This window comes from Paenibacillus bovis (genome assembly GCF_001421015.2).
Taxonomy (GTDB): domain Bacteria; phylum Bacillota; class Bacilli; order Paenibacillales; family Paenibacillaceae; genus Saccharibacillus; species Saccharibacillus bovis.
In genome coordinates this window covers 977,672-1,035,342 of sequence record NZ_CP013023.1, presented here as the reverse complement: position 1 = coordinate 1,035,342, position 57,671 = coordinate 977,672, and the positions used below count along the sequence as shown (strand labels likewise).

The window sequence follows — 57,671 nt, the reverse complement described above, 5'->3', positions numbered from 1 at the left end:
AAAGCCTGACTTTTGGCTTCCTGTCCGCTACTGAGAGCGTTGCGAATCGCCCAGATAAAATACTCCACAATTTTGCGTCCGGTATGGTCTGGGTCTATGCCGTAATATTCTGCGAATACCTCGGCAATCGATACCTCGGGAACCAGTCCACTGCGCACCGCATCGAATTCGCGGTCAAATCGGGACAGGAAAAGATCATTCAGACGGATCGCCGATTCCACCCCCCTGCCGGACGCAGATGCTTGAGCAGAGACTGCAGGATCATGCCCTGCTGCTCCCGGTACAGCTGCTCGTCCCCCTGTTCGACCCGGAATAGCAGTGTCCATTCGTCATACTGTCCCGGATCAGGCAGTGATTCACCGGCAGCATCTATACCTGCCTGTCCCTGATCGGCAAATTCCAGCAGCTCACGCAGTCGCTCCGGCTGGTTCAGATGGCGCCATGCCCAATCGATATATATCTGGCCGGACTTGCCCGCCTGGGCAGACTGAATCCGTCCACTGCTCAGATCAAAAATATAATCACGCTCAATATTGCGGTCGCCCGTACGGATCGAGCCGCTTTCTACGAATAGCAGCTGCATACCTTTGCGGCTTTCCGGCTCTTTGGCATAGGTTGTGAATCCCAGCCTGCGGCGGAAAGCGTACGGCAGCGTCTGCATCAATACACCAATCAGTTTTTTTGCCTGTACAGGCAGTTCGATCACCGGTACATTTAGCGAAATATATACTTTGCGATGCTTGTGAATCGCCGACATAATCGCACCCAGCATTTGCCGGAACAGCGATTCATCGATATTCAGCTCACCTAGCACAGTCAATGGATCAGCAGGTACAGCAGGCTCCTGTGGCAGTTCATTCAGCGCGTCCAGTACGGTTCCCTGCTCCGGATCATAGCTGCTGCGGAACGAGGCATTCAGCCACCGCTCATAATGATGCACCCATTCCTCTGCCAGCGTCGCAGCAATAACATAATTATGGGTAAAAAAAGTACTGCGCAGACCCGTAAAGTCCGCCGCGACATACCGGCTGCGGCCGAGTACAACATCCCGGTTATCCAGACGCACCAGTTGCAGCGATTCAGGATAAAGGGATTCTTCTTTTTCCCCTTGCGATACCAGCTCTGCAGGCGCATCGTAGCTGCAGAGCGGATGAAGATACTTTTTGATATATCCGTCATCCAGACCCGGCGACCGGGCAATCGTATCGTAGCCCTCGGTCGTCCGGAATATGCCGCTCTTTTCACGCGTATACAGCTGCTGCTGAATTGGAGTGTTCGACAATGAACTCAAACGTTTCGTCTCCCCTCGATATAATTCAGTTTGTACAGCAGCCAGATAAACGGCTCGTCCACACGGATCGGACTCACAACGCTTTGCAGCTTCTGCTCTACCGGATTACTACCCAGCGCCGATACGGCAAAGTAGGCAGTGTCCTTGAAATATACATCCATCGTTCCTTTGAACGGACGATCTACCCGCTCGATAAAGCGGCGAATCTCCCCATCAATATTCTCGAATTCGTCCAGATCAAAATGATCGCGGTGCACTACATTATGGAAAATATTACTGTTCGACTTGATATATTCTCCATCATCGCCACGCAGCGATTCCAGCATATCACTCTTGGTGAGAACAACCGCTGTCGGAATATTCGTCTTGCTGTCTTCCTGATGCGCGATAAAGTCACTGAACAGCGTCAGTACCACATCACGCGGCTCATCGTAGCGGGACACCCATTCCCCCCGGCTGTCACCGAGCTGGATACGAATCCGATCGCGAATGGAGCGGATTTGCAGCGGATCGACCATAAACAGAATGCCCGATGAGTTTTTGATATGCTGCCCATGCAGTCCCAGATAATCCTGATCGACCATACCTTCACCGGCCACATCAAAAAATACCAGTGTCAGCGGCGGCTTTTCCTCATCTTTGAACACGAACTGGAAAATAAACGGCTCCTGCATCCGTTCCTTTTGGGTAGAAGCCAGCAGATCGCCGCGCTCGAATAGCGGTTCTTCGTAATTCATGCGGAACTTGCGGCTGATTTCTGTCGTCAATGGCATACAGGCAGCTTCGAAATTATCGGCAGTCGAGTTCTGCAGCGTATGGATGAGTGATGTCATATAGACTGATTTGCCGACCTGAGAAGCGCCGACAATCGAGATAATATTGCTTGGTACTTTGCCTGACGTTACAGGCAATTCATTATGGCAGTGCGGACACAGACGGCGCCGGGTGACTTCGCCATAACGGTCATTCAGTCCGACCAGTACATGATCCGAATAAATGCGGTGCTCTTCCGGCACATCTCCCGGCAGCAGCACCGCTTCCATATCACGCACCGTATCCAGCCCAAAGCGCTCCCGGTACCGGTTCAGGCGTGCATCCTCGCGCAGCGCATAATCTTCATCATCCTCACGATGATGACTGGCCCGAAATTCTACATCATCCGGCGAGAATTTGTTAAAACAATACGGGCATACAATATCGTAAAATAATGGTCTGGGTTCGGCATCCGGCTTTTTTTTGAACCAATCAAACATCTTCATCGCACCATCTTCCCCCTATTCCAAAATCAATTCATACATCTGTCCATAGGTACGCCCATCTGTAAAAAAGAGCCGCACATACTCATTCTTGCCCATCTCGATCGCCGGCAGTTCATTGCGCCCGGCCTGAAAAGGCTCAGCGAACGGATAGACAATCCCGTCTTCCCTGTTCGCCGGATAGCTGCCTTCCTTTTTGACATAACAGAGTACATCGCGGGCTACCGGTACTTCGGCATGCACTTCGATGCGTACCGTTTTGCGTTTGCTGAGCCAGCTGCCCTGCTGACGAATCGAATAATGGATTTTTGCCCGGCCGGCGCTGACTTCGATGCGGTTATCTCCCTCCGGCTGTCGCAGCAGTGCCTGTTCCCCATTTTGCTCGATCACCAGATGGATTACATATCCTATTTTGCCAAAGTGGTCGAGGCGGTCCCGGTAACCGTTGGCCGCTTTGTATTCTTCACGTGTGTACAATTTCAGTCCCTCTGCAGAAGGAGGCTGGTCGCCCTGCCATCCTGCAGCCGACGGAACAGCTCTGCCGGGATCTGCTGCATCACTCCCGGATAATTTCTGGATATATACCGCCTGGGCATCCCGCGGCCATAACCACCGCAGGACGCACCAGCCATCCTCTACCTGAGCAGTCAGTCCACGAATACCCTGGTCACTGCCCGGTTCTGCATCAATATAGCGCATTGCACCAACTCCTTCCTGTAGGGAACTCGATACGTTCGTTTATTGTTAGGCTCCGTCAAGGACGCCTTTGTATACAGCATTCCTTTATTCTATTACATGTCATCCAGTATTTCCCGAAGCCAGTCACTCACCGGCCTTGTACAGCTCACATGGCCGGCAAAGCACAGGGTATCGCTGCCTGCTGCCTGACCATCATAATGAAAATCCGGCAGGGCGACCAGACAGCTGATACGGTCAATTCCCCTCTCCGACAGGAGCTTGGCAGCAGGCTGGGTAATAAAATCAAAACCTTCTGCCAACGCCGGATTATTGCTGCGCTGCACATCGCCCAGCTGGCCCTGTTCTTCACCATACCAGAGAATGATCATATGGTCGTAGTCGATCCATCTATCCTGCAGTCGAAAATCACGTTCAAATCGGCAGCCCTGCTCCTCTTCTGCCCAATTGTCCATTATTGCCGTCCGATTCTCCGATGTGGAATACCAGATCGCATATTGCTCCATTTCACTCATTGTTCATACCTCCCGGGTACGCACATAGGATTCGTACCCACTTTATCGCTGGAAGCTGCGGGCGCTCTCTCCGCGTCTACGGCGAGGATTGCCCGAGCTGGTTGGCGGTGGTGGCGGTGTATCATTGCGGCGAATCATCCGCTTATTGTTCTCACCGATCGGAATGACCAGTGTGAACAGCGCGATGATTAATGCCAGAATCATAATCGCGAGGAAACGGATAACTCCATCCGTCCAGTCAGTCTTGCCGATGCCCCACTCCAGCAGCAGACCAGCCAGCAGTCCGCCGACACCGCCGCCAATACCAAAGCTGCGTGCCAGGAAGCGATTATCAAACAGCAAGCCCAGTCCGACTCCGAGCAGTCCGCCCAGAATCATAATAAGCACGACATGCAGAATCTGATAATACAGATTGCTGTTGAACGGTTCACCGCGCTCGGTTACCAGTGTGCGTTTGTCCAGTGTGTCGTAGATCTGCTGGAACGTTTGTGTTAGATTAGTAGCTTGGGCAACATCGTAATAACGACCTCCCGTTTCATTGGCAATATCCGTCAGCAGATTCTGGCCTCCATCTTGAGCAAGACTCAGACCGACGGTATTGATAATAATCCTTTTCTCCTGATAAGGCTGCAAAGCAGCAGGATCCAGCGAACTATAACCATCAGACATCATTATTACTAATGTTCCACGATCATCCTGTCCCTGCTCGGTAATTTGCTGCATGGTAGTACTCAATGCAGCTGTGAATTCTGTTCCACCACTTCGAACAGATAACTGATCTACAACACCATCAATCTGCGGGCGAGTTGTACTGTTTACAGCTGTTAACGGCAACGCAACTTTAGCATCTCCGCTAAATTCAACAATACCTACACGCATATCATCATCCATAGAATTGACCATATTTTTCACGGCTTGATAACGAATATTTTGCGGGTCTGTATCCAGCATGCTGCTTGAATTATCAATAACAACAACAACATCTTTTACAGTCCGGCTCCCATTAAAATCAAGCTGGTACAATGCTTCGGCCGCCAGTCCGCCGATGAACATAACAACCAGCGTAGCAGGAACGAGCAGCTTCCACGACACATCCGTGTACCGCTGTCTCCATGAAGCACCGTTCAATTTGGGTGAAATCATTTCAGCCAGCAGACAGAAAATGCCGATCATCAGACTGATAATGCCGAAATAAATCCCCATCAAAAAAATACGGGGCATCCGGTCAAAATACGAATGCAAAAACCATTCGCTGAGAACAAAACCGATTGCTCCTCCGATCAGACTGAATAAAACCATAAGCCAGTTTACTTTGCGCTGCATTTCTGGCGTCTCCCCTTTTCCATTGTTAAGTATCTGCGAGGTTTTGAGGGATGCTGCGCGTGGGAAGATGGGAAAGTACATCGCTCAGGGGATAGATGATCCAGCCGATCGCTGTTGACCATGGATATCCCGAAAGACTGCCTGTAGCAGTCGATATCCATGGTCAAAGGCGAACGCTTCGCTTCTATTGGATCATTCTTTTCCCTTCGCTCCGTGCTTCCTTCTACTGTGCTGCAGATCTGCCAAAAGCCTCGCATCCGGCGCTGCGCGCCATTTTGCCGTTTGGTAAAAATGGGTTGGTGCGTTGGCATTAAGAATACTTGTGTTAAGAATAGACATATCTAGTAGTGAGTAGTGGTGGTAATGGGTTAGCTTGGTATTGCTTCCTTGCTGTTTGTGTTGGTTTAGTAGCTGCGATAGTGTGGTCCCATTTTATCCAAACGGCTATGCATGATTTATTTTGTTCAGGCCGGATTCTTCGGTATGGAAAGTGTATCCATTCTCGACGTAGGTGTCGTAATACGTCTTGCCGTTGCGGTAGTAGATCAGGTCGGTTATACCGAAACCGCCCATTAGATTGAGCTTTTCGACGCCGCTGGTACGGTCTTCGTGAATAAATCCGGTTTTGTAAATGCGGGTCGTATGATCGACACCTGCGGCATAGCGAACAAATTCGCCGTTGGCATTGCCGAACATGTACTTTTCTTCATACCGGTGCTTATGGGTGTAATCGAGCAGCCGGATATGAATCGTCGCGCGATCTTCGAGTGTACGGTACAGTTCCTTGAACAGGTCCTCCTGCGACAGGGCCTGCTTGTTGGCATAATCGATCGTCACATTGGCTCGCTGTAGCAGCTCTTGTTCAAAGGTCTGGGACAGCGCCTGCGACGGCAGCAGTTCCTGACGGCATACCGTAATCAGACGTTCAATGAGTGCAGCAGAACCCTGCTCCAGCAGACTCGTTATATCGCCCATGCTGCGTTCTTCGAAAAAGGCGTTTTCGCCGCGCTTGTCCTCAATCTCCTGCATCACTTCTGCTGTCATGCGGCTGTAATAATCGGCGATATTCTGTCCAATATAATCATCAGCAATACGGATACTTTCTGTAGCAGCGGTATGCAGATCCTGACCGATCTGATCCATCCGGCGTACCAGTTCCATGCTGCCCCGGTGCAGGGAGGCGAGCTGTTCTTCCCAGCTCCGGTACAGCCTCAGCCTGGTCTGCAGCCGCAAAATATGCAGACGGTGCGGATAGATTGCCTGGATCAGCGCCCTCGTCAGATTGCGCACATTATGCTTGTCCATGAACGGCATCTTTTGAAAAGACAGCTCATCCGCGCGGCTGCTATACCACTGCTCCAGCTCCAGCTGTGCCTGCTCCACTGCAATATTCAGATCACGAATACGGCTGCGCAGTACTTGCCATAGGCTACTATTACCTGCTTCATCACTCCAGGCAGCCAACTGATAAAAATGCACATCCTTATGCTCGCTCATCTGCTCGGCAACGATACGTTTAAATTCCTGTACTGCATCCCACTCTGTCAGCCTGCGCTCGGTTTCCTGCTCATAATTGTCACGGAAGAACATATCGCCTCCCTTTTCAAACAAAGCATATTCCGCTTCGCGCAAACTCATGGATTTGAGTGAGGAGAAGCTGACCGAACGCGTCATCAGACTGTTCATATCCTCCAGCCGCGCTTCATCCGGTATCAGACGCTCCAGACGGCTATCCATGGATAGCTCATCCATTCCCAGCAGCTGTTCCCGTTCATATGCACTCAGCGAAGGTTCATGCTTCATTCGCTGCACAATGCCGAGGAAAAAGTGCTCCAGTACGGTCAGTGCGATGGCCAGATCCGGTCTGCGCACACGGGCGTAGCCGGCAGAGACGAGTCCCTGACTACCATCTGCATTACGAATATTATTTTTAAAAGCCGTATTGTTATAATCCGAGCCGCTAAAAGCTGCATCGCTGCCGTTGTCCGGACGCTGCCGATTTTTCAGCAGACTGATCCGGCAGATCATATCATAATTACTGTTCACCCCACCATTAACTGCGACTCCGCGTTCATTACGGTCTGACAGTATATAGGCCAGTTCAAACAGCGGTGCTGCCATATGATTCACCATAACAGACAGTCCATCCTCGGTACGCTGCAGCGGCGCACTCAAGCTGTAATCTTCCCGCTGCATCTGTTCCAATTCTTGCAAAAAGGCTACTCCGGCAGAATTGGCATAACCAAAATTCTCTTCCTGCTCCCCTTCATGGATCAGCGCATAAAGATCCATCTGCACCGATTTAAAGGATTGCCCCAGAATAGACCGGGCCAGCAGTGCAATCTGCGGCACCAGTATATTCATTGGATCTTCCACACGCGTTACTACCGACAGATGCAGCCGGTCAAAAGAAGAATACATTCTTCCAAAGTCCGCCAGTCTGCGGGCTGCTTGACGAAATGCGCGGTTTAGCTCCAGCAGATGCCTACCGTCCTGACGGAAATGCTCGCTCCAGTCGGGACGCTGCATCTTTTTGCCGGAAGCTACTTCCGGTAGAGAAAGGTATGACAAAATCTGCTGCGGATCATCCGCTTCTGGTGATCGGGAAGAAGAGCCTGCAGCAGATTCCGGTAATACTTCAACATACATGACACCAGCGCCGTTATCCCATTTTTGGGCATTTACGCTTCTGATATGAGCAGCCGCATCGCGGACATGGTCCCCGATAAACAGGAAAACGGCGGGGTAGTGTATACTGCTCCGCCCGTCTCCCTGCCCGGCTGTTTTCTCTTCAGCAGCAGCGTATGCCTCTGCGAATTGTCTCAGCCGAACATCCATATTATCTCAGTTTCCGGCGCAGATCGTTTAATTTGGTCACCATCTGCTTGTAGAACTGATAGGCTTCATCACCATTAACCAGCTCCACACGCTCGTATTCCAGACGATCGCGCGCTTCCAGATAAGTCTCATACAATTCATCCAGCTTGGACAGCAGCGGTGTAATATCCTCGGATGCTGTCAGCTCGTTGTCGCGGCGGTCCGCTTTGCGCATCAGTACCGCACGGTTTTTCTCATCCAGCTTGCGGAAAGCTTCGAATACTTCGAACTCTACCACATTTTTGGTCTTCATTAGATTCGCGAACGGCTCCCATGCTTCTTCTTCCGGATCGCGGTCATACACATACAGTGCGCCTTTTTTGGTGATGGTATCGGTATAGAGTGCCTGTACGAATTGATCGATCAACTTTTCCTCGCCTTCAAAGCGGCCCAGCATACTTTCCAGCTCGGTCACTTTCAGCTGGATAGCATCGTACTTGGCCAGCTCCTCACGTACACGCTCAATCAATTTCGGCGAACGGATCAGGTTCTCGGCAGCCAGTTGTTCGTTATAGCTGTTAAAGATATCTTTGGACGATTCGTTAGGCAATCCTTCGTTCAGCAGACGGCGCAGTTCCGTCAGCGCGCGTTTGATTTCGCCCAGATTCGGACGGGATGCATCCAGACGCAGATCGTATCCGGTTAGTACAGCGTCCAGATCGAACGGCTGACTGAAGTTTATCGCGAACCGGTTGCTTGTATTCTGATCCACATCTTTTTCGGAAATCACTCCGAGTGCACGTGCACGGGCAAAGTCAGCCCGGATACGCGCATTGTATGATTGTACGCGTGGATTGACGTACGTCTCTCCCCATGACTGCTCCGGGATTGGCGACGGCAGATACGTCCAGTTTTCCTTCTCGCTCATTACGAGGTGACGACCTACGCCTTCACGATCCAGGATTGTACGCTCGTAATTCTCCTCGTATACCTTGAGAGGTGTATAGACGAACAGCGGCACACCGTTACGGGTGTTCAGCCAGAAGATCCGGTTTTTCACCTGACTTTCTTTGATCGTGAAATGAGACTTGCCGATCGCATTCGTCTGGTAGTTACGGATACCGCGCAAAATGCTTGGCGCCTGTACCGGCACCGAGACAAAGCCCCATGAAGGGAAGTGCAGATTGCCTGCGCTGTTGCTCAGATGGAATACCGGCACTGCATCATCATCCAGGCGGCTGGCAATCTGACGCTCCACGAATTTCTCGATTGGCTCGTCTTCGCCGTATTTCATTACCAGGAAGTCTTCCATTGAACGAGTGATCAGATCACCGAACTTGTCGCTCAGGAAATCAGAGATGGAGCGTACGATATCGACTTCATTTTCTTTGACCCACTGATCGGAATGATCCAGCAATTGCGTAGAGAAGTCGCGAATCAGATCGTCTCCGTCCTTGCTGTCCATAATATCGCTGACTGCTTTGGAGATATCCGGTACGCTAACCAGATTCCAGTAGTACGTTTTATTTCCACGATGATCAGCCTGCTCGGTACCGCTGGTCAGCAGCTCGCCATTTTTCTCGAAAATAGAGCTCAGTGCATTCAGCACTTCAGTGAATACGCCGTAGATCCGATTATTCTCACGATTCAGCAGCTGATACAGATCTTCATAGAACTCGATCATTTGCTGGGTACGCTCGATATCTGCACGCAGCCAGTACTCATCGATTTTGGCTTCGATATATACATTTTTCTTTTTGTCTTTGGAGACAAAAGCACTCTTCGCATCACCCAGACGATCATTGGCATACTCTGAAGCCGATTCGATATCACGCGGGATGCGTGTCAGACTCTCACGCAGCGTCTCAATATAAGACAGCAGCATTTTGAGCAGAGAGAAGCCGTTTTCTGTATACAGCATACGGGAGACATAGAACGGTCCCTGTTCCGGATGCAGGAACATACGGCGGATCTGATCGGAGAATTGACCGACAATCTCGCCCGGCAGCTGCTGCTTGGCTTTGATATATTCTTCACGGGCACGCACGAGGAACGTCTGCTCCAGCTCCGTATCCATGTTGACTGCCTGCATTTTGACGACATTGTTGTAGCTCAGACGCTCACTGTTCTCAAAGCCCGGCAATGGTTCCGGCACACGGGATTCAAACGTTTTGGTCATCGTATCCAGATCAACACCCAGCTTGCGGGCGAAGTTCTCTACCGCTTCCTGATCCGGTGCCTGGTCGAACATTTTATCCATTTTCTGGAACAGTCGATAGGCCAGATAAGTGGTCATTTCCTCGATCGGCAGTACAGCGGAAGAAGCACCGATAATGTTGTATTCATAGTTTGCCGGATACGCACGGTTCATCTGCGCGATATTGGTCCGGATATTGCTGATATAGTCATGAATCGCGAACTCTTCGCCGGAGGCTTTTTCCTCGCTGGCCATAAAGTTCGTGATATTCTCGGCCGTTACATTCATACAATAGTCGTAGGCATTTTCCAGCAGCTTGCCCTCGGTATTGGTCGCCGAGATCAGATGACACAGGTTAAATGGCGGCAGTGGCGAATTCACATTCAGAATACTGCCGTACTGCTGCTTGAAGCGCTCGCCGCGGCTGTCCACATTCATCCAGTAATCCAGTTCCTTGAGTGCGGCATAGCCGTTTTTGCGAATATATTCGCGGGTGTGCTCGCTCAGGCTCTTATTGGACAGATTGACATCCGGGGTGAACAGATAGCCCAGCATGGTCAGACGATCGATCCCGGCAGAACCGTAATCACGCTCTACAATACCGCGCACGATATAGGAGATATCCAGGAATGAGCCGCTACCTGTACCACCGGACAGACCGGTCAGCAGGAAGACCATCAGCTTTTTGTTGGTGCCGACAGACAGGGTTTTGATTTTCTTGTCGATACTCTGTACAACCTGGTTGATCTTGGTGAACAGCAGCAGACGACCTGCTTGACGAACACCGGCAGCGCCGTTCATTCCATCGGTAATGCTCATCTCCGGAGACAGCCATTCGGTAATATAAGGCTCCAGCAGGCTGCGGTTTTGCAGCAGTCCGCCGATTTCCGGATTGGACAGCAGTACAAACTCGTTATGCGGATCAAGGCCGATGCCTTTGTATTTTTTGTTACGATCCTGTTCGTTGGTCTCAAAAGCCAGGAATTCTACGTTATCCGGTTTTTCCTGCTTTTTCTTGGTTACCGGATCTTCCGGCAGACGGAAGCGGCGGTTGATCTGGTATTTCAGACGCAGCAGGGCATCGATCCCCGTGCCTCCGAGTCCGATAATCAGAATCGGATTGTCGATGGTATCTACTCTTATTTTCTCGCTGACAATACCGCCACCAAGCGATACGTCCAGCTGTTGGATATGTTCTCTAACGATTGGTTTCATGGATGATCCCCCTTGTAACCTTCTATTTTAACGTTCGATTCTAATATGCAATCCAATCTATTGATCTGGATTGTACTATCCTGATAAGACAAGACAACGTTATAATAACGTCCGCTCTTGTTTGTATAGTACGTTTCTATCATGAACTAAATATGTCTGACGCCAGGTCTTTGGCCAAGCAGCGACCAGGTATCTGATAGCTTTTCTAACAACTATTGCCTAAGCAGACGCAGCATCAAGTCAGGTATTCCAGCAAAATGGTCTTGTCCACCTGACGCAGCGCGATCGTCAGACGATCTCCGCTTTTCACTTCATAGCCGCGGGAAGCATCGATTGCACGACCGGATTTCTCGATCGCACTATCTCCGTTGTTACGGATCAGGATACGGTCGTTATTACCCGGCGTAAACGTAATACTTTCGGTCTCTTTGAGTTCCGGTGCCAGCTGCAGCAGCTGATGCAAATTGAACTTGCCGCGGAAGGTAGTCAATTTCTTGTACTGCGGATAAGATTTCTCACCGGTATTCTCGTCGCGGATCTCGATAACCATCTGGCCGACGAATCCACGATTTTTCTGTTTGAGCATACGTAGTAGGAACCATAGTCCTGTCAGTACAAGCAGTACACCGATAGCGATCAGAATCCAGCCCATTGTGCCGAGACCAGCAGCTTCCTGTGTACCTGCATTACCTGTACCGCCACCTGTAGCATCTACAGTAACCGGCGTCGTCTCGCGGTAGAAGCTTTGCTCTTCCGCTCTGACTACAAGCTCGTATTTATGATTATCCGGCACTTCAAAGGTTCCTTTAAATTCTGTTCCGTTCCCGGTCAGCGGTACCTGGCTGGCTGCTCCGGTATCCATATCCTTGACGTTCAGCACGGCTTTGAGGTTACCGACCTGTGAGGCATCAGTCAGCTTTTGCCCGTTGCTGGTCAGGTAGGAGACGATATCGATCTTATCGCCTTTGCTGTAGTTTTGGGCTGGAATCGGGTCCAGCGCCATCTCCAGACTATAGTTGAAGATAAGGTTGATATCGATTTTGTCCTGATCCACACCTTTGACCTGCAATGTCCAATCTCCCTGCTGCGGTTTGAGCAGTTTGACCAGAGAGTAGCTTTTGGAAGTCGAGACACTTACCTGATCCGAAGGAACAGCGACTTCTTTGCCGGATGGGTCTTTCAGCTTCACTTCTACTTTTTGTGCGGACATGATCGAGATATTGGCTTCCTTGACGCTGGCATTCGGGATATTGATCTTCACATCCTGAAATTGTCCGTTACCGGTAATCGAATCGACCGGCACCACGTTTACCTGCTGGTGAGCCGCGAAGATTTCACTCAGGATACCTGGCAGATCGTCCGCCGAGCTGGTTACAAAAGATTTACCACCTGTCTCGGTAGCGATGTTCTTCAGTGCCTGCTGGTTCAGCTTGCCGTCGGCGTTCAGTCCAACGGTGTAGACCGGATAGCCTTTTTGCTTGGCCTGCTGTACCGCCTCACTCAACTGTTGGTCCGCTTCACTGTTGGAACGACCGGAATTGCTGTTCAGCTCGTTATTGCCGTCTGCAAACAGTACAATCATCGGTTCGTTACCCTGCTGTGAACTGTCCTGCAAAATATTAACCGCTTCTTTCATGCCGACCGAGATATCCGTATACGGTCCGCGATTCAGATCATCGATAAAGTTTTTGAGATTGGTTTTGTCATCAGACGAATTCATTCCGGTTAATGCTTTCTCACGTTCAATCTGATCGGTGTAGGCGACTACCCCTACCCGGTCACCCTGGGTGGGCAGCATATCAACGAATAGCTTCATCGCTTCATTCCCCAGCTGCTCGGGATCGCTGGATTTCATGGAGTTACTGACATCCAGCAACAGCACAGCGTCCACCGATGAAGACGGGCTGTTGTTATTGGCTGCGGCCGAGGCGGCGAACAGCGTACCCGGCAGCTGTGTCAGACACAGGATTACTGCCAGGGTTATATACATAAGATTGAGTTTTCTACGGAACATCATTCTACTCCTTCGCTTAAGGTAAAATGTAGGACAAGCATAAGACAGGCGATTCTCTCACATTGTAGCGGATTATAATTAAGAGCCGGTTAAATTCACCTTAACATGCCTTAAAAAACATAAAGTGAAAAATTTGATACCATTTTCACCACAATATCCATAATAATCCATCTGCATCCAAAAAGTCTCGTTTACACTCTGATCATCAAAGGAAGCCGGATATCATTATAACGTATCTGCTTGAATTCTTTCCCCACCCTGAGACGGGGGAGACCACTAGACTACAGGCTAAAAGTTGAATAATCTTCATCGCTCCCTTTATTCTGGAATAGAATTTCGCATAAAATAGAAAATAACCAAACTTCTACTACCTGAACATACAGAAAGGATTATCCTATGGATATACTTGCATACGCATGTGTCGCGATTATGTTTCTTTTTGTCGTGAGCCGCTTGTTAGCTTACGCGTTTCACCGTAAAAAAACGCCTTCTGAAGAGGAACTGGAGAAACAATTGCTGGCCGCCGTTAACAATCGGGAATAACCAAATACGAATTACAGAGAGTGATGGACTACCATGACAACAACCAAAAAAGCAGTTCAGCTGCCTGTATTGGAACGAAGCCGACGCAACTATGACCGGCTGCGGGTCTGCCGCCGATGCGGACAATATACGATCCTGCCTGGTGAAGACTGTCCCAAATGCGGGAAAGCCCGTCTCGTTCCGGTAATGGATCAGGCGCGCTCCAAGGCACGCCGCAAAATGCTGAATGAAATTTTGTTTACCCTGCTGCTTACCATCATAGCGGTTTTACTGGCACAGGATATGACGCAAATCGCTATTGCTGCTGCCAGTGGTCTGGTGCTGATTGCCCTGCTGGTACTGGTTCAGCGCCGGATGATGGGACGAGAAACGCTGCGGCAGCTCAGCCGCCTTTTCCGCTATGATCATGCCACGATCCATGAAGGATTGGTGCAGGATCAATCTACCGGTGTGGAGACCGTCCGCAGCGGAGAAGATGTAAAAGGTTATCATATCCTTCGCCAGACCGCTGTACTGGTTCATAACGACCGGTTGCGGCTCGCGCTGCTCTCCCTGCTGCAGAATTTCCGGTTGCGCAGCGATATGGATCTGGAGCTGGAAACACTGATTACGCGGGATTTCGATCCACTTGTAGCCGATTATATCGGTGAAATCGCCCGGCTCAAACGGGATATGATCAAGGATCGGTCGATCCGCTATATTATTGCCAACGAACCGAAAATTCTGGAAATGGAAAATGGCTGGAATATTCTGATTAGCGTAACATCGGCTGCTGTACGCATGAAGCGTTATGTCACTATGTATCCGGGATTTATTCGCCGGTACGCCCGCTTCCTGCCAAGGGAACGTTTTGTGCGGCTGTATCATGTGGTGCGCAATGACCCGGCTCTGCAGGGCGAAGTGCTCGGTCAGGATATGGAAAATATCCGGGCAGAGCTGTATGCAGACGATCCTGCTTTTGAACACGATACTGCCGGAGTGGAGCGCTCATGAGCATACTCCGGCTATTTTCGCTACGCAATCTGCTGCTGGCCTGCTGTGCCGTCGGTCTGGTGCTGGTGATTATCAAAAGTATCGGCATTTACCATAAAATCAGCTGGGTCAAGCTCGCCGATCAGTATTATGCGCAGCAACAGTGGGTGCCGGCCCAGGAATGGTACAGCCGGGCAAATAACAACCGGTATTTCACCTATCAGGAGCAGCATATTGCCAATCGGCTGAACGAACTGGAGCCGATTACCGCCTGGAAAGACACAGTCTCAGCCAGTGCGAGTGAACTGCAGGCAGCAACAGATACGCAGCAGTTTGATTCCTTTGTCAATGCCTACAAGCGCTGGGCGCAGCATGTAGAACAGCAGCGACAGGCGGATACCCGATTCCAGAAAGAATACAATCAGATCCAGCAGCAATATCAGATGAGACAGCTGATTCAGACCGGGTTCACGAATTTCCGTAACCAATTTGAGACCGGGCTCCAGCAGAATCTGGCGCAGGGCAACTATACGGATGAATCATATAAATGGAATCTGCTGCGTATCCCTACAAATTACTGGGATACCAAGGAGCCCCGGGATACGTATATTCGCAACCTGCTGCAGACCTACGATCAAACCAAGCTGAAGCGGTTGGCTGCGGCAGGTGATTTTGATGCCTTCCTCAATCAGGCTTCTATGACAGTACAGGCGTATCAGCAGCATAGTTATGAGGCACCCTGGGTCACCGCGCTGGCGGAAAACGGAGCCCGCTCCGTGATTGCCAAGGATATTGAAGCGGGACAGAATGATCATTTTATCTCTCATGCCCGCAGCTTTATGGATACTGCCGATCAGATTGGACTACAGTCTTCGTCGGTGCTGACACAGATTAATCGGCAGATCGGGGTGCTGCAGGATCAGGCTTCCGGACTGTCGGCACAGGGACAATTCCAGCAGGCTCTGTCACTGTACGAATCTCTCAGCACGCTCGAAGACATGAGCGAACCGATTGCCCGTACCCAGATCGCCTGGGCAACCGCAGATCCCGCCCATTTGCTGCAGAGCTCCAACGCTTCGGTAGCGTATCAGCATATTACAGGTGGAGTAAACTGGGAAGATGTACCGGTATACAGTCTCGCTACCGATTCGAACAACCGTCTGTTCTTTGGACAGATGACAGCGGATGGAGCCGCCAGTGTATGGTCCGGCGAAATCGGTGAATCGGCTGCCGCGATCCAGGCCCTGTCTTTGGAGACTCGTCTCAGCAGCCGTGAACAACCGGTGGTGCTGGTACAATCGGACTCCGGTACAACAGGATACACGCAGTATTCCCTGTACACCTTTACCGGCAGCGAAGTACGCAAACTGCTCTCTGTGGCAGCTGTCAGCTATGAGGTGGACGCAGATCGCAGCATTATAATTCATCAGCCGCTTGAAGGTGCGCCTGGTCAGACAGATGTGTACACGCCTGCACAGGATGGCAGCTATACACTCAGCGACAGACGTACCGATGACACGAGCTATTTATCGGTATCTGCCGGAGAAGTATCTTCCCATCTGAATGAACCGCTGCAATTCAGCGCAGAGATTGTATCCGTCGATGCAGACGGCGCGCTGGCAAAGCAGGGTGACAGCTATGTACGGCTGACCGGCGATCTGGAATTCACGACAGGCACATTTACCATTTATGGACGTTTTACTGGAAACTTTGTGCAGATGGATTCCAGTTCGGACGAGCGATCCGGCAGTGATACGCCAGAGTCGCCGAACAGCAGTACAGGCACGAATAATACCGACCAAACCGAGACGGACGGTAATTCTGCAGGAATGCCGGACGAGGACTTTGAGCCGGAATACGGACTTGGCGATACGACGCCGGCCGGGCCGATAAACGGAGCGGCGAGCATTCCGGTAGTCGAAGTCGATCGGATACAATAACAACCGCAGCACAGCTAAAAACAATCAGATGTTTATAGACAAAAGACCAGGATAATTCCCTTATTACGGGAAATACCCTGGTCTTTTCGTTGTGCCGTCTTGGTGTTTTGAGTGCGCTATTTGGTTATTTTACAACCCACTTTTTCCTTTTCTTCATTAGACTTTTCTTCATTAGATAGTAGAAAAGGATGTTTATAAAAAGAAAAGTTATGCGCAGGTCAATTGGAAAACGCCGAACCAATCAATCGCTATCCATGTCTGTCTGCGACATGTTCAAAAGTGAAATGGATCAGCTGCCTCCCAATCCTATAAATACCATAATAAATACCAGCTCCAGCATATAGCCGATTACCAGCATCATCGGTATCGTAATAATCAGCAGAATTCGCCGCAGGCCAGGCTCGACGTTGTAGGTGGTCATCCAGCGGCGCAGCCAGAACCATGCCATGACCAGTGCCGGTACAATAATAAGCAGGCCAATCGTCACCACGCCATAATACAGCCACATCGCTGTATCTGTATCTGCGCCTCCTGCAAGCCATCTTTCCTTGCCGGTTACCAGTGCAATCACAGCCACTGCCATAATCAGATAATATATTTTGAGTACAGTACTTTTTGCCAATGAACCCTTGTTCACATATCTCATCCTCTCACTCGTCTGCTCTCTATGTTAACGAACCCGGCGCAGTCGGTAAATTTTGCGCGGTCTGCCGCGTACCGATTGCTGTTCCTCGCCATCAATCTCGGCAAGGCCAACCTGGCACAGGCTGCTCATAATACGCTGCGCATTGCGAATCGTCATCGACAGATGTTGAGCAAGCTGGGAAGTGGTGAAGCCATCCCAGTTCATATGACGGGTCAGTGCTTCGATTTTTTTGTACGATTTCACACTCACATTCACTTCGTTCAACCGGACGAGCAGATCCTGATCGAGCGAACGTGACGCATAGCTCAACGTTTTTTCATCCTTGTCCATTTCGCGGATAGTTCCATTATCCTGCATAATCACCAGCATCAGATCACGCTTGGGACGGGCATGCTGGAGAGCCAGCATCGCATGGTGACCAGCAGCAAATGCAGTATCTCCATAGCCAATACCGACCGATACAGGAATATCCATATCCAGCTCCATCTTCTCCACCGTACGGCGCAGACTCGGCAATTCCCGTTCAATCGCTCCGCGGGTGCTGATCAGCTGATAGCTGCCTGAGCCATGCGGGATCATGATTCCGTCTATCCGTTCGCACAATTCCAGCAGGTGCTGCTGCATTTGCAGTTCGGCATGCTGCACAGCATAACGATCACCAGCAGTTCGGTCACGCAGCAGCATCAGATCACCTTCGATCATCTGCATCCCGATCTGGGTATCCTTAAAATACGAGCTGCGAGCCTGCTGAATGAGCAGTTCGGCAGCCTGCCGGATATCCTGTCGGGTAATCGTCAGCCGATATACCGGCATTCCGTATTTTTGCAGTTCGTTGCAAATGAAGTGCATACAAGTCAGTGCAGCGGCACTCTTGCCGCTTTTCCATAAGTCCAGATGAAAGTCGATAATCTGATATGGATCGGCAGAGCTTTCGAATATATTCAGATACAATTTCTCTACCGGAATACCCAGTTCAGTCAGGGATTCATGCAAATCCAGATCCTCGGACTGCACCATATCGATAGAGTACGGCCGATCCCCGATATGTTGCGATTGCAGCATCTGAACGATGCCTTTGTACAGTCCGGAGCCTGTTGGTTTGCAGTAAACAGCCAATTCGGATTTTCCGAGATAGGGACGAGCGATAGACATAGGAATTGGGCCGGAGAAGAACCATCCTTTGAGCCCGGGACGATGCTGCTCCAGAATGCCAGGAATTTCCTGCGGGTGATTATAGACCAGTGGAATAAATTGTGCATCCTCTATCATGTTCCGGGTAATCTCCAGAATACGATCGACGGAGGGCTGAGGCCCGATTACACCAAGACGATACGTCATAGAATTCTCCTTCACCACGTCACTTGTTATCAATCCAGCTATAATTATTATAGCAAGTATACCAATTTACTTATAGAAAAGAAGCTTGTTCTGACACAATCATCCAGCTATCCGGGAAAATCAGTATGCGCATAGCCCTCCTGTTATCTCCAAATCTTCCTTTACCCGCTCTATACCGGTTGTTGCTGTCGCACGATCTGCATATGATCCAAAAAAAAGCCTGACTTCCCTTCGAAAAAGGAAATCAGGCTCTGAATAGCGGTAGTTTGGGATAGCAGCTATTGGTTCATGCTGCTTGTTTTTGGCTGAATCTATTACTTACTGCGCTTGCGGGCTGCAGTGACCCACGCACCGATAGCGGCGATCAGAGCTACAATCGCTACAACCAGAGTCGCTGTCTGCATGCCAGTGTTGGCCGGAGCCGAAGCTGCTGCAGCAGTCGTCGTTCCTGCTGCCGGTGTATCCGTAGATGCTGCTGCGTTATCAGCAGCAGTCCCTTTATCCGTACCGGTTGTACCAGTGCCTGCTGTACCTGCCGTATCATGTCCATGATCCGTTGTTGCTGCTGCACCATTGGCACCTGCTGCGCTGACCACCGTTATGGAATGAGGCGTATCACTGCCTTCATCTCCGGTCCACTCCACGATGCTGCCGTCACTGTAATATTGGTAGGCATCCCAGTTCAGTTCGCTGTCCTTGGCTGGATTTTCTCCTACAAAGACAAACTGCTGGAATTGCCCAGCTTCTATACCGCCGCTTTCCGCTTCCCACGTAACAGCAGTCACTTCACCGGCATCGTTTTTCTCGGTTGTCGTTTTCCAGCCCGGAACCGGCTGATATTGTTTGAAAGCAAGATTTTCCGGTACTTTCAGGGTTACCTTGGTTGTTGGAATTTCTTTTTCCGAAGGTACCTTGATCGTGTACGTCTCCCACGCACCAGTCATGGATTCAGCGGGTTTGACGGTAACGTGCGCACTGGCTACGCCTGCGAACGTTACGAATCCGGCCAGCACAGCAGCCGAAGTAAGTGTAATCATACGAGTGAATATCGATTTGGATTTCATAAATGAATAAGCCCCTTTGTCTAAGTGATATACATTCTATTGCACAATAGGTTCTGCCGAGCCTTACTATGTCTTAGCCTACTTTGATCGTAAACTGCACATCCATGCTATCCAGTTTTTTGGTCAGAATATGCATATCGATCTGCCAGCGTCCGTTCATGCTGATCATGGATTTCTTCTGATAGACACCATTTTGTTCATCCGCGCTGTTCATTGTGAATTCGGCGGGTGCCATAGCCATATCCATATGCGTCATGGTCACCTCGATTTGTTCTACATCCACCGGTTGTCCTTTGGCATCCTTGACTGTCACGATAAAGTCATTGCTGCCCATCTCCAGCGGCGTTACTTTGAGACTCACATCGTACCCTTCCACCTGCAGGGTCTGAGCGGTAATCTGTTCCGGCTTGACCTTGACCAGCGATCCACCCATAGGTGACAGATGCACCAGAATCGCTGCCAGCACCAGAATAACGAATCCGGTCAATACTTCCCAGATCAGATCCTTGCCCAGCTCCTCTTCCTGCTTGCGGCCTTTGACATAATTCATGCCGGCAAAAGCTGCCATGATCAGGAAAAGGAGAATTTTACCCAGCAGTGTCAATCCATAAGCTGTGGTGAACATTGAATTCAGCTCCGGCAAATAAATCAGGCTGCCATAAATGCCGGTGACCAGCAGCGCAGCGACCGATACGATCGCCCACCAGGAGAATCGGCGCACGATGCTCCAGTATACGCTGCGGCGTTCCTCTCCTTGATACAGTCCTGCAATTTTCGGCAGGAACAAAGCCAGCGCCAGCAGCGCGCCACTCCAGATCAGAGCCGACAGCAGATGGATAAAATCAGCTGCAACTGCGATGCCTGCATAGGGCTCTGCATACGCATGACCATCAAATGCTTTGGCCAGCAATGCTGCGATCAGCAGTACAAATGCTGCCAGACCTGTCACTTTGCGAGCCGATGCGGATAATTTGCGCAGCTGCATGATCAGCAGACCTGCAATTCCGAGCAATGTGAAAATCATCTGCAGCAGCCATACTTTACCGAATACGGTGCCCTGCAGAGTCGTCATCACTTCAGCACCGGTACCAGATAAAGGTATATCCGCATCCCAGGCAATCCGCAGCGGCAGCTGGATCAGCAGCGCCGCCAGAGCAATTACACTGCCTGCGATCACAAACCAGCGATAACGGCCGCTCATCATCCAGCCTGTATTCTCTCCGGTGCGCAGACGCTGCGGCAGCAGGAACAGGGTCAGACAGAGTGCCCCGAGCAGCATCGCCTGTCCGGCATACTGCAGCCAGCGCATCACGACGAGCATTGGATTAACCGGTTTGTCGCTGATACGGATATCCGTATCGTTTACATTTTTGCCGGCACCATCACCGACCTGGAACACGATTCCGCCTTGTACCGGATGTCCGTCACCAGAGACGGCTTTCCAGGAAATATTGTAAATGTCTCCGGCCAGCTTCATCGGTACATTGGCTTTGAGTACGGTGCCGTCCTTTTCGTCAATCTGCGCCTCGATCGGCTGGATAACCTTGCCGGACGAGTCCATCAATTTGATGCTGTAATAAGCGCGCTGAATATCTTCATTAAAACGAATCTTGATCTGCTGTGGTGATTGCTCCAGCACCTCATTTTGTGACGGTGAGGATTCCACAACCGCCGAATGCGCCATACTTTGCTGCGGGAACACTACGCACATCAAGAGTACCAGTAGCGCAAGCAGACTATGCAGCATCGCTTTGCCTTTTTGGCCGGTAGGCTTATTGGATAATGCAGCCTCAGGCCGGGAAACGCTTTCCTTGCAGTGATAATGACCAACAGCCGATGGTACGTGTCCGGCTGACGGCATGTTCTGTAGTTCATTGGATCGTATACTTCTGTTACTCAATCCTTCACCTGCTTTCCGAACGGGCATGGGACCCCAAGTCCATTGCACCTTTCTCATCATAACGGAACATCCTTCGGGGGAAAATGACTACATAGGGCTATATAAACGTTATTCACCGGTTCAAATTTGAATGAATTATGGACGTGGGCGCTGATCCGAAGCCAATCCCTGTTCCAGCGCATACCTGGTCAGCTGCACACGGTTTTCCAATTGCAGTTTTTGCAAAATATTTTTGAGATGGTTTTTGACGGTCTGCTCGGAGATGACCAGCTCGGTCGCAATCTCCCGATTGGTCATGCCGGAAGATACCCACTGCAGAATCTCGCGTTCCCGCCGGGTCAGCGTGTCTGCAGCCGGATCGCTCTGCGCTTTGCCAAAGGGAAACTCCTGCAAAATCCGGTGTGCTATTTCCTGGCTCATGCCTTCCCGGTCGGAAGCCACGCTGCGCAGGTATTCCAGCCAGGTCGAAGGCGGCAGACTTTTGAGCAGATACCCCTGTGCCCCCTGCTTGATCGCTTCGAACAGATGAGCTGCATCATCCGATACAGTCATCATAATAATTTTTACATACGGAAATCTCAGCTTGATCAGCCGCGTTGTCTCCAGTCCATCCATTCCTTTCATGGAAATATCCATCAGAATCAGATCCGGCATCCATTTCTCTGTGAATTCCAGCGCTTCCTGTCCGCTGGCTGCTGTGCCAATCACTTCAAACATCGGCTCTTCCGATAAAATAACACGGGTAGCTTCCCGCGCATGGGCATGATCGTCTACGATCAGTACACGTACTCTATCCATGTCTGCTTCCTCCTGTCAGTATAAACCGGGTCCATCCTTCTTCCCGCCGAAGCGCAAAGGTCCATCCTCTCAGCTCCGCCCGCTCCGCTGTAATGCGCAGTCCGAATGTACCCGGATCGTTCAAAGCACGCTCGTCATAACCTTTCCCATCATCCTGTACAGTCACCTGCCACTCCCCATCCTGCTCGCTGCCGGAAATCGTCACATGCCGCGCGCCGGCATGCTTGTGAATATTCAGCAGTGCTTCGCGAATGCAGGCGAGCAGCTCAGCCTGCTCGTCCGGACGCAGCAGTCCCTCGTCCAACTGCCAATCCAGTTCGGCTTTGACTCCTGCCAGCGGAATCATCTCGCCAATCCGGTATTCCAGCGAAGTCGCACCGATATCTTCCTGACGCGGCGAATATTTGAGATTGGCGATCGATTGCCGTACATCATGATTGGCTTCACTGACCGTACGGCTGATATCGTTCAGCATCTTCTGTACTTCCGGATCATCGAATCGGCGGCGCGCCTGATCCAGCTTGACGCCGAGCAGGAATAATGACTGGGCTACTCCGTCATGCAGCTCTCCAGCCAGCAGCTGTCTTTCCTGCAGCTTGCCTTTGGCCATTCGTTCCTGGTCCAGCGCAGACTGCGTATGCTCCATCATCGTAAACATCCGGCGCAGCAGAGTCACACTGACAATATATACAATGACCGGCGACAGCCAATTGCCTGCTTCCATGGACAGATAAGGCATCAGCAGCTGATGCCTTACATACTCCCATAACCCAATAGTAACAGTCGGTAAAAACAAGATTGTCCACTTCATCCATCGGTAAGACATATCATTCTCCTTTATCCAGCTTCATCATATACATAAATCGACAGGCTGATTTGGTCATTCCAGTATATCCTGCTATATCTACTGTTGTATTATCCCATGACTGAACCGTGTATAACCTGTGAACAGTTGAATATTTTCCAAAAAAATTTAGATAAATGGTTTGCAATTCACCTGTTGAATGCTTACAATGAGATTGTAGATGTGATAATGATTATCATTCCTGATCGGTTGATAATTCACTGATAATTCCTGAATAAGGAAATCTTATTACTGCAATGTACACGACGTGCCTCATTATATAAGCGCTGCTATCCCTGCGGCTTCAAAGGAGACGGAATCTGGATGAACGCAATGACACAAAAAACTTCACTACAAATCGACGATTATCTCGATCTTCTCAATCTGGCTGTTCATGTGGGTGACCACAAATGGCAAAAAGAAATTATCCGCAAGCTGGAATATCTGAAAAAGTGCTCTGTTGCTTCCCGCAGTCGCTAGTGAACTGCTGCCTGCTGTACAGACCTATCCATATATGACAAAACCGACCCGGTAAAAGGAGTCGGTTTTTTTGTATGCTTTGTACCCTGTATATTCACGCTAATCACTGTCTGATCGCTGTTGTATCTCCAGAATACATTCAATATATGTACTACGCTTTATTCACTGGCCGCCTATACACTGCTTCGTATCTTGGGTTCAGCTTTTAGTGCTGCAGTTCTGCTGACAGATGCAGACCCAGTTGATACTGCTTAGGGGTGATGCCGTATTTTTTGCGAAACAATCCGATAAAGTGAGAAATATTATCATACTGCAGGCTCATCGCGACCTCGGTCACCGTATGATGCCGGAGCAACCGGCAGGCTTCTTCCAGCTTGCGGTTGGTAATATATTCTCTGGGTGTCAGTCCGGTCAGTTTTTTGAACCGGCTGGTAAAATTCGTATGCGACATCCGGTAGTGACTCGCCAGATCTCGAATATGATGGATCGTGTCGATATGGTCATGGATATCGCGGATAGCCTGATGCACCGGATCACTGCGATCCAGTTGCAGTACCTGCTCCGCTCCCTGTATATGAAGCAGATGGTAGGTCAACTCCTGGGCAGCCAGATCGATCAAAAAGCGCCGATTCTCATCATGCAGACGGAGATGGCGCCGAATCCGCTGAATCGTATGCTGGAGATCACGGCTCTGATGATTCACTGCGCAGCGCAGCATTGTACGATTATCGATCGTAATAGACGTACCCAGCTCTTCCTCTACGACAGGATGCAGCCGGGCAATCAGCTGGTCACTCAGCTCAAATACCAGCGCACGCGTCGGTACCGGAATCTGAATTTCGATATGCGAATGCGCCGGCAGCAGCAGCATTTCGCTCCGGTCATGGGTAAAAAAATCTTCTGTCGTATGGGTACGTACATTTTTTTGCCCTTCCAGCACGGTACACAGCTTGGGCGACTCATAAGCGGCATAGTTTTCGTTATAATTTTCCGGCAGATCATAGTACAAAATACGCAGCAAATCCGTCTGATATCCATACTGAAGTTCATCATAACGGTCAAAGCCATGCAGTGCCTGTTCCATAGATTCTCCCTCTTTGAAAATACGTATATTTTACGGCAGCAATCGATATTTTTGTATCCGTTCTCGGACTACACTTAATAAAGTAAGTATAACTCAATTGCTTCTAACATCCAACAAGCGAGGTAGATCCGAATGGCAGGTAAAGCAAAATTTATGATGCCCGGTATGAGTCTGATGGGCGCCGGTTCCCTGCAGGATGCCGGCGAGGAAATTCGCAAGCTTCACTATCAAAAGGCATTGATCGTTACAGACCAACCGCTGGTCGATATCGGTATTGCCGGTACAGTAACCGGTATGCTGAAGCAGGTGGGCATTACCTCGGTGATTTACAGCGGCACACGCCCCAATCCGACGGTAGGCAATGTCAGCGAAGGATGGAAGGCTTATACCGATAACAGCTGTGACTGTATTATCTCTCTTGGCGGAGGATCTCCCCATGACTGTGCCAAAGGTATTGCCCTGCTCGCGACCAATGGCGGTACGATTGAAGATTACGAAGGCGTAGACCGTTCTGCACACCCGGCCGCCCCACTGATCGCTATTAATACAACCGCCGGCACCGCCAGTGAAATGACCAAGTTCTGCATCATTACCGATGAAGTTCGTCACGTCAAAATGGCTATCGTGGACAAACATACGACGCCGCTGATTGCGGTCAATGATCCTCAGTTGATGATGGCTATGCCCAAATCGCTGACTGCTGCTACCGGCATGGATGCATTGACCCACTCAATTGAAGCTTATGTATCCACCGATGCCACACCGATCACCGATGCCTGTGCGATCAAAGCGATAGAGCTGATTCGCGATTATCTGGTTCGTGCCGTGGATAACGGTCAGGACGAGGAAGCGCGCGAACAGATGGCTTATGCCGAGTTCCTTGCCGGTATGGCTTTTAATAATGCCGGTCTTGGCTATGTACATGCGATGGCCCATCAGCTGGGCGGATTCTACGATCTGCCTCACGGTGTATGCAATGCCATTCTACTGCCTCATGTGGAACGTTATAACATGCAGGCGGCTGCAGGACGTCTGGCAATCATCGCTCGTACACTTGGCGAGCTAGTCGACGAGTCACGGCCCGAAGAAGGCGCGGAACTCGCGATCCAGGCAATTGAGAAGCTTGCCAAGCGAGTCGGTATTCCTGCCGGCCTGCAGGGACTTGGCGTCAAATCGGAAGACTTTGATACGCTGGCGGCCAACGCGATGAAGGATGCCTGCGGCGTCACCAATCCGATTCAGCCTTCCAAGGAAGACGTTATCCGCATGTTTGCGAGTGCGATGTAAGGCCAATGATTCTCTCATTTATCCTCATTTTTTGGATCTGCAGAGAATCGCCAGGTTCTCCTATCCCATTTCATATCTTTGCAGTATCCAAAAAGCCCGGTGAGTATATCACCGGGCTTCTTTTTATATGATTTATAGCAGAGCTTCAATATCTTCTTCAAGATCGTATGGATCGGTTGTAGGCTCAAAGCGTTTGACGACTTCACCGCTGCGGTCGATCAGGAACTTGGTGAAATTCCATTTGATCGAATCACCCGGCATATATTCCGGATGACGCTCATGCAGCAGAGGCAGCAGGATTCTGGCTACCGAGTGCGTCATATCAAAGCCTTCGAACGGCTTGGCATCGGCCAGATACGTAAACAAAGGATGCGCATTCTGATCACGTACATCCACCTTTTGGAACATCGGGAACGTAACGCCATAATTCAGCATACAGAAAGCCTGTATCCGTTCGTTATCGCCTGGTTCCTGATCAGCAAACTGGTTGGAAGGAAAGCCGAGTACAATAAATCCTCTGTCTTTGTAACGATCATACAGCTTTTGTAGATCTTCAAACTGAAAAGTAAATCCGCATTGACTTGCTGTGTTGACGACCAGAATAACCTGATCCCGATATTCCTCCAAAGATACTTCCTTACCAGCCATGTTTTTTGCCGCAAATTGATATACGCTCATAATTAGTTTTACGTTCTCCTTTGATTACAATAATTTAGTAGCCTATTATATTGTAACCAATGTAAAACCATTTTGAAACTATAGTCCTAAATTATTTTTATTGAATAAAGGTATTTAGGACTATATAAGCAATTATTTTGTCGAATAAGGAACGGATTTACAGGAATATGAACCATGAGCACCGAGAATATTACTCCTGTATTTCTATATGGCAGTTCTTCTGGGTCTATATCTGTTATTCCTGGTCTTCAGCATGCTTATCCATAGAAGTTCCCATAAAAGGCTTGTTCACATAATAGTACATCATCGACATAAAGACCGACCCGCCGATCAGGTTGCCGATCGTTACCGGAATCAGATTATGGATAACACCGGCAAAATTAATGGTCGATGGATGATCGACGACCAGTGCAATCGCAAAGGTACACATATTTGCAATACTATGCTCATATCCCGAGATAAAGAAGCAGAATACAAATAGCATCATACAGAACAGTTTGGCTACTTCATTTTTGAGTCCCATCGGGATAAAGAAAGCCAGACAGACAAGCCAGTTACACAAAATCGCCCTGAAAAACAGCTGAGAAGTAGGTGCCTGCATTTTATGCTCTACTACATTGAGCAAAAAGGCATTGACCGAGTGGTCCGAATAGAGTCCCGTCAGGAAGATCAGCAAGGCAAAAGCACAAGCGCCCATAATATTGCCGATATAACTGGTCACCCACATCTTCACGACCTGCAACCAGCGCAGCTTGCGGATCAGCGCCGCGTAGGAATAATAGAACGTATCCCCTGTAAACAGATCCCCTCCGCCCAGCGAGATCAGAATAATCGCCGCACCAAAGGTAAGTGCTGCCATCGGGTAGGCGGCAGGTGATTCCACCGCATAAAAGAAATTGCCCGTCTTAAAGGCGACAATAACCCCGAATCCGATAAACATACTTGCCAGCATAGAGCGCGACAGGTAGCGGAGTCTGCTCTGTCTGAAGATCATATCCTTTTCCAGTGCCAGCTTCTCCACCTGTTTTAACGATTGTAGTTCCATTCATTCACCATCCTAGTATGAATTTGATTTGATTGACTCCCTGCTTTCCAGGTTGCATCGATGGCTGTTCCTGATTGTTCTACAATACCATATCCGTATAACCATAGGATTATGCAGATCGATTTCATTATAGAATTATCTACACGCAAATGCCCTGTTCTAACCCGATCCTTTTTGCCTACTTCTCAATAGACCATTAGACATAGGAATTAGTTCCTATTCTTCGACAAATTATGACTAAAGTCACTCAAGCTATTAACTTACTGAAACAATCTGCCGAAAAGATATTATAAGCAAAAGCAGTCACAAATTGGACACATCATTTTTCTGTAACCAACGATTATGGTGTTTTAACACCTAATCTTGATGATATATAGATGTTATCAGTAATTAATTCATCTCAACGTCGGTTTGTTTATGAAAAAAGTAACATATTTAAGCTCATTTTAATGAACATTTTGTGAAAGTGTGTTAATGTAAATTTACAATCAAAATTACGAGGTGACCGAAAATGACAAACCATAACAAAGTACAGCAACTCCGTGAATTGCTGCCCCAAGAACACCAAGGAATCACACGCTACGTTGAGCATGCTCTGCAATCGATCGATGATCTGGTAGAAAAACATCGCCAATACACTGCTTCTCTGGCAATCTACGGCGACCGTATCAATGGTAATGAAGAACGCGTATATCGCGATACCATTTCCGAAATCAAAGCACAACTGATCGAGACACTGGAAAGAACCGTTGAAGACTTCTCCCATCTGGGTGACAAGAACTGGAGCAAAAACTACAAAGACGGTATCAAGTAAGAATCGGATTTCCGGCTTGATACATCAATTATGGTATACACCGACATTCCATGAGATGATGATTAGATATAGCACCTGTAAACTCTATACCTGCACAACAAAAAACCGTGGCCCGGGAAGCCACGGTTTTTCTTTTGTCTTTTTTTAATAATAAGGTGCCATCATCAGATAGACAATAACTCCGGTAGAACTTACATACAGCCAGATCGGCATCGTCCAGCGGACGATTTTTTTGTGCTTGGCGATCTGCATCGTCCATCCCCATACCAGTGCGAACAGGGCCAGCGGCACAATAATTGCCGCCAGGAAGCTGTGTGTAATCAGAATAAAGAAGTATACGGTACGGATAAAGCCTTCTCCGCCGTATTTGGCTGTCTCCGGCGAGAGATAGTGAAATGTTAAATAAGTAACGAGGAACAGCAGTGTTGACGAGAAAGCTGCCAGAATAAATCCACGATGCAGCTTAATATTTTTTTTCAAAATCGAGATCAGTGCTGCGACGAGGAAAATAAATGTAAAGCTGTTAAAGATCGCATTCATCCGCGGCAGCATCGTAATATCAAAACCAACCGTTCCTTTGTAACCAATAGCCGGTGAGAAAAACAAAAGCAAAATGATGACGTTCGCAATTACAGATACGGTAATAATCAGACCTGTAAAATTCTTGTTGGTCGTTGGCTTGAGATTGCCGGTTTGTGTACCCTTGTCCATGTGTACTCTCCCATCCTTGCGATTCATACTGGGAATATCGAAATATCCTCATTATATTATATTTTAATAAACCGGATAAGGATAAGCAGATTGGTGACAACAGTTTGAACGTTTTGACAGGATATCGGTTTTTAGCTGTCCTTGCGCCAGATATCATGATATTCTTCATTGCGCTTGAACTGTGCCAGCGCATAGGAGCATGCCGGGACAATTGTCTTACCCTGTTCGCGGGCCACATCCACTACACGCTGTACGAGCTGCTGACCGACCTTTTGCCCCCGCAGTTCTTCCGATACAAAAGTATGATCGATAATGATCGACTTTTCGTCATAAGGGCCGAAGCCGATCTCCGCTTTGGGCTCTCCATCTACTTCCATTACGAATCCTTTATCATTTTCTATAATTTTTTGCATGCTTTTCGCTCCTTCCGAAATAGACAATATATCTTTTTTATCCCCGCTATTCTATATGACGAAACAGTCTGCTATCTTGCGATTGTCGCTAATTTGTCCATATTCTGCTTTTTGAAGCCTATATTCTAGAATATAAATTTATAAATTCTTTATATGTAAAATAAATACATTTAGTTCCAAGTACCTATTACCAGATTTTTACTGGTGTCGAAATATATATTGAGTCTTAAGTTAACTAACGGAGGTAACCTTTATGAAATGGTTTCATAATTTAAAAACATCGGCCAAGATCATATCTTCATTTATTTTGATCGTGCTGATCTTGATTGCTTTTGGCGTATATAGTCTTCATAACCTGGAGCAAAGTAGTGAAAGAACAAGTCAGATCTCCGGCAACAATCTAGTCTCTGTACAAAATCTACTCGGCGTACAAATCTACTACCAGCGTCTGAGAGTCGCTGTCCGTGATCTGAATACTACAACCGACCCTGACAAACAACAAACCTACCTGGACAAAATCACCCAGTTCAAAGCCGGAATTGATGCCAATATCAAAACTTATACTCCACTCGCTTCCACGCCTGTCGAACAGCAGGGACTTCAGCAATTCAATGCCGCTTATGCCAAATATATCGAGCTGTACAATCAAGCCATCCGCCTGGCGCAGGTACCCGGTGCTGCAGGAACAGCCGCTTTTATCGAGTTCAAGGACAATACGCTTAAACAAGCCGGCGATGAGCTGGGAACCATCCTCGATGGACTGATCGATTACAATGCCAAGCTGGCGCAGCAAGCCAGTGCAGATGCAGGCAGCGATTATCAAAAAGCCCGTACACTGACAATGATTATTCTGGCATTTGCTGTTATTTTCAGTTTGCTGCTGGGTTACTGGATCGCTCATATGATCTCGAATCCACTCAAAAAGCTATCCGCACTGATTTCCCAGTTTGCTGCAGGTGACCTGAGCAGCAAATCCGATATAGATACCCGCGATGAAGTTGGTCAACTGTCCGCTTCTGTAAATACAATGGCAGACAATCTGCGCGACCTGATTGCCCGGATCTCGCTGTCTTCCCAGAGTGTAGCCGCTGCTTCCCAGGAAATCTCCGCTACGACCGAGGAAATTGCGCATACCAGCAGCACCCAGGCAGAAGCTTCTGCTTCTATTACCGAATTATTCAAGGAACTGTCTGCCGCCATCGATTCTGTCGCTCGCAGTGCTACCGAGACAGCAGAGCTGTCCAATCACACTCTGGATATGGCTCATCAAGGCGGACAAGTCGTTAACCAGTCGATGATCAGTATGCAAAACATGAACACATCTATCCAGCGTCTGGAAGAAGATTCCCAGCGGATCGGCGAAATTATCAGTGTGATCGACGATATTTCCAATCAGACCAATCTGCTCGCACTGAACGCTGCAATCGAAGCAGCACGTGCCGGAGAACAGGGCAAAGGCTTTGCAGTAGTTGCCGATGAAGTGCGCAAGCTGGCCGAGCGCAGTATGGATGCTACAAAGCAGATCTCCAGCATTATCAAGATCATGCAAAAAAACACCCAGGACAGTGTAGCTTCGGTACGACAAAGTGTAGAGCAATCGACACAGACCGGCGATTCGTTCCAGAAAATCATTCATATGGTGAACGATTCTGCTATTCGCGTCAATGATATTGCAGCTGCCTGCGAACAGGAGTCCGCTCAGGCCAATGAAGTCATGTTCTCTGTTGAATCGATTGCTGCCGCAAGCGAAGAATCTGCTGCCGCTGCTCAGGAAACGGCTGCTTCTTCTCAATCCCTGGCCAAGCTGGCTGAAGATCTGAACGATTCCGTATCTATTTTCAAAGTATAAAATCATCGGATATTGGCAGACCTCTCTGCAGTCCGGTCTACCGCATAACAACCAAAAGCCTGTTCGTTCTCGTTATTTCGATCTACTCAGAAATAACAGGGACGAACAGGCTTTTTTTATTGATGGAGATTGATCGATCTATTGATTGATGAGCAGCTCTATTTGTTAACCAGCAACAAGATCAGCACAGTCAGCCTTCCTGACCACCCTGATATAGGGTCTCGTCCTGCGGAATCTCTCCCTGCCTGCGTTTCTCTTCTGCCAGCAGTTCTGCCGCATCATCCAGCGGCTTGTAGCCAATCTCCTGCTCCAGATAACCAATATCATAATAATTGTCCGTATTGGCTGATGTTCCATACAGATTCATATAGGTACGACTGTCATCCGCTTCGATACAGCAGCGCATCAGCTGTACCATATCCCGTTCCGATATCCAGATGTGCGCAGCGCGCTGGGAATGAGGACGGTCGTCACCAGGAAAATTACCTATTCGGACATTAAACGAAGACAACTGGTGCTGATCGGCATACAATCTTCCCAGCAGCTCGATATAACATTTGCTGAGTCCATAAATGCTATCCGGACGATACGGATCATTCACATCCACCTCTTCGCCGACTTTATAAAATCCGGTCGCATGATTAGAACTGGCGAAGATCAGGCGACGTACTCCTTTTTTGCGTGCGGCCTCGTACAAATGGTAGGCGCCGGTTACATTTACCGGCAGCGCTACACCGAGAAAGTCGTCATTATCCTTTTTCCAGCCAATATGGAGAATAGTATCCACGTTCTGCAGCATTTCTTTAATACGTACAGGATCAGTAATATCCAGCTGTTGGATTCCTTCTTCCTGGTTCTCTTCCACATCGGTTGCGATCACATCATACTCGTCCTTCAATCCCTGGTAAAGTGCACTGCCTATACGGCCACCTGCTCCCGTGATGAGTAGTTTGCGCTTCATAGTAACCCTCCCTGGTCAAGTTGTTGGAGATGATACGCACATTCCTTGAGTATACGGTCCACTTCCTGCAGACGAATCGGCTTGCTGATAAAGTCCTGCATACCTGCATTCAGACACATTTGACGATCTTCATTACGGGCAAATGCAGTAGTCGCTACAATGACCGGCTGCTCATGCTGCCGCAAACGATTGCGAATTTCATCGGTTGCTTCGATACCATCCATCTCCGGCATCTGGATATCCATGAATATCAGATCATACGGATGTGTCAGTGCAGCCACTACCGCTTCCCGGCCATTATAGGCGATATCTGTCTGGTAACCGAGTTTGCGAAGCATTTCCTGCATCAGCTTTTGATTAACAGGATGATCCTCAGCGACCAGAATACGCAGCGGACCGTATTTGCCCGCGGTACTTGCATAGACTGGCTGCTCGACAGCTACTGTGTCATCAGACTCCGTAACGTACTCTTCGTCGATATACTGCAGTGGTAGCACAAAACGGAAAGTCGCGCCCATGCCTTCTTCACTGTCTACGCTAATCGTACCGCCCATCAGTTCAATCAGCTTTTTGCATATAGCCAGTCCCAGACCAGTTCCTCCGTATTTGCGGTTAATCGCCGGATGCAGCTGGGAAAAGGATTGGAACAGCAGACTCTGCTTGTCGCTGGAGATCCCAATACCGGTATCGCTGACTTCGAACTCCAGTACACATTCGTTGGCACGTCGTTCCAGCTCGCGCACCGACAGATTTACACTGCCTTTATCGGTGAACTTGATCGCATTACTGATCAGATTCACCAGTACCTGGCGCATACGGGAAGCATCGCTGATAATCGTTGTTGGAATCCGTTCTTCGGTCTGGTAATTGAGCTCGATTTTTTTCTCGGCAGCGCGGGCAGAGAATAGATCGAATACGCTATCCAGTAATACATTCAGCTGAATCGGTTCATGATCCAGTACCATTCGTCCTGCTTCGATTCGGCTAAAATCGAGAATTTCATTGAGAATATGCAGCAGAGAATCACTACTGTCACGAATAATATCAATATAGCTTCGTTGTTCTTCATCCAGCGGTGTATCCGCGAGCAGTCCGGTCATTCCGATAATACCATTCATCGGTGTGCGAATCTCGTGACTCATAATAGCCAGGAATTCCGACTTGGCCCGATCGGCCCGTTCTGCCAATTCCTTGGCGCGGATAATCTGCTTTTCATTGGTAATATCGTTAAAAACAACTACAGCTCCCTTACGCTGTCCGCGATCCCAGATCGGTGTAATCCGGTAGGAGACGAGTACACTGGAACCATCTTTGCGCAGGAAGATCGCTTCCTGTTCTTCATAAGAGGTTCCTTCACGCAGTGCCTGGTCGATCGGATTGTCTTCCGGTGTGTAAGTCGTACCATCTGCATGGGTCAGCTGGAACATATCCAGCAAAAGCTGACCAGCCAGCTCGCGTGTGCTAAAACCAAGCATCCGGGTCGCTGCCGGATTGATAAAGGTTGTTCGCCCTTCATTATCCAGTCCAAAAATACCTTCGGAGACAGAATTGAGGATCAACGTATATTCGTTGCCCAGCTTCTCGATCTGCTCTACATGACGCTTCATTTCCGTAATATCTGTAGCGATTCCGTACACACCTACGATTTGCTTGTCGACTACAATCGGCAGATTCACTACACTGATGCGGCGGTATTCTCCACCTTTGACTACCACCTGGGATTCATAGGACTGCGGCTTGCCTCGCAGCGCCTGTTCAAAATGCTCCGCTGTATCATAGATACTTTCCGGCGCTATGAAGCATTCAAAAGATCTGCCGATCAATTCATCTTCCGAACGCCCCATAAGCACTTCCATCTGGGCATTGATCGTCGTATACCGGCCCTGGGTATCAAAGGAAAACACACTTGCCGGATTATAATCAAACAACGATTTATACCGCTGTTCGCTTTCCTGTATCAATAAAGAAGCCTGGCGACGCTCGGTAATATCCCGTGCGATCGAGATCATTTCCTTAATTTGACCATCTTCATTCTGTATATAGCGTCCGGATGCTTCAAGCCATACATATCCACCCGATTTGTGCCGATGCCGATAAATAACCGGCTTGGGCTGTTCGCCTACCAGATGCAGACTCATGTATTGCTGTACGGCAGCAATATCTTCACGATGAATATAATTCAGACTATTGTTGCCCTCCAGCTCTTCCGGCTGATAACCAAGAATACTGTAACAGGCAGGAGAGCAATAGAGATAGGCAGCATCCTCTACAGAATGACGGGAAATAAAGTCCAACGACTGCTCGGAAATGAGGCGATACTGCCGTTCGCTCTGTTTCAGCCGTTCTTCCATTTCGATCCGATTTGTAATATCCTGGGTCATGCCGATAATCTGTACCGGCTGTGACAGATGATCTATCGTCACATTCCAGTGGGATTGCAGATAACGAATCACGCCGCAGGGAAGGATAATACGGAATATATCTTCTCCATTGCTGCCAGTCTGCATAGATTGCCGCAGCTTGGCCTGCAGCGACGGCAAATCCTCTGGATGTACGATATCCCGTACCTGCTCGATCGACACTTCCGTATCGGCAAACACATAGCTGAATAGCTCCTGGGTTTCTCTGCTTACCGTGACCCGATTTGTATACACATCCCAGTCCCACGATCCAATATGAGCAATCCGCTGTGCTTCGCGCAGACTATCTTCATACTTTTTGCGGTCATTCACATTACGTCCGATCCCGAGTACTTTGGTGATTTTACCTTCACTATCACGAACGACCTGGAATGAAATTTCAAACCACAAGTAATAACCCTTTTTGTGCTTCAGACGACGGGTCATCATGCCCTGATCCAAATATCTCTGACCACTGGCGATCATGCCCTGGGAATCATCGGCATGGTAATACTGCATCCGATTCTGACCGATCATCTCTTCCGGTGTATAGCCCAGCACATTATAAAAAGAATCCGATACATAACGCAGAATTCCATCCGGTGTACTATACGAAACCAGATCATTCGCATGCTCGGTAATCAGCCGGTAGATTTCCTTGTCTACGCCGGACAGATACGTATGGCGGCTAACCGGCTCGATTTCCTGAAATTGCGCAATATAATAAAGGGTTTGTCCCATAGTACCCCATACGGTAGACACTTCAACACCAATCTGCAGCATATGGCCGAGACGATGCTTATAATATCTGCGGGTGCAGTATGAATGACTTCGAGAGACAGCTGCTTCCGATGCAATCGTTGTGTATGGATAGGCGATCGGACTTGCCGGGTGAACAAGATCTTCTTCACGCAGTGTATACAGTTCGCTCTCTTCATAGCCCAGCAGTTGACAAAGCGCAGGGTTAACCTGCGTCCATGTGCCATTCTCAGGCTCAATCACTGCAATACCCATAGAGGCAGCATGAAAAATATGTTCGTAGATCATTCGGTCATGTCCTGATTGATTAATCACATTAGTCCCCTCCAATAACACCACTTGCTCGGATTCTTCTTTCTCTGTTTGATTTGCATACTTTATTTATTCGACTTGCAGAAATGTATTTGCTGTATTTGCTGATTTATATGTTTGAGATTATATACTGCAGATTACCCTTTTATTGGTTAACCGAATAGCGCTGCAGCGTCTTTCTTGCACGAAATACAGCGATCCCGAAAGATACGGGCAAATTTATTTTCCACTGGTCAAATAAAAGGGCAAATGAAAAAGACACCGGCGCTGCCATGTGTGCATCACCAGTGTCTTGCGTATGACCTCACTGCCGGACTGACATGCAGCCTGAGCAGAATAGGTTAGGCTTTAAATTCTTTGTTGCCTATTGATTGAGATTTGTTGTTGTCGTTGTACTTTTACTTTGACGCATAGCGCCAGAGATATTACGTACCTGATTCATTACTTTGTCACGAGCACCTTTGTTACGCATCAGATATACAGCACCCAGTCCAATTGTTGTCCACAGAGCTTTTCTTCCAGTCATGATGTTCTTCCTCCTTAGATGTTCAATTGTTTTGCTTTCTTCTTCGCGTTGTTGCTTAACTACAATTTACCCTTCCCGGTAGAAAGTAAACATTCTTTTAACAGGATATAAATCACCCCATTACAATTTTATTATTATTTTTAGAGTTAGTGGTCGTTCAAACGTTTAGACCTGAAATAAATAAAACTATTCTTTCTTAATTTATTGATCTTCTTTATTACAACCAGAAATAACAATCTATTATCAGCTTTCTGAGCTGCTATCAGAGTAGTCAACAGAGCAATCAACTTTGTCACTATCACAGGTTGTATAATACTCGGTATTATCATTATACGTACTACTAGAGTAATAATCGGAAGACGTTCCTGAATGACAATGGTTTGTAGAACGATTAGGTTTTTGCCCAAATATCTGCCTCGGAGCAGGTTCCAATTGATTTAAGGTATACTTTACAATCCTAGCAGTTGTTAGCGGTCTAGAAAGTATTGAGGATGTATTTCTGTAACTATGCAGAATCGAATGAGTTGATATAAATTCCTCGGCTGTCCCAAGGATAATACTTGCTTGTAGTATCTTCTCCAAAAATTCCGAATCATTTCGATTAGCGTATCCACCATGTATCATAAAATGACGCCATTGTGCGACAGTTCTAGTAAGGGCTCCAGTTTGTTTGTATCGGAGTATAGAGTGACCGAGCATCATAGATAAATGTATTAGTAATAATAACAGTGATAATTCATTGAATCCTAACAGCACAACACTACAAAGGCTAGCCATGAATACGTACACAGCAAGCGAAAAATGCTTGTCTGATAATAAAAGAGCTATTAGCGCCTGAAAGATTATCCATATTGTTACCATTTTCGTGAATAGATTAGGTATTACGTGTATATTTGTCATCCAGAATAGTAAGCTGACTAAGATAAAAGTACTTAGGATAACTGCAGCACGGACGAAATTTGAGGGATTCATGTATAAGAGAAACTGATGCTTAAAACCTAGCCTTTTCGTCCATTTTCGCCATTTTTTCAAACTATTCTTTTTCCAACGGATCGATTGTTTATTGTGTTGTTCTGAAGCAATTGAATCGGGTCCAAACAGAGAATCCAGTACAAAACGTTGACCTTCATTTTCTTTAAATAACCATTTTAAAAGATAACGCTCATCTGCTCGAAATACACTATTATCTTTAGTTGTCTTGTCCATGCATAAAGTATATCCCGGATTCAACGGATAACGACGATAAGCAGGAGAAGCATACATGCGATTGATATGTATCAACCCACGCTGATACATGGAGAATAAACTGGCAACAAGATGAATCCAATGTCTATCTTCGTGATGCCACCAAAGACTAATTGTCAATAAATCCATTCGAGCCAACTGAGTATAGGCGCTATTTTTCTGGTTGGAAGTACGATAGTACAAAACAAGCCAAACTCCTATATAAAGTATTCCACAAAGCAATATAGCTCCAAGTATAAGCAGCAATATTATCACTATATCACCGACCTGCAGACATCCACTCTCCGATATGCAGTTAATCCTGCTTTCCCAGTTCCATATTCCAGTGCCTGTCATAATGTATGTATATAGTTCTTTTGTATTTAAATAATCGCTGCCAAGTAGATGCACATATACAGGAGCATGTTGTATTTTGTACACATAAGGTAGCTCTATTATCCATCCACTAATAGCAACGATTATTAATATAAATGTGCTAATTATCGTGAATCTTTTCAACAAATTATTCACTTCCCTATTTATAAAGTCAGATCCCAGTTTACTTATTATCTTATCGGAATCTACTCTATAAATGATGGTACTTTCTTAAAAATCAGAATCATATCAGCCGAGTATCTAAATAATCAGACAATCCCCGAATCCCCTCTCCTACTACCCGGTTATGATTCCAGATAAAAAAAGGTCTCAGCCATGGCTCGCACAGATTCATCCAGAACTTGCGCGTCTGGGCTTCCCAATAATAATGCAGCCTTGTACAGTTGCCCACCTGCTCCAAACGAAAGACCCCATACCCTTTCAGATCACCGGAAGCCTGCATCCGGATCAGGTAGGGTGCCTGCTTCTCGATCACATGAAAGTGAAAAGACAGACTGTACCACAGTTTGGTCTTCATATTCATCAGATACTTGTCTCCAATACCGGCAGGATGATCATGATCGTCCAACTTGTCAAAAGACACACCCTGCCAGCAGTTAATCTGCTCAAAATGGCTGATCAGATGCCATACATCCGATATGTCTGCCTCCAGCAGCCAGCTGTCTGTAAACTGGTACTTCCCCATCGTTAACCCTCCATGAATTCGTTCAATGCCGGGAATTAGCGGTATATTGTAGTTTCATGATGAGCGTTCGTAACTTCCGCATTTAACTGTCTGGCTAAGCCATATACACCTTCATCCATCACCTTATCGTGACTCCATATATACACCGGACGCATTGCCCGGTTGGCAGTTCTCAGCAGGCGATGGTGGATACGTACTTTCCATTCGCACCGGAGCATAGTTGATTGTCCATCATCCGTTTTACTCATAAAGCAGGTACCGATACCCGACAGCGGCCCTTCTACTTCCAAGGTAAACTGATCGGGTTTTTGTTTATCTGTGACTTTGAGCAGAATAGAAAGCCGAAACAACATTTTTGTCTTAAAGGTACAACGAAAAACATCGCCGATTCCTTCCGGCCCGCTGCCCTGTTCCACCTTTTCGAAGTTTACATTATCCCAAAAGTCGATATTCTCGATATGATCAGCCAGCTCCCATAACTGCTCACGGGGTGTGCCAATCGTCCAGCTGCTGACAAACAGATAATGGTGTTTCATATCAAATCATGTCCAGTGGTACTTTGTGCGACGGTGCAGCAAAAGCTCCATTTAGCAGATCCAGCTGCTCGGACGTCAGCTCGATCGCTGCAGCCGTTGCGTTGCTCTCGGCATGTTCACGGCTGGATGCCTTGGGAATCGCCATCACGTTACCGCTACGAATACACCAGGCCAGCATAATCTGAAAAGGATGTGCTCCCTGCTGTTCAGCAACGTCCTGTAATGCCTGATGAGACAGCAGTTCCCGTCGCAATGTGCCTGCCTGGGCCAGCGGCGAATAGGCCATAATTGGCATCTGGTGCTCTTCCTGCCAAGGCAGTAAATCCAGTTCAATCCCGCGCGAACCGAGATGATACAATACCTGATTGGTTGCGCAATTTTTGCCATCCGGCAGACTGAGTAGTGCATTCATATCCTCTACATCCAGATTCGATACACCCCAGCGGCGGATTTTGCCCTGCTGAACCAGCTTTTCCATGCCTTCCACTGTATCATGTAAAGGAATCTGACCGCGCCAATGCAGCAAATACAGATCCAGATGATCGGTTCCCAGACGCTTCAGGCTGTTCTCGCAGCTGTTGATCAGCCGTTCACCGCCTGCATTATGCGGATATACCTTGGATACGAGGAATACGTCATCCCGTCGTCCCTGAATGGCTTCGCCGACCAGTGACTCGGATCGTCCTTCGCCATACATTTCTGCCGTATCGATCACGTTCATTCCCAGCTCCAATCCATATTGAAGCGCCTGGATCTCCTCTGCTTTGCGAGCAGAATCATCTCCCATATTCCACGTCCCCTGCCCGATAGCAGGCAGCTGCGTTCCATCTTTTAATGTAATATAGCGTGTATTATTCATCGGTGGAAGCTCCTCTCGAATTGGCTGTTTATTATGCGTATTGCAAGCTGTCTATTAGAAATATTGCAATTTGAATAATGGATAACAATATGGCGGATTATGGTACATACAGCCGATATTCCCTCCCTACCCATTAACCGATATAGACTGGTGAAGAACCGCCAATCATACTGAATCTGTTGATATTGCAGCTGAATAACAAAAAGACAGATATCTCTGCATAGAGCATCTGTCCTTGGGTCGGGTTATAGGCAGCAATATCCACTGTTTATAATTGTGAATAAGCAGCAGTATTCGTACTCTATCGGCTAATCACTGGAGCTACTACTGGAGCTGCTGGAACTATCCGAGGAATCTGAACTACTGCTGGACGAATCGCTAGAGCTATCATTGCTCGATGAGTCGCTTGAACTATCGCTGCTATAGTAGTCACTGTCACCGCTTGCCGGGTCACTGGCATCATAATAATCACTGCTGTAATAGTCGTCATAGTAGTATGCGACACAATCTTCTCCATCCTCGGAATGCACGACTTCATATCGTCCTCGCCAACGTGCAACTACAGGATATAAATCAAAAATAGCCGCTTCTGCCTCTACCATTTGCCATGCATGCATTAGAAAAGTATGATTTTCTTCATGCTCATCAGTCTGCCATTCGATCCATTCCTGATGCCTGTCCATAAAAACTTCACCACATTGAAGTACGATACTCGCCTGAATTAAGTATTCCAGCCGCTGCGGATCATCAACATATTGATATTTCCCACGCATTAGATGTCTTTTAAACCAGCGAACTTGTGAATAGCGTAGCTGTTTGCGGCTAAAAGGCAATACATATACGGGCAGCAAACAGCAGAATATGGCAATGATTATCAATAATACATTCGGATTTTGAACAATACCATATATGATACAAACAGCGCACATACAGCCCGCATAGATCAACAAAGCATTCCTAGACCAATCTGTCACATATAAAAATATCAATAACCATCCGAAACCAACTACAATTATAGGTGATACAAGCCAAATCTCTTCAAGTTCGCCGAGAAACAGCAAGATACAAATCATCGTAATGGTCAAGCCGCCAAGCAGAACGAACAGTTTTCGAATCCACATTTTTTCCTGCAGCTTCTTCAAATTCCATGTGTTCTGCAACACTTCTTTCCATTCCGCCAGATCTTCATTCAATTGCCATAACCGCTCCCGATAAAATTGAAGTCGCTCTATATCCTCTGTCTCATTTGGCAAAGGACCGGCAATGGTATTAAGACGGAATTGGTATCCCTCTTTATGCTGAAATAACCAGTCTACCAAATATTGCTCATCTTCACTTAGCTCTGTGTACTCGAATTGCTCGGTCAGTGTAAAGCGAAGCTTACGAACATCTGTCCAATGCTTGGGATGCAGTGATATTGTAATAAGCCCTTTATTATACAGAGACAGCAATCCAGCAAAGATGGCATTACGATATACTTTGCCGCGATTATAGATCAGGTTAAGCTCTAAAATATTATATTTCTCATAACTTTGCGGATAGATAAGCCCGTACACATAATAACATCCCTTAATAGCCCATATGCATAGGCAGACAAACAAACTGAAGATACTCAGACAGACCGCAATCATCGTGACCCAAACGGATAGCTCCATGAACACATTCCTTCCTTTCTTCAATCGACCTATTTTATGTATTTTTTGGTTGATCCTATATTTAGTTTATCGGTACCAATTTTCTGATATTGGATGCATCTCAAGATTTTTTCTATAAATAATTCCTGTTAAAGAGAAATACATCATAGTGCAGATCATCTAACCTGTGTTATTTTACACACATCTAAAATGATAATCATTCTCAATAAGGAGATGAAATTGTGTATCTCTGTTCAGCCCTACAATTAACTTCTATACCATCCGGTCACTCGGTGCGTGTTCATTCTCTCGACGGTATCGATCTGCTGCTGCGCCGGCGGTTGATGGATCTGGGTATCCGTGAAGGTACGAAGATTTCGATTACCCGCCGGGGTCTCTGGGGTGGGCCGATTATTATCGAATACAAAGGACAATTTATTGGCATCCGTCAGCGCGAAGCCCGTCTGCTGGAGGTTGTTGGTTCATGAATACTATTGCCCTGTTCGGCAATCCCAATACCGGAAAAACTTCTCTGTTCAACAAACTGACTCGTTCGTATGCGAGTGTAGGCAATTGGGCTGGAGTAACGGTAGAGAAAAAGGTAGGTACCCTGCGTGACAAATCCGCGCTGCTGGTCGATCTACCTGGCGCTTACTCGCTGCATCCTCTCTCCCTGGACGAGGGAGTCACTTCCCAATTTCTGATTGATGAACCGCCTGCGAGTCTGATCAATATCGTGGATGCCTCGCAGCTGGAACGTAATCTGTACCTTACTGTGCAGCTGCTGGAATATGGCTGTCCCATGGTCATTGGCCTGAATATGATCGATGTAGCGCGCGGACGGGGAATATTTATCGATGAACAACGACTATCTGCAGAGCTAAAGGTTCCAGTTCTGCCGATTATTGCCCGCTCTGGACAGGGCACAGATGCTTTGCTACAGCAGTTGGTGGATCTTCCTTCCAAGGATAACAAGACAAAGCGTTCTTTCCGGCTGGATTATGGACTTATCGTTGAGGATACGCTGCTTACGCTCGCCGCAGCAATCCAGCCTACCCTGCCAGAACGTACACCGCAGTATGTACGCTGGGTAGCACTTCAACTCATAGAGGGCAATCCAGTGGTCGAGCAATATGCGTATTCCCTATTGTCTCCTGACTGGATTGGACAGCAGCTGGAATCATGTTGTACCCGATTGGCTGCAGATAGTGAGGATTCCACGCCAGCAGAATATCTGCGCCGAATCCGTACACAGTGGATCACTCATCTGTACAATCTGACAGCAGACCATAGTCGCGCCGGCAGCCGGACACTTACCGAGAAGGTCGATGCCGTACTCACTCATCCACTGTTCGGTATTCCCATCTTTCTATTCATGATGTTTGCTATTTTTAAATTGACCTTTGATTGGGCGGGTAATCTGCTGGCTGACCAAATCGATGCGCTGATAGCTGGTCCGGTTAGCAGCGGCGCTACTTCCCTGCTGCAGCTGCTCGGTGCTTCCACATTTACACAGGGATTGATCGTCGACGGAATGATTGCCGGTGTAGGCGGAGTGCTTGTATTCATGCCACAGATTGCGATCCTCTTCCTGATGATTTCGCTGGTCGAAGACTCGGGTTATATGGCACGGATTACCCTGCTGATGGACCGGATGATGGAATATGTCGGATTGAACGGCAAAGCCTTTATCCCGTTTATTATCGGATTTGGCTGCAATGTGCCTGCCGTAATGGCTGCCCGTACAATTGAGCAGCGGCGTGAGCGTCTGCTGACCATTCTACTCGTGCCGCTGATGTCCTGCTCTGCCCGGCTGCCCGTCTATACACTGTTTGCCGGTGTATTTTTCGCCCGTCATCAGGCTATTGTCGTTATGATTCTGTATGTACTTGGTATGGTCGTCGCGCTGGGACTGGCGAGACTTCTGTCGAACAGTCCATTGTTTGCCAGGGAAAAGTCGTTTTTTCTCGTAGAGCTGCCGCCTTATCGTGTTCCACAGCCGCTCTCGCTTTTCCGTAATACCTGGGAAAAAGTCAAAGGATTCCTGCACAAAGCAGGCACCATCATTCTCGCCGGCTCGGTGGCGATCTGGCTATTGTCGCATCTGGGTATGCAGGGCTATGGCGTAGATATGGATCATAGTTTTCTGGCAGCGATTGGCGGCGTATTCGCCCCTCTGCTGGACCCGATCGGATTCGGTACATGGCAAGCAGTTGCTGCACTGCTGACTGGATTTATGGCCAAGGAAGTCGTTGTCTCTACCATGAACATTATCTATCATGCACCTACGATAGAGGGACTTGGTGCACAGCTGAGCCATGCGTTCACAGCCTTGCAGGCCTTTAGTTTTATGGTATTTGTGCTGCTGTATACACCCTGCCTCGCTACTGTCAGCGTTATTCGCAAAGAAACACAATCCTGGAAATGGGCCGGTTTCTCGATCCTGTATGCTGTACTGATCGCTTATATACTGGCTTTACTGATTTACCAGCTGGGCCGGTTGCTCGGATATACATGATACTTTTTGCCAGCAGTAATGTTCGCATGTCTATTCAAAAGGAAAAGAGGTTTTGTATATGATCAATTGGATTCTGCTGCCGGTTATCCTGCTGTATACAGGCTGGATGTTTTACCGATTCTGGCAAAAAAGCAAACAGGGCGCCTGTACAAGCTGTCCTGCAGCACGAACATGCGCAGGCTGCTGCACAACCGAGACACCTGCGATAACCAAACCTGAATTAAGCAGTATCAAGCAAGCCGTCGAATAAGCTGCATGCTGCTATTCTTCTATTAGCTGGATAATGTACTAATCAGCCTGTACCCATAGATCCGAATATCCGATAACCAAATAAAACAGGCGGTAGATCATCGTATATCATGATCTGCCGCCTGTTTTTGTATATTGGCTACTTTGTGTTTTGTATATCTGCTATGGCTATATCATCCGTTGTTGCAAATAACACCCGGATACACCGGAATGATCAAGAAGGCAACGATCCTTCCTGTCCCGGCAATCGTCATATCGGATTACTTGATTCTGCGTTCACCGTCATACGTAGCAATCATCTGGTACAGATCCGGACGACGGTCGCGGAAAATCCCCCACTCCAGACGCTGGGTCTCCAGCAGATCCAGATCAAATTCAGCTACCAGCACACCTTCACTGCTGCGATCCGCTTCCTGGACTTTGTTACCCTGTGGGCCAGCGATAAAGGAAGAACCGTAGAAATTGATCGAAGAGTCTTCGTCTTCTTCTTTGCCGATACGATTGGAGGCGATAACCGGAATCAGGTTGGCGCCTGCATGGCCGAGCATACATGCCTGCCAGTGATCCTTGGAATCAATCGACGTATCCTGCGGCTCCGAGCCGATCGCTGTCGGGTAGAACAGCAGCTCTGCCCCCATCAGTGCCATGCAGCGTGCCGCTTCCGGATACCATTGATCCCAGCAGATACCTACGCCGATTTTGGCATATTTGGTATCCCATACCTGGAAACCGGTATCTCCCGGGTTAAAGTAAAACTTCTCCTCATAGCCCGGACCATCCGGGATATGACTTTTGCGGTAGCGACCCAGAATCTCGCCGTCTGCATCGATCACAGCCAGGGAGTTATAACGCGCATAGTTTTTCTTTTCATAAAAACTGATTGGCAGCACAACATCCAGTTCTTTGGCTACTGCGCGGAAATGATTGATCGCTTTGTTGTGCTCCAGTTCGGTAGCATACTGGTAATACTCTGCTTTTTCCTTTTGGCAGAAGTACGGCGTCTCAAACAGCTCCTGCAGCAAAATAATCTGCGCACCCTGTGCTGCTGCTTCGCGTACGAGGCGGTCTGCTTTGCGGATGTTCTCGTCGATATCCCAGGAACAGCCCATTTGTGTAGCTGCTACTTTTACATTTCTCATGATATGGGGTTCATCCTTTCCGGAATGGATTTGCGTTCGTAACCTGCTGTCTTTGGTATAACCTTACCGCTGACTGCTATTTATACAGCTATTGCTTCTATATATACCGTTACATTTGTCTATAATTAGTAAATATCTGCCGGCGCTTACTTGCCTGCAGGAATCTGCTGGGTGGTACAGTGCACGTTACCGCCTTCGCGGATAACTGCCATTCCGTCAATCGTGCGAATCTTGCGATCCGGGAAAGTCTGCTGCAGTACTTCGATCGCATTACGGTCTGCTTGTTCAGCGGTACCACCGAATACCGGCAGAATAATACCGCCATTTACAAAGTAGAAATTCAAATAGCTCAGTGTCAGACGCTGCTCGCCATACATGACCAGCGGTGGCTGTTCGATCTGGATCACTTCCAGCTTGCGTCCACGTGCGTCGGTCGCATCGGCGAGAATACGCAGATTCTCCTGGGTAATCTCATAATTATCATCGGCAGGATCATTGCACACTTGAAGAATGACTTTACCCGGCGCAGCAAAACAAGCGACATTGTCAACATGACCATCGGTCTCGTCACCAGCCAGACCACGATTCAGCCAGATAATCTGCTCTACATTGGTGAAATCCTTAACATGCTGTTCGATCTGTTCACGGGACAGCTGCGGATTGCGGTTGGTATTCAACAGACATTCTTCGGTCGTCAGCATGGTGCCTTCGCCATCCACATGGATCGATCCACCTTCGAGCACGAGCGGAGCATCAAATTGACGCAGGCCGAGATGCTTCAGTACAGCCGGTGCGACAGCATCATCCAGATCCCATGGCTCGTACTTCCCACCCCAGGCATTAAATCCCCAGTTGATACCGGCACGTTCACCAGCTTCATTCACAACAATGGTCGGTCCGTTATCACGCAGCCATGCATCGTTGTGCTCCAGTGGCAGGAAATCTACGGTTTGTCCCTGGAACAAAGCTTGTACTTTCTCCAGATCATCCGGATTTACGACCAGTGTAACCGGCTCAAACTCGGCAATGGCACTAACCAGCTCCTGGTAGCCTTTGCATACATTTTCGTAATCATCCGGATACACCATGGAATCCTGTACCGGCCAGGATAACAGGGTACGTTCATGCGCTGTCCACTCGGCAGGCATCTTATATTGCAAATCAATTGGTTTCATTCGTATTCGTCACCTTATTCATATGGTATAGGTCATGCCTTGCGATCAAGAACTCATCATCTGTATCCGATCAAATGCCGTCGGATAGATCTCAAACAATTGGAACAAACTATATCATACAATACCTGTACACGTTGTAAAGTGATTTGCGTAAATTTTATGTAAAGGATTATACTTTCTGGACACAAACAAAAAACCACCCTACCGGAGCCTGTTCAGATGCTCTCAATAAAGTGGCACGTTCATATAATCCTATGTGCTTGGGCTATTATTTCTTTTTAGCAGCTTTACCCTTGCTGGAATATGCATAATCCAGAACAGGCAATTCTTTTTGGCCTCGGGTCATAGGTGACTTGCACTGTGAACAAACCGGCTCTTCTGCGAGTGCATAATCGTTACGCATCCAGCCGTTGCACTCCGAATCCGTGCATACCCAGATATCCGTCATTTCTGTAGGAATTTCTTGCAGTGGATTTTTCCGTGAATAGTACATGTAGTCCCCTCCCAGAGCGTGATCAATATTTCGCTAGTATTTGCGGCCATCTATTCAATGTACACGGGTTACTACCGATAAAGAATATAACAACAGTAAAAAATACCGTATCATCCAGCTCATGGAAATACATGGGCTTGCTTAATAAAAAAACACCCTTAACAAACGTTAAGGGCGTCTCTTAGCTGAATTACAGTTTTACAACGTTTTCAGCTTGTGGTCCACGGTTTCCTTCAACTACGTTGAATTCTACGCGTTGGCCTTCGTCCAAAGTTTTGAAGCCGTCACCTTGGATAGCGGAGAAGTGAACGAATACATCGTTGCCACCTTCAACCTCGATGAAACCAAAACCTTTTTCTGCGTTAAACCATTTTACTGTACCTGTTTGCATGTGGAATACCTCCAAAATTAAATTTACATGACCTTCTTTATTCAGAGGAAAATACATCCGATAAAATAGAAAAATCACATATTGTACAAGGTTATAAACCTTCAAAATAATAACCCTCTACAATATGTGAGTTCAGGTCACGATTTCGATATTCTTATTATAACCCATAACCTGAATAAAAACAATGACTATAAGGTAATTTTTGTAATTTTATTTTTTTTGTGTTTAATCGTACTTCAAATGCTGCAATATCAATGTATTGACGCGCTTTGGATCTTCATGGTGAAGCCAGTGTGTACAGTGGTCCAAATGGATCAATTCTCCGTTTTCGCATTTGCGGATACTCAGATCAGACATTTCTTTGCTGAGTGCCTGATCATTGGAACCCCAGATCATACGTGTCGGTACCGTGATCATAGCTGTATCGGAAATGTCCGGTCTTTTTTGCATCAGCGCACGATACCAGTTAAGCATCGCTGTATCGGCTCCCGGCTGAGACCAGGCTGCACGGTATAGATCCAGCTCCTCTTCGGAAAAGGCTCCTTCATTGGCAGACTGCTGCAGCATACCGGTCAGACGCTTCCAATCCTTGGCCGCCAGAATTTTCTCGGGCAGATCGGGAATCTGGAAAAAGAATACATAGGCACTCTTCATCATCTGTTTGGCATGGCTTTTCAAAAAGTCCATCATGACTGCCGGATGCGGCACATTCATAATCACCTGGCGACGGATCAGCTCCGGATAACGTTCCGACAGTCTCCACAGTACAATCGCTCCCCAGTCATGCCCTACCATATCTACCTGTGCATGTCCGGATGATTGGATCAGCCCGGCAATATCATCCACTAGTACATCCAGTGTATAGGAGTCGATCCCCTGCGGCTTGTCGCTCAGATTATATCCGCGCTGATCGGGAGCCCATACCCGGTATCCTTCGGCGACCAATGCTTCGATCTGATTCATCCAGCCGTGCCAGAACTCGGGGAATCCATGCAGTAAAATAACGAGTGGTCCATCCACCGGACCTGCCTGTGCAACGTGCAGGTTGATCCCGTTCGTAGCTACAGTATGATGTTCAATCTCCAGCGGTGTTGTATAAGTAGTCATGATCTGTGCCTCCTGTAGTGAATATTGGATGTTACGTGCATTAGGGAAGAATGGCTGCTTCTTTTTATCGACTTGTCTTTATTATATTTAACACTCCTGACCAAAGTGAAACCCGGTCTACTGGAATTGGACAGATGACCGATTTATCTTCTTCTATAATATAGAAGGTTGCAGAGAACCGGCGGAGCAGGTATTTACTTCTTTCGTTTCTTCATGATGCTGTTAACGAATATACTTTTTTATTTGAGCGTTGATTGGTAATGCTTGCCTTTTAATCTGCCTAATTAATGATCTATAATAATTAGGTTAATATGCAATCTACATTTGAATCAGGCAGTATGGTGATTTTATGAAATTTTTGGAGCTTCCCCATAATTATCCCGAACAGCTGGGCAATCAATCCAAATGGATCAGCAAGTTTATCCGTTCCTACTGGCTTGTCGTTTTTGTTCATACTATCGCCCAGTTAGGGTGTTTTTTATTTCTGTATTATCCAATAAGCAAATATGAGTTTTATATTCATACCCTGCTGGTTCCTGTCATTCTGATGAGCAGTATGATTATCTGGACACATTGGATTCACAGGCAGCAGCCGCACTTTATTTTCTATGCCATGTCTATTACCAGCACATTTATTACGTGGGTGATTATTTATCTCAACTATGATATCCGCATTATTCCTGCGCTCTGTCTGATGCCCATATTCTCTTCCGTCATTTTTTTTAGAAAACGACTGTTGTGGTTTTCTTCTATCCTGCAAATGGTGACGTTTGTAACTCTATATCTGAGTGACGCACACTTCCGTGAATTCCTATCCTCCTTTGACGCTGTCGCTACTCCCTCATTTATTCTGGCAGGTACGATTATTGCCCATATTATTCTGATAAGCGGTCGTGAACTGCTGGGTGATCTGCAGCAGACGATGCAGGCCAAGCAGGAACTGATCGTTCGTAATGCTATTATGAGCAAGCTCTCCAAGACAGACGGATTGACCAACTTGTACAATCAGATCTCTTTTCGCGATTATTATGATACAGCCTTTGATTATGCCAGCCAGGGGTCCGATCTGCATCTGGCTCTGCTGGATATCGATAATTTCAAGCAAATTAATGATACGTACGGCCACCGGGTCGGAGATATGGTGCTCGGCATTGTATCCCAGGTGATCCAGCAGTATATTTCTTCAAGCGATATCGCTGCCCGATATGGCGGTGAAGAATTCGCTCTGCTGATTCTGGACAAGAACTTTGATGAAGCGTATGAGCTGGTCGAGAATATACGCAGTCATCTATCCGGACTGCGCTGGAAAGAGCTGAACAACCAGACCGTAACGGTTAGTGTGGGGCTGCATAGCTGCGAACCGGGGCTGACCAAAGAAGAGCTATTTGAGCAAGTAGACAATTATCTGTATCAGGCCAAACGTTCCGGTAAAAATAAAATTATTACCGCGCGTCATATTGCCTGACAGCCTGCAGAATTGGAGTACAAACGGGTATGAAGAACACGTAGAGAACTACTATTAAAGAATGACAAACGAAGAATAACAAGCAAAAAATAATCAATAAAAAGCAACCAACAAAGAACAGCTAATAAAGAATGATCGACAAAAAATGATCAATAAAGAACTATCTCTTCTGTATAAATGGACGGAATAAATAACAAGCACGTTAAGCGCATAATTCGCTAACGTGCTTGTTTGAATTGAAATACAGGATGAATATTTATTTATAAAATATAAAAACACTCGAAACTATATTTATTGGAATCCTACAACCGGATGCGGTACATAAGGTTCTTCCAGCTGGCGAATCTCATCTGCAGTCAGCTGAACATCCAATGCGGCAACTGCATCCTCCAAATGATTCAGTTTGGTCGCACCTACGATTGGCGCGGTGATTGGTTCTTTTTGCAGTACCCAAGCCAGTGCGACCTGCGCCCGAGGAATACCACGCTGCTCTGCAATTTGCGCTACACGCTCTACCACCTGGCGATCGGCATCAGCAGTATTCGCATATAATCCCTGACCAAATGTATCGCTTTCGGAACGGGTCGTCTCTGCTTCCCAGTCACGGGTCAGTCTGCCGCGTGCCAGTGGACTCCATGGAATCACACCGATTCCTTCTGCTTTACAGAGCGGCAGCATCTCGCGTTCTTCTTCCCGGTATAATAAATTCACATAATTCTGCATCGATACAAAAGAAGCCCAGCCATTACGTTTGGAAATATCCAATGCCTTCATAAATTGCCAAGCATACATGGAAGAAGCACCAATATAGCGAGCCTTGCCGGCACGTACCACATCATGGAGCGCTTCGAGTGTTTCTTCAATCGGTGTATTCGGGTCCCAGCGGTGAATCTGATATAGATCCACATAGTCTGTTCCGAGACGCTTGAGACTGTTATCGATCTCCGTCATGATCACTTTGCGGGATAATCCGCCGCCATTAGGACCTGGACGCATTTTGCCATGTACCTTGGTGGCAATCACCACTTCATCGCGATTGGCAAAATCCCGAAGCGCACGGCCCACAATCTCTTCACTCGTACCATCCGAATACACATTCGCTGTATCAAAAAAGTTGATGCCTGCATCCAGCGCCTGCCGGATAAAAGGCCGACTCTCTTCTTCGTTCAGTGTCCACGGATGAGGTCCCCGATCCGGAATTCCGTAACTCATGCATCCCAGGCAGATCCGGGATACATCCAGTCCTGTATGTCCAAGCTTCACATAATCCATTGCACTGCCTCTTTCCGCCATCTTCGGCATAAGATAGGATAGTTCTCTTTCATCTTACCCCTTTTACCCGGATATCCGTCAAATTCGTATACAGCGAGCTGTGTTGTGGGTTCTTTTATAGCAGTCAGTAGAATACAGTAGATTCATCATAGCAGTCCCGGAGCAGCAGATTCATCACAACAGCCCAGGACAAGAGACTCCTCCTAGTAACCTGGGAGCAGCAGACCTGAAGCTGCACATTCAAAAAGCCCTCTCCGATTGTCGAACCGGAAAGGGCTTTAGAAATAGGCAGAATACTATCGCGCCAAGCTTTTACAATACTATTGCCGTACTTTTATCGAATTACTGGATATTCATCTGTGCTTCGCGGGAAGCGACAGACAATGCATTGACAGTCGCATCCCGTCCATTGGCTACAGACAGAACAAATGCCTTGTATGCTACACCTGGACGAATCGATGCACCATTTACATCTACGTTGGAGGTGCTGAATGCCCATTCGCTATATGTGGAGCCGGTCACCGTCTGGTAACGGGAACTATTCACACGGTTGGCATCGGCCAGTGTAAAGCTGTCTGCACTTGCAGCAGGCACCAGCATTACCGCATAGGAGCCGATCGCCGAGCTGTCAGAAGGGCGGTTAAAGTTTACGCGGATAGCACCTGCATTATTATCGGCAGTGGCTGTAACATTGGTCGGCGCCGCAACTGTCTTGTTGGCGATCACAAAATCATTGGAAGCGCCGGACAGTGCATTGACCGAACGTACAGAACCGTCGGCTACAGTGAGTACAAACACACGGTAGCTTACATTTTTATCAATCGCATTGCCATTGTAGTCCTTGGTACCTGCAGGCAGTGCCTGGGTGACTTTGGAAGCTGTTTTGGCGATACGTGTATAGTTGGCGGAAGATACGGAATTGGCTGTACTCAGATTGAAACCGCTACTCTGATCATTGCGCACTACAATAATACGGTATTCGGAAATGCCGGTATCGTTGGCAGGCGTAAAGCTCACCGTCACATCGGACGGGTTACTGTTCGCACCGCTGTTGCTGATAGCCAATCCATTTACTACCGCAGCTGCCGTACTGCCTCCCAGTGTAATAGTACTGGAAGCGGAAGACAGCGAGTACGTATCGGAAGCATCTCCGGAGCCAACGCTCAGGACGAATACCCGATAAGCCACTCCATTTTTGACCAGATCGCCATCTACATCACGCGCTCCGGAAGACAGCACAATCACACGATTGGAGCCGTTTTTGCTAACCGAAGTGTAATTGGAGCTGGATACCTTTTGAGCCTTGGTCTGGGTAAAGTTGCTGGAGTCGCCGGATTTGACGACCAGGACGCGGTACTGGCTGACCAGATTCTCATCGCCGGATTTGTTAAAGGACACCTGCAGATCACGTCCGTCTCCATAATCGCTCACATCGCTGACGCTGACTCCGTTGGTGCTGCCTACGGTTTTGCTGTTTGACGTGAGTGTGATTGTGGAAGAAGCGGAAGACAAGGAATTGCTGTACGATCCTGTTCCTCTGGACATCACGAATACACGGTAGGAGACATCGTTTTTGATATTGTCGCCATTATTGTCCTTGAGGGAAGAAGACAGAGTGACTTCACGGTCGCTGCCTGTTTTGGATACATCCATGTAGCGGCTGGAATTCAGCGCACTCGCTTTTTCCAAATCAAAATCACCGGAATTGGTGCTGCGTACGACGAACACCCGATAGCCGCTGATTCGGGACTCATTGGCAATTTTATCAAAGGAGACCTGCAAATCGCGGGCATCTCCATTGTTGCCTACATCGGTTACTTTGGTAATGGATGGTGCATCGACAGCTTTGCCGAGTGTCAGCGAGTTGGAGGCTGCAGACAATCCAAGCGTGTCCCCGCCGCTGTTGACTGCTGTTACAAATACGGTATAAGAGACACCTTCTGTCAATACTTTGCCACTTGTATCACGTGTGGAAGACTTCAGGCGTACGGTATGGTTGGAACCGTCCTTGGTTACGCTGGTATAGTTATCGCTGTTTACTTTGCCTGCTTCCGATGTGCTAAAGCTGCTGGCATTATTGGAAGGAACAACAAAGATACGGTAGGAAGATACCTTGCTCTCGTCAGATACCTTGTTGAATGATACGGATAGATCGCGTCCGTCTCCATTGTCTGCTACATCGCTTGCTTTTACTTCGCCCGGTGTAGCGGAGGCAGATACGGTACTGCCCAGATTGATAACCGTCTGCGCCATCGTCAGTGTGCTGGTATAGCCAGGATTGCCGACAGCCAGTACATACACACGGTAGCTGACATTTTTCTGGATCAGGGCGCCATCTGTATCTCTTGATTGTGGCAAAAGGGTAATCGTATAGTTGCTGCTGCCTTTGGGTACGACCTGATAGTTGGCTGCCGGCACGTTTTGCGCGGATGCCAGATTAAATGTGTTCATATTGCTGGATTTGACGACCAGAATGCGATACTGGCTAACAGCCGATGCACTTGCAGATCCCGGGAAAGCAACCTGCAGATCACTGCCATTCCCCTGCTGGCCGATCACACTGGCATTGACATAGGACACCGGTGATACGGCGCCTGTCGATGGTGTAGTCGTAACCGGAGGAATTGTTGCTGCTTTGCTGGTTGTAATACTTACGGTCTGTGTCGCTTTGTTCCAGCCGACTTTACTGCCCATTGCTTCGGTCACAAAGCGCAGTGGCACCATCACTCTGCCTTTGATGACCTTGGCCGGAACATCCATAGCAGTCAACTTGTCGTTGATAGTCGCACGGGTAGAGCCAACCGGCAGTACGACGGTCGTTGTGCCTTTGACGGCTGTAACGGTCTTGTTGCTTTGTTTCCACAGAACTTTGGCGTCGAGTGCTTCAAAAACGCCACGCAGCGGAACCATTGTGCGCGATCCTGACATGACGGGTGCCTGATCGGTGACCAGTGGTACGCCATTCACGGTAATCTGGATCGGTTTTGCTGCTTCTGCAGATGGTGTATGTAACCCTCCACTGACTACTAGTGTTGCTGCCAACAACGCTGAACTGATTTGCTTTTTCACTTTGTCATCCCCTTGTCCCCTGATTAACTGTACTTGTTCCATTATCCCTGTCTATTAGACAGCCCCTGTGCGGATAAAGTTACACCCGTTTATCTTCTTTTATAGGTACGGGCAACCGTTTTTGTTTGCGTCCTGATGTCGTCTAACTTGAAATTCCCAACATTGTATCGCCTAGATTATGGAAATTATTCCTTTTAGTCTATTCCAGACTCTATGTACGTTACCATCTAACAAATAACCGAACAACTCGATAATTGTTACAAATGGCAACAATTTATTCATTATCGGAACAAGCAATGCATTTGTTTACAGATCGTGTCTAATCTGGAAAATGGGCATGCCAACAGGACGCTTTGGCAAAAAGCGTCTCAGACAGCAGTATATGCGCAACCTGGGCTGTGATAGCAGGCAGGAGCGTAAGCTATTTACGCAGATCCTTGTTTTTGTCACGGCTCATATCCATATTGAGAATATCGCCGGTCAGGCCGGTACTGCGCAGCCATAGATACGTCACCAGCGTTAGTCCGAAGATCAGACCCAATGCTCCTGCATAACCCCATTTCCATTCCAGCTCGGGCATATTTTTGAAATTCATTCCCCAGATCGCGCCCAGGGCTGTCATCGGAGTCAGCAGTACCGTGAATACGGTCAGCGTCTTCATAATCGTATTGGAGCGATAATTGGCTATATTATCATCCACTTTGAGCAGGGAATCGATCTCGTGTTCATAATTCTGCTGCAGCATGCGGATACGTTTGAGATAAATGCTCAGAATCCGGTATGTCTCCGAATGATCGATAATCTCGGGGAATGTCTCTTCCACTCCGTATTCAATCTCGCGAAGAGCCACCGTATGCAGATTCCAGCGCGTCAGCTGATTGCGCAGATCAATAATCTCACGCAGCAGGCGGCTGCCGTTACTTTTCCTCATGCGTTCTTCAATATCGGTTAGATCCACCTCGATCTCGTCCATACGTGCAAACAAAGTCCTGATAAACGAATTCATAATAAATAGGAATCCTTCTACCGGTCTGGACAGACTGCTGATATGCCGGTCCCAATCCTGAGGCTCAACCTGATGCACCAGCCAGCTCATATCGCCTACTGTTACCAGCTTGTCGCCGGAAATATAGTAATGGAGCAGCCAGCTGTCATGAGGCTCATCGGTCAGCTTGGCGGTTAATGTACCACTCATCGTATGGGTTCCTTCCAGATGAGAATTTGTTGAAATATGATTATGACGGCACATCAAGCTCTCTGATGCCCATTTCTGAATACGTTCGTCAAAATCCGGGTGCTCAATCAAATGGGTGCTATCCTGCTGACGGAACCACGTCCAGCCTTGCTCCGATTGAATGACCTCAGCTTGTATCATGCTATCCTCCCCCTTCCTGCAACTTCCTTATTCTATTACCCTGAACAGACAGCAAGTGATTGATCTTCGTCATGTCTCTTTTGTGCTTATCTTTTCATAGTAGCCGGATTTCTGTAAGCTGTATGCGGGTATGTATATAGATGTTAGTTTACAATTTGATATTGTGCAATTGAGATAAAGTCTTCCCAAAATACATCAAAACATAGAATTTACTTTTACGCTGGAATAGGAGAAGCGACATGAAAAAAATTATGAAACCGGAATTCTGGAAAGAAAGCGTTATTTACGAAATTTATCCCCGCAGCTTCCAAGATAGTAATAATGACGGAATCGGCGATATTCCAGGCATTATTTCCCGTCTGGATTACCTCCAGGATCTGGGCGTAGATATTCTCTGGCTTACGCCTGTCTATCCAACCAGTAACGCCGATTATGGATATGATATTACCAATTATTACGATATCAATCCCGAGTATGGCACGCTGGAAGAATGGAAACAGCTGCTGCATGAAATCCACCAGCGCGATATGAGACTAATTATGGATCTGGTCATCAATCATACCTCGGACGAACATCCATGGTTCCAGGAATCCCGTTCTTCCAAAGACAATCCATACCGGGACTATTACTTCTGGCGCGACCCTGCACCGGATGGAGGTCCGCCCAATAACTGGACATCGTTCCTCGGAGACTCCATGTGGCAGCTGGACGAGCAGACCGGACAATATTATCTGCATTCCTATGGAACCAAGCAGCCGGATCTGAACTGGGATAACCCTAACGTACGCAAGGATATGCACAAAGCGATGCGCTATTGGCTGGATCTGGGCATTGATGGATACCGGATTGATGCGGTCAATTCCATCTCCAAAGATACCCGTTTCCCCGATGCCAAAGATACGGGCAATATGCAGGCCAATTCCTCGGAATTCTACAAAAACGGTCCTCATATTCACGAATATCTGCATGAAATGTATAAGGAAGTCTTCTCGCACTATGATATTTTCACAACCGGCGAAGCTTCGGATGTCACGCTGGATGACGTCAAAGCCTACAGCAACCCTGCGCGGGAAGAACTGAATATTATCCTGATGATCGAAGCTTCCAAAATATGCGATGATCCGCAGGATATGTGGAAAAGCAAACCATGGGAGCTACACGAGCTCAAGGAAATTATCGCCAAATGGCAAAAAGACCTGTATGGCGAAGGATGGATGGGCATCTATCTGAGCAATCATGATCATCCGCGCCTGGTCTCGTATCTGGGTGACGAAGGCGAGTACCGGGAAGAATCTGCGAAAATGCTAGGGATTTTCCTGCTAACATTGCGTGGTACACCGCATATTTATCAGGGAGACGAGATTGGCATGACCAATGCTACACATCTGCATACCATC

At 47.8% G+C, this 57,671-nt stretch carries 47 protein-coding genes (1 of these 47 cut by a window edge); 12 read left to right on the top strand and 35 right to left on the bottom strand.

Features of this window, described 5'->3' with window-relative positions; all coding sequences use genetic code 11:
• Positions 1-199 precede the first annotated feature (199 nt).
• The 5 genes from AR543_RS24645 to AR543_RS04435 all read right to left on the bottom strand — a co-directional run bounded on the left by AR543_RS24645 (position 200) and on the right by AR543_RS04435 (position 5,162).
• On the bottom strand, positions 200-1,291 hold the full coding sequence (locus AR543_RS24645; RefSeq protein ID WP_060532175.1) for a GAP1-N2 domain-containing protein: 1,092 nt from the start codon (positions 1,289-1,291) through the stop codon (positions 200-202).
• Positions 1,288-2,550: a TRAFAC clade GTPase domain-containing protein gene (locus AR543_RS04450; RefSeq protein ID WP_017814014.1), complete on the bottom strand. Its 1,263-nt coding sequence runs from the start codon at positions 2,548-2,550 to the stop codon at positions 1,288-1,290. Before AR543_RS04450 ends, AR543_RS24645 begins: the two co-directional genes overlap by 4 nt.
• A 15-nt stretch (positions 2,551-2,565) precedes the next feature.
• The gene (locus AR543_RS04445; protein ID WP_060532173.1) at positions 2,566-3,246 is read right to left on the bottom strand and encodes a hypothetical protein; all 681 of its coding nucleotides are present in this window, start codon (positions 3,244-3,246) and stop codon (positions 2,566-2,568) included.
• 92 nt (positions 3,247-3,338) lie between these two features.
• Complete coding sequence (locus AR543_RS04440; protein WP_060532171.1) at positions 3,339-3,758, bottom strand: hypothetical protein; 420 nt, start codon at positions 3,756-3,758, stop codon at positions 3,339-3,341.
• 42 nt (positions 3,759-3,800) lie between these two features.
• Entirely contained in the window at positions 3,801-5,162 is a 1,362-nt protein-coding gene (locus AR543_RS04435; protein ID WP_227871833.1) for a vWA domain-containing protein, read from the bottom strand.
• 14 nt (positions 5,163-5,176) lie between these two features.
• Here AR543_RS04435 and AR543_RS04430 point away from each other — a divergent pair, with 14 nt between their 5' ends.
• Entirely contained in the window at positions 5,177-5,395 is a 219-nt protein-coding gene (locus tag AR543_RS04430; protein WP_060532167.1) for a hypothetical protein, read from the top strand.
• Positions 5,396-5,525: 130 nt separating this feature from the next.
• Here the strand turns inward: AR543_RS04430 and AR543_RS04425 are convergent, their stop codons facing one another.
• The 3 genes from AR543_RS04425 to AR543_RS04415 form a co-directional block, all read right to left on the bottom strand.
• Positions 5,526-7,919, bottom strand: a complete 2,394-nt coding sequence (locus tag AR543_RS04425; protein WP_060532165.1) for a hypothetical protein — start codon at positions 7,917-7,919, stop codon at positions 5,526-5,528.
• A gap of 1 nt (position 7,920) precedes the next feature.
• Positions 7,921-11,310 carry a tubulin-like doman-containing protein gene (locus AR543_RS04420; protein WP_060532163.1) on the bottom strand — a complete coding sequence of 1,130 codons (3,390 nt, stop codon included), beginning with the start codon at positions 11,308-11,310 and terminating at the stop codon, positions 7,921-7,923.
• Between the two features lie 235 nt (positions 11,311-11,545).
• Entirely contained in the window at positions 11,546-13,324 is a 1,779-nt protein-coding gene (locus tag AR543_RS04415; protein WP_060532161.1) for a vWA domain-containing protein, read from the bottom strand.
• A gap of 576 nt (positions 13,325-13,900) precedes the next feature.
• On the opposite strand from AR543_RS04415, the gene AR543_RS04410 reads away from it, so the two are divergent.
• Positions 13,901-14,860 (top strand): hypothetical protein, encoded by a 960-nt coding sequence (locus tag AR543_RS04410; protein WP_060532159.1) that lies wholly within the window; start codon positions 13,901-13,903, stop codon positions 14,858-14,860.
• The gene (locus AR543_RS04405; protein ID WP_060532157.1) at positions 14,857-16,779 is read left to right on the top strand and encodes a hypothetical protein; all 1,923 of its coding nucleotides are present in this window, start codon (positions 14,857-14,859) and stop codon (positions 16,777-16,779) included. The genes AR543_RS04410 and AR543_RS04405 overlap by 4 nt, the downstream gene beginning before the upstream one ends.
• 289 nt (positions 16,780-17,068) lie before the next feature.
• Here AR543_RS04405 and AR543_RS04400 read toward each other — a convergent pair whose 3' ends face one another.
• The 6 genes from AR543_RS04400 to AR543_RS04375 form a co-directional block, all read right to left on the bottom strand.
• Positions 17,069-17,416, bottom strand: coding sequence for a hypothetical protein (locus AR543_RS04400; protein ID WP_060532155.1), 348 nt, complete (start codon positions 17,414-17,416; stop codon positions 17,069-17,071).
• A gap of 33 nt (positions 17,417-17,449) precedes the next feature.
• Positions 17,450-18,763, bottom strand: a complete 1,314-nt coding sequence (locus tag AR543_RS04395) for a helix-turn-helix domain-containing protein (protein ID WP_060532151.1) — start codon at positions 18,761-18,763, stop codon at positions 17,450-17,452.
• 314 nt (positions 18,764-19,077) lie between these two features.
• Positions 19,078-19,827 carry a YcnI family copper-binding membrane protein gene (locus AR543_RS04390; protein WP_060532148.1) on the bottom strand — a complete coding sequence of 250 codons (750 nt, stop codon included), beginning with the start codon at positions 19,825-19,827 and terminating at the stop codon, positions 19,078-19,080.
• 73 nt (positions 19,828-19,900) lie between these two features.
• Entirely contained in the window at positions 19,901-21,727 is a 1,827-nt protein-coding gene (locus AR543_RS04385) for a copper resistance CopC/CopD family protein (protein WP_158523927.1), read from the bottom strand.
• 135 nt (positions 21,728-21,862) lie between these two features.
• Positions 21,863-22,525: a response regulator gene (locus AR543_RS04380; protein WP_060532144.1), complete on the bottom strand. Its 663-nt coding sequence runs from the start codon at positions 22,523-22,525 to the stop codon at positions 21,863-21,865.
• On the bottom strand, positions 22,518-23,351 hold the full coding sequence (locus AR543_RS04375; RefSeq protein ID WP_060532142.1) for a sensor histidine kinase: 834 nt from the start codon (positions 23,349-23,351) through the stop codon (positions 22,518-22,520). The genes AR543_RS04380 and AR543_RS04375 overlap by 8 nt, the downstream gene beginning before the upstream one ends.
• Before the next feature lie 342 nt (positions 23,352-23,693).
• Between AR543_RS04375 and AR543_RS24500 the strand changes: the two genes are divergently transcribed.
• Positions 23,694-23,849: a hypothetical protein gene (locus AR543_RS24500; protein ID WP_169725592.1), complete on the top strand. Its 156-nt coding sequence runs from the start codon at positions 23,694-23,696 to the stop codon at positions 23,847-23,849.
• A gap of 205 nt (positions 23,850-24,054) precedes the next feature.
• On the opposite strand, the gene AR543_RS04370 is transcribed toward AR543_RS24500, so the two are convergent.
• Entirely contained in the window at positions 24,055-24,933 is an 879-nt protein-coding gene (locus tag AR543_RS04370) for a helix-turn-helix transcriptional regulator (protein WP_060532140.1), read from the bottom strand.
• A 132-nt stretch (positions 24,934-25,065) separates the two neighbouring features.
• On the opposite strand from AR543_RS04370, the gene AR543_RS04365 reads away from it, so the two are divergent.
• Complete coding sequence (locus AR543_RS04365; RefSeq protein WP_060532138.1) at positions 25,066-26,220, top strand: iron-containing alcohol dehydrogenase; 1,155 nt, start codon at positions 25,066-25,068, stop codon at positions 26,218-26,220.
• 132 nt (positions 26,221-26,352) lie between these two features.
• Here AR543_RS04365 and AR543_RS04360 read toward each other — a convergent pair whose 3' ends face one another.
• The gene (locus AR543_RS04360) at positions 26,353-26,898 is read right to left on the bottom strand and encodes a glutathione peroxidase (RefSeq protein ID WP_060532136.1); all 546 of its coding nucleotides are present in this window, start codon (positions 26,896-26,898) and stop codon (positions 26,353-26,355) included.
• A gap of 235 nt (positions 26,899-27,133) precedes the next feature.
• Entirely contained in the window at positions 27,134-27,943 is an 810-nt protein-coding gene (locus tag AR543_RS04355; RefSeq protein ID WP_060532134.1) for a formate/nitrite transporter family protein, read from the bottom strand.
• Between the two features lie 511 nt (positions 27,944-28,454).
• Here AR543_RS04355 and AR543_RS04350 point away from each other — a divergent pair.
• Positions 28,455-28,757: a hypothetical protein gene (locus AR543_RS04350; RefSeq protein ID WP_060532132.1), complete on the top strand. Its 303-nt coding sequence runs from the start codon at positions 28,455-28,457 to the stop codon at positions 28,755-28,757.
• Between the two features lie 144 nt (positions 28,758-28,901).
• Here the strand turns inward: AR543_RS04350 and AR543_RS04345 are convergent, their stop codons facing one another.
• Together AR543_RS04345 and AR543_RS04340 are read right to left on the bottom strand one after the other, a co-directional pair.
• On the bottom strand, positions 28,902-29,468 hold the full coding sequence (locus tag AR543_RS04345) for a DUF420 domain-containing protein (RefSeq protein ID WP_060532130.1): 567 nt from the start codon (positions 29,466-29,468) through the stop codon (positions 28,902-28,904).
• A gap of 131 nt (positions 29,469-29,599) precedes the next feature.
• Positions 29,600-29,881, bottom strand: a complete 282-nt coding sequence (locus tag AR543_RS04340) for a GNAT family N-acetyltransferase (protein ID WP_060532128.1) — start codon at positions 29,879-29,881, stop codon at positions 29,600-29,602.
• 253 nt (positions 29,882-30,134) lie between these two features.
• On the opposite strand from AR543_RS04340, the gene AR543_RS04335 reads away from it, so the two are divergent.
• The gene (locus AR543_RS04335) at positions 30,135-31,730 is read left to right on the top strand and encodes a methyl-accepting chemotaxis protein (RefSeq protein ID WP_060532125.1); all 1,596 of its coding nucleotides are present in this window, start codon (positions 30,135-30,137) and stop codon (positions 31,728-31,730) included.
• A 190-nt stretch (positions 31,731-31,920) separates the two neighbouring features.
• On the opposite strand, the gene AR543_RS04330 is transcribed toward AR543_RS04335, so the two are convergent.
• The 8 genes from AR543_RS04330 to AR543_RS04300 form a co-directional block, all read right to left on the bottom strand.
• A complete protein-coding gene (locus tag AR543_RS04330) occupies positions 31,921-32,691 on the bottom strand; it encodes an NAD-dependent epimerase/dehydratase family protein (RefSeq protein ID WP_060532123.1) in 771 nt (256 codons plus the stop codon).
• Positions 32,688-36,164: a PAS domain S-box protein gene (locus AR543_RS04325; RefSeq protein ID WP_060532121.1), complete on the bottom strand. Its 3,477-nt coding sequence runs from the start codon at positions 36,162-36,164 to the stop codon at positions 32,688-32,690. The genes AR543_RS04330 and AR543_RS04325 overlap by 4 nt, the downstream gene beginning before the upstream one ends.
• 361 nt (positions 36,165-36,525) lie before the next feature.
• On the bottom strand, positions 36,526-36,687 hold the full coding sequence (locus AR543_RS24495; protein WP_169725591.1) for a hypothetical protein: 162 nt from the start codon (positions 36,685-36,687) through the stop codon (positions 36,526-36,528).
• Positions 36,688-36,930: 243 nt separating this feature from the next.
• Positions 36,931-38,442 (bottom strand): DUF2207 domain-containing protein, encoded by a 1,512-nt coding sequence (locus AR543_RS04320; RefSeq protein ID WP_158523926.1) that lies wholly within the window; start codon positions 38,440-38,442, stop codon positions 36,931-36,933.
• 88 nt (positions 38,443-38,530) lie between these two features.
• Complete coding sequence (locus tag AR543_RS04315) at positions 38,531-38,992, bottom strand: SRPBCC family protein (RefSeq protein WP_060532116.1); 462 nt, start codon at positions 38,990-38,992, stop codon at positions 38,531-38,533.
• A 35-nt stretch (positions 38,993-39,027) separates the two neighbouring features.
• The gene (locus tag AR543_RS04310) at positions 39,028-39,528 is read right to left on the bottom strand and encodes an SRPBCC family protein (protein ID WP_060532114.1); all 501 of its coding nucleotides are present in this window, start codon (positions 39,526-39,528) and stop codon (positions 39,028-39,030) included.
• Position 39,529: 1 nt separating this feature from the next.
• Positions 39,530-40,387, bottom strand: coding sequence for an aldo/keto reductase (locus tag AR543_RS04305; RefSeq protein ID WP_060532112.1), 858 nt, complete (start codon positions 40,385-40,387; stop codon positions 39,530-39,532).
• Between the two features lie 308 nt (positions 40,388-40,695).
• Complete coding sequence (locus AR543_RS04300) at positions 40,696-42,042, bottom strand: DUF2207 family protein (protein WP_060532110.1); 1,347 nt, start codon at positions 42,040-42,042, stop codon at positions 40,696-40,698.
• Positions 42,043-42,263: 221 nt separating this feature from the next.
• On the opposite strand from AR543_RS04300, the gene AR543_RS04295 reads away from it, so the two are divergent.
• The 3 genes from AR543_RS04295 to AR543_RS04285 are packed head-to-tail and all read left to right on the top strand — an operon-like array spanning position 42,264 to position 44,789.
• Positions 42,264-42,509, top strand: a complete 246-nt coding sequence (locus AR543_RS04295; protein WP_064505555.1) for a FeoA family protein — start codon at positions 42,264-42,266, stop codon at positions 42,507-42,509.
• Complete coding sequence (feoB, locus tag AR543_RS04290; RefSeq protein ID WP_060532108.1) at positions 42,506-44,539, top strand: ferrous iron transport protein B; 2,034 nt, start codon at positions 42,506-42,508, stop codon at positions 44,537-44,539. The genes AR543_RS04295 and feoB overlap by 4 nt, the downstream gene beginning before the upstream one ends.
• Positions 44,540-44,597: 58 nt before the next feature.
• Positions 44,598-44,789 (top strand): FeoB-associated Cys-rich membrane protein, encoded by a 192-nt coding sequence (locus AR543_RS04285; RefSeq protein WP_060532106.1) that lies wholly within the window; start codon positions 44,598-44,600, stop codon positions 44,787-44,789.
• Positions 44,790-45,048: 259 nt separating this feature from the next.
• Here AR543_RS04285 and aguB read toward each other — a convergent pair whose 3' ends face one another.
• The 5 genes from aguB to AR543_RS04260 all read right to left on the bottom strand — a co-directional run bounded on the left by aguB (position 45,049) and on the right by AR543_RS04260 (position 49,093).
• Positions 45,049-45,927 (bottom strand): N-carbamoylputrescine amidase, encoded by an 879-nt coding sequence (gene aguB / locus AR543_RS04280; RefSeq protein WP_060532103.1) that lies wholly within the window; start codon positions 45,925-45,927, stop codon positions 45,049-45,051.
• A gap of 146 nt (positions 45,928-46,073) precedes the next feature.
• On the bottom strand, positions 46,074-47,102 hold the full coding sequence (locus AR543_RS04275; RefSeq protein WP_060532101.1) for an agmatine deiminase family protein: 1,029 nt from the start codon (positions 47,100-47,102) through the stop codon (positions 46,074-46,076).
• Between the two features lie 268 nt (positions 47,103-47,370).
• A complete protein-coding gene (locus tag AR543_RS04270; RefSeq protein WP_017813975.1) occupies positions 47,371-47,595 on the bottom strand; it encodes a cold-shock protein in 225 nt (74 codons plus the stop codon).
• 190 nt (positions 47,596-47,785) lie between these two features.
• On the bottom strand, positions 47,786-47,986 hold the full coding sequence (locus tag AR543_RS04265; protein ID WP_017813974.1) for a cold-shock protein: 201 nt from the start codon (positions 47,984-47,986) through the stop codon (positions 47,786-47,788).
• Between the two features lie 225 nt (positions 47,987-48,211).
• On the bottom strand, positions 48,212-49,093 hold the full coding sequence (locus AR543_RS04260) for an alpha/beta fold hydrolase (RefSeq protein WP_060532099.1): 882 nt from the start codon (positions 49,091-49,093) through the stop codon (positions 48,212-48,214).
• Positions 49,094-49,442: 349 nt separating this feature from the next.
• On the opposite strand from AR543_RS04260, the gene AR543_RS04255 reads away from it, so the two are divergent.
• Positions 49,443-50,558 carry a GGDEF domain-containing protein gene (locus tag AR543_RS04255; protein ID WP_060532097.1) on the top strand — a complete coding sequence of 372 codons (1,116 nt, stop codon included), beginning with the start codon at positions 49,443-49,445 and terminating at the stop codon, positions 50,556-50,558.
• A gap of 291 nt (positions 50,559-50,849) precedes the next feature.
• Here AR543_RS04255 and AR543_RS04250 read toward each other — a convergent pair whose 3' ends face one another.
• The 3 genes from AR543_RS04250 to AR543_RS04240 all read right to left on the bottom strand — a co-directional run bounded on the left by AR543_RS04250 (position 50,850) and on the right by AR543_RS04240 (position 56,274).
• The gene (locus tag AR543_RS04250) at positions 50,850-51,830 is read right to left on the bottom strand and encodes an aldo/keto reductase (protein WP_060532095.1); all 981 of its coding nucleotides are present in this window, start codon (positions 51,828-51,830) and stop codon (positions 50,850-50,852) included.
• Positions 51,831-52,172: 342 nt separating this feature from the next.
• The gene (locus tag AR543_RS04245) at positions 52,173-54,941 is read right to left on the bottom strand and encodes a copper amine oxidase N-terminal domain-containing protein (protein ID WP_064505554.1); all 2,769 of its coding nucleotides are present in this window, start codon (positions 54,939-54,941) and stop codon (positions 52,173-52,175) included.
• Between the two features lie 379 nt (positions 54,942-55,320).
• Complete coding sequence (locus AR543_RS04240) at positions 55,321-56,274, bottom strand: CorA family divalent cation transporter (protein ID WP_060532092.1); 954 nt, start codon at positions 56,272-56,274, stop codon at positions 55,321-55,323.
• Positions 56,275-56,513: 239 nt separating this feature from the next.
• On the opposite strand from AR543_RS04240, the gene AR543_RS04235 reads away from it, so the two are divergent.
• Positions 56,514-57,671, top strand: partial view of a glycoside hydrolase family 13 protein gene (locus AR543_RS04235; RefSeq protein WP_082472112.1) — the 5' portion only. The gene runs 579 nt beyond the window's last position; only the first 1,158 of its 1,737 coding nucleotides appear in the window; its start codon is at positions 56,514-56,516; its stop codon lies off the right edge, out of view.

Coding starts and splice junctions, on each gene's coding strand:
- AR543_RS04365 (WP_060532138.1), top strand. CDS start 25,066: ATGGCAGGTAAAGCAAAATTTATGATGCCCGGTATGAGTCTGATGGGC.
- AR543_RS04315 (WP_060532116.1), bottom strand. CDS start 38,992: ATGGGGAAGTACCAGTTTACAGACAGCTGGCTGCTGGAGGCAGACATA.
- AR543_RS04275 (WP_060532101.1), bottom strand. CDS start 47,102: ATGAAACCAATTGATTTGCAATATAAGATGCCTGCCGAGTGGACAGCG.
- AR543_RS04330 (WP_060532123.1), bottom strand. CDS start 32,691: ATGAAGCGCAAACTACTCATCACGGGAGCAGGTGGCCGTATAGGCAGT.
- AR543_RS04245 (WP_064505554.1), bottom strand. CDS start 54,941: ATGGAACAAGTACAGTTAATCAGGGGACAAGGGGATGACAAAGTGAAA.
- AR543_RS04270 (WP_017813975.1), bottom strand. CDS start 47,595: ATGTACTATTCACGGAAAAATCCACTGCAAGAAATTCCTACAGAAATG.
- AR543_RS04360 (WP_060532136.1), bottom strand. CDS start 26,898: ATGAGCGTATATCAATTTGCGGCAAAAAACATGGCTGGTAAGGAAGTA.
- AR543_RS04450 (WP_017814014.1), bottom strand. CDS start 2,550: ATGAAGATGTTTGATTGGTTCAAAAAAAAGCCGGATGCCGAACCCAGA.
- AR543_RS04350 (WP_060532132.1), top strand. CDS start 28,455: ATGACAAACCATAACAAAGTACAGCAACTCCGTGAATTGCTGCCCCAA.
- AR543_RS04390 (WP_060532148.1), bottom strand. CDS start 19,827: ATGAAATCCAAATCGATATTCACTCGTATGATTACACTTACTTCGGCT.
- AR543_RS04335 (WP_060532125.1), top strand. CDS start 30,135: ATGAAATGGTTTCATAATTTAAAAACATCGGCCAAGATCATATCTTCA.
- AR543_RS04255 (WP_060532097.1), top strand. CDS start 49,443: ATGAAATTTTTGGAGCTTCCCCATAATTATCCCGAACAGCTGGGCAAT.
- AR543_RS04375 (WP_060532142.1), bottom strand. CDS start 23,351: ATGTCTTACCGATGGATGAAGTGGACAATCTTGTTTTTACCGACTGTT.
- AR543_RS04435 (WP_227871833.1), bottom strand. CDS start 5,162: ATGTACTTTCCCATCTTCCCACGCGCAGCATCCCTCAAAACCTCGCAG.
- AR543_RS04340 (WP_060532128.1), bottom strand. CDS start 29,881: ATGCAAAAAATTATAGAAAATGATAAAGGATTCGTAATGGAAGTAGAT.
- AR543_RS04305 (WP_060532112.1), bottom strand. CDS start 40,387: ATGAATAATACACGCTATATTACATTAAAAGATGGAACGCAGCTGCCT.
- AR543_RS04445 (WP_060532173.1), bottom strand. CDS start 3,246: ATGCGCTATATTGATGCAGAACCGGGCAGTGACCAGGGTATTCGTGGA.
- AR543_RS04345 (WP_060532130.1), bottom strand. CDS start 29,468: ATGGACAAGGGTACACAAACCGGCAATCTCAAGCCAACGACCAACAAG.
- AR543_RS04260 (WP_060532099.1), bottom strand. CDS start 49,093: ATGACTACTTATACAACACCGCTGGAGATTGAACATCATACTGTAGCT.
- AR543_RS04405 (WP_060532157.1), top strand. CDS start 14,857: ATGAGCATACTCCGGCTATTTTCGCTACGCAATCTGCTGCTGGCCTGC.
- AR543_RS04440 (WP_060532171.1), bottom strand. CDS start 3,758: ATGAGTGAAATGGAGCAATATGCGATCTGGTATTCCACATCGGAGAAT.
- aguB (WP_060532103.1), bottom strand. CDS start 45,927: ATGAGAAATGTAAAAGTAGCAGCTACACAAATGGGCTGTTCCTGGGAT.
- AR543_RS04310 (WP_060532114.1), bottom strand. CDS start 39,528: ATGAAACACCATTATCTGTTTGTCAGCAGCTGGACGATTGGCACACCC.
- feoB (WP_060532108.1), top strand. CDS start 42,506: ATGAATACTATTGCCCTGTTCGGCAATCCCAATACCGGAAAAACTTCT.
- AR543_RS04355 (WP_060532134.1), bottom strand. CDS start 27,943: ATGGAACTACAATCGTTAAAACAGGTGGAGAAGCTGGCACTGGAAAAG.
- AR543_RS04395 (WP_060532151.1), bottom strand. CDS start 18,763: ATGACGTATCGTCTTGGTGTAATCGGGCCTCAGCCCTCCGTCGATCGT.
- AR543_RS04300 (WP_060532110.1), bottom strand. CDS start 42,042: ATGGAGCTATCCGTTTGGGTCACGATGATTGCGGTCTGTCTGAGTATC.
- AR543_RS24500 (WP_169725592.1), top strand. CDS start 23,694: ATGAACGCAATGACACAAAAAACTTCACTACAAATCGACGATTATCTC.
- AR543_RS04425 (WP_060532165.1), bottom strand. CDS start 7,919: ATGGATGTTCGGCTGAGACAATTCGCAGAGGCATACGCTGCTGCTGAA.
- AR543_RS04430 (WP_060532167.1), top strand. CDS start 5,177: ATGATCCAGCCGATCGCTGTTGACCATGGATATCCCGAAAGACTGCCT.
- AR543_RS04420 (WP_060532163.1), bottom strand. CDS start 11,310: ATGAAACCAATCGTTAGAGAACATATCCAACAGCTGGACGTATCGCTT.
- AR543_RS04285 (WP_060532106.1), top strand. CDS start 44,598: ATGATCAATTGGATTCTGCTGCCGGTTATCCTGCTGTATACAGGCTGG.
- AR543_RS04265 (WP_017813974.1), bottom strand. CDS start 47,986: ATGCAAACAGGTACAGTAAAATGGTTTAACGCAGAAAAAGGTTTTGGT.
- AR543_RS04240 (WP_060532092.1), bottom strand. CDS start 56,274: ATGATACAAGCTGAGGTCATTCAATCGGAGCAAGGCTGGACGTGGTTC.
- AR543_RS04415 (WP_060532161.1), bottom strand. CDS start 13,324: ATGTTCCGTAGAAAACTCAATCTTATGTATATAACCCTGGCAGTAATC.
- AR543_RS24495 (WP_169725591.1), bottom strand. CDS start 36,687: ATGACTGGAAGAAAAGCTCTGTGGACAACAATTGGACTGGGTGCTGTA.
- AR543_RS04250 (WP_060532095.1), bottom strand. CDS start 51,830: ATGGATTATGTGAAGCTTGGACATACAGGACTGGATGTATCCCGGATC.
- AR543_RS04380 (WP_060532144.1), bottom strand. CDS start 22,525: ATGGATAGAGTACGTGTACTGATCGTAGACGATCATGCCCATGCGCGG.
- AR543_RS04410 (WP_060532159.1), top strand. CDS start 13,901: ATGACAACAACCAAAAAAGCAGTTCAGCTGCCTGTATTGGAACGAAGC.
- AR543_RS04370 (WP_060532140.1), bottom strand. CDS start 24,933: ATGGAACAGGCACTGCATGGCTTTGACCGTTATGATGAACTTCAGTAT.